The sequence below is a fragment of the Streptomyces sp. CNH189 genome, from assembly GCF_000527195.1.
Window position 1 is genome coordinate 112,539 of sequence record NZ_AZUS01000023.1, and the last position, 45,392, is coordinate 157,930.

The following is a 45,392-nucleotide window of genomic DNA, read 5'->3' on the forward strand; positions in this document are numbered from 1 at the left end:
GCTGCGCGCCGGCCAGCTCCCCGACGGCCCCGACGCCCAGCTGTTCCGCCGCCTGAACTGGGGCACGCTCGCGCAGTTCGACGTGCTGGACACCCGGCAGTACCGCTCCGACCAGGCCTACGGCGACGTCACCCACGTGCCCGGCCCGGAGTCGGACGACCCGGCGCGCAGCCTCACCGGCGACGCCCAGGAGCGCTGGCTGCTCGACGGCTGGGCCGCCTCCGGGGCGCTGTGGAACGTGATGCCCCAGCAGGTGTGTTTCTCGCAGCGCGCGCTGGACCTCAACGCCCGGGCCAAGCTGTCCATGGACGCCTGGGACGGCTACCGGGCCAACCGCGGCCGGCTCGTCGCCGGGGCCCGGGCGGCCGGCGTCGAGAACTGGCTGGTGCTCACCGGCGACGTCCACGTGGCGTACGCCTTCGACATCAAGGAGGACTTCGACGACGCCGGTTCGGCCACCCTGGGCACGGAACTCACCTGCACCTCGGTGACCAGCGGCCGGGACGGGGCGGAGCGCCCGGCCAACTGGGACACCCTCATGAGGGCCAACCCGCACCTGCGGTTCCACGACGGACGGCGCGGCTATCTGCGGGTCGAACTGAACCGGGAGCACGCGCGCGCCGACTTCCGCACCGTGCCGGCCGTGACCACGCCCGGCGCGGCAGTGACCACCGCGGCCTCCTTCGTCACGGAGGCGGGCACCCCCGGCCTCACGCCCGTCTGACGTCACCCGGCCGACCCCGTCCGCGTACTGCACTTGGGGCCGGTCGTCGTACCGAACGAGTCAATGCCGGCGTGTCCTGACATTCCGTCGGGCACGCCAGGCAAGGCCTATGTCTCCTCGACAGCTCGCCGCCCGAACGAAGGAGACGTACCGAATGGTCCTCAGACACGCCCGGACCGCGCGCCACTCGGCCCTGATGGCACTCGGCGCCCTCGTCCTCGCCGGACTCCCCTCCGCCGCGGCGGCGGACGCCTCCCCCGCGGCGGGCCCCACGCCCGGTGCGGCGCAGACCCTCGGCGCCGACCGGCCCTCGCCGCACCTGCTCACCGCCCTCCAGCGCGATCTGGACCTGGACGCCGAGCAGGCGTCCACGCGTCTGGTCAACGAGGCGGAGGCGGGCACCCGCGCCGGCCGGCTGCGCAACTCGCTGGGCGAGCGGTACGCGGGCGCCTGGCTGCGCGGCGCGACCGCCGACGAGCTGACGGTGGCGACCACCGACGCCGGGGACGTGGCGGCCATCGAGGCCGAGGGCGCCACCGCGCAGGTGGTGGAGCGGCCGCTGGCCGCGCTGGAGGCGGCGAAGGAGAAGCTGGACGCGGCGGCCGGCCGGGTCTCCGCCCTCGACACGCCCGTCTGGTACGTGGACGTGCCGAAGAACCGGGTCGTGGTGCAGGCGGTCGACCAGGCCGCGGGCACCGCGCTCGTGAAGGCCGCCGGAGTCGAGCAGGAGGACGTCGGCATCCGGCTGTCGGCCGAACGGCCCCGGCTGCTGCAGGACATCACCGGCGGTGACGCCTACTACATCAACGACTCGGCGCGCTGCTCGGTCGGCTTCTCCGTCACCATGGGCACGCAGCCGGGCTTCGTGACGGCCGGACACTGCGGCAGGGCGGGCGCCACGACGACCGGCTACGACCGCACCGCGCAGGGCACCTTCCAGGCGTCGGTCTTCCCCGGGAAGGACATGGCGTGGGTGGCCACCCAGAGCCAGTGGACGCCGACGCCCGCCGTCAAGGCGCAGAGCGGCCAGGAGGTCCAGGTCACCGGCTCGGCGCAGGCGCTCGTGGGGGCGTCGGTGTGCCGCTCCGGCTCCACGACGGGCTGGCACTGCGGCACGATCGAGCAGCACGACGCGAGCGTCCGCTACCCGGAGGGCGCGGTGGACGGGCTGACCCGGACCACGGTGTGCGCGGAGCCGGGCGACTCCGGCGGGCCGTACGTCGCGGGCGCCCAGGCGCAGGGGGTCACCTCCGGCGGCTCCGGCGACTGCACCAACGGTGGTACGACGTTCTTCCAGCCGGTCAACCCGATTCTCTCCGAGTACGGTCTGACCCTGACCACGGCGGCCGCGCAGGCCGCGACCGAGCAGCAGGAGGGCGGCGCGCGGGCGTGGACCGCCGGCTCGGTCTACGAGGCGGGCTCCACCGTCACCCGCGACGGTGTGACGTACCAGTGCCTGCAGACGCACCAGGCGCAGGGGGCGTGGGCCCCGGCCGGGACCCCGGCGCTCTGGCAGCGGCTCTGACGGACCGGCCGTACGGCGCCGGCGGCGGCCCGCGGGCCGCGGCCGGCGCCGTGCGCCGTGCGCCGTGCGCCGTGCGCCGTGCGCCGTGCGCCGTGCGCCGTGCGCCGTGCGCCGTGCGCCGTGCGCCGTGCGGCCGTGCGCCGTCGTCGCCGTTGTCGTCGTCACCGGCGGTGCGGGTCAGGGCTGTTCGGCGAGCAGCGCGTAGGCGGTGGCGAGGAACGGGTCGTGGGAGCGGAACCGGCGGGTGCACACCGCGGCCAGCGCGGTGCCGGTGTCGGGGCGGAAACCGAGGAACGCCTGCTGCCCGAGGGTGGCCCCGCTGTGGAAGTACAGGGGACCGCCGTCGGTCGGGTGCCGGAACCAGGCGACGGTGTGCACGTGCCGGTGCCCGATGCCCCGCCGCAGGACGGGCGTGCGTACGGCGCGCAGCGCACCCGCCAGTTCGGGGCAGCGGCCGGGGTCGAGATGGGCTTCGAGAAAGGTGAGCAGGTCGTGCGGGGTGGCCCGGACCGCGCCGGCCGCCCGGAAGCCGCCCGCGTCGAAGGCGGGCAGCGTCCCCGTGCCGTCCTTGCCGTGCCCGACGGCGTCGTGTCCGTCGGTGGCGGGGTGCGGGGCGGTGTCGTGGAGGGCGAGGGGTGCGAGCACATGGCCGGCGAGCAGGTCCTGCCAGTCGGTGCCGGTGGCGGCGCCGAGGGCGTGCCCGAGGACGGCGACGCCGAAGTTGGAGTAGCGCCAGCGGGTGCCGGGGCGGTGCCGGGGGCGGTGCCGCAGGAAGGCGTCGACGACGCGGGCGTCGGGGTAGCGGCCGTACGGGTTGGTGCGCCAGGCGGGCAGGGCGCGGGGGTAGAAGCCGGCGGGGAGCGCGGGCAGTCCGGCGGTGTGGGTGACGAGGTGCGCGAGGGTGACCGGCGTGGTGCCGGCCGGGCGCCGGGCGACGAGGAGGGCGGCGGCCGGTTCGCCGCCGGTGAGCCGGCCGCTGTCCACCAGGTGGGCCAGCAGCAGTCCGGTGTACGCCTTGGTGGCCGAGCCGATCTCGTAGCGCAGCCGGTCGCGGGGGCGCCCCGACGGCTCGGCGGTACCGCCGGTGACGACCGTGCGGCGGCCGTGGCGGGAGAGCGCGAAGACGGCGTCGGGGGCGTCGGCCGCGGTGACCACCTCGGCCAGCCGCTCCGTCCACCTCGCGTCCTGGGTACGGCTGTTCGCGCTCCGGGGCGGCCCGTCCTCCCGGTCGGCGGGCGGGCCCGGCCAGGAGGTGCGGTACGCCGTCGTCATGAGGCCTGGACGAGCTCGGTCAGGGCGCGGGAGGTGGCCAGGACCGAGGCGAACGCGGCGACCAGGGTGGAGTGGTACACGACGTCGAAGACGGCTTCCTCGTCGCCCTCGGGCATGTCGCGGATGGCGGGCATGGCGCCGTCGGGCTGCTGGGCGGCGGCGAACGCCCGCCAGGCCGTCTCGTCGAGGGTGGGGCGGGGCAGACAGGCGTCGACGACGAGGAGTTCGCCGAGCAGGTCCCAGCGCTGCAGGTCCAGCCAGTCGTCGATCCACGCGGGCAGCCAGGTCGCCAGGTACGCGGCGATGTCCTCGGGCAGCCCGTCGGGGTTCTCGCCCCAGTCGGTGAGGTGGAACACGCAGTGCGTGATGTCGTAGGCGATGTGGCCCTCGACGGTCCAGGGTTCGGGGGTGCGGGCCAGCCAGGTGGAGCACAGGGCCTCGGACTCCGGCGGGCGGGGGGTGAGGCCGAAGCGCCGCTGGAACGAGGACAGTCCGAGCCGCCGGGTGGGGGTGGTCTCGAACGCGAACCAGCTGTCCAGGCGGTTGTTCAGCACCACGTGCTGTTCCAGCTCGGGCTGGCTGTAACCGAGTTCGCGGAACGGCAGGTAGACCTCGAAGGGGATCGGGGAGGCCGGTTCGGTGCGCTGGCCGCGGACCAGCATGGTGCCGCCGTCCAGGGTCTCGCGCCAGACGTGGTCGAGCAGTTTGCGGGCCAGGTCCGCCTGCCGGGAGCCGGACACCCCCTCGCGGAAGAGCACCTTGCAGACGAGGGCGAGTTCACCGACCGGCTTGAAGCGTTCGAGGAAGCCCACTTCCGGGTCCGCGTCGGGCTCCAGCCGGAAGCCGTCACGGTGTGCCCAGAGCCATTCCATGGCGCCGACACCGACGGTGTGGACGAGACGGGTGTCGGTCATGCCGGCGCTCCTTGTCCGTCGGGCCGCTGCCCCGTCACGGCTCCGGCGGGCGGGGCGTCCGGGCGGGCACCGGCCAGGACCGCCGCGAAGGCGGCCATGAGGGTGGAGTGGTAGTGGTGCAGGAAGTAGCGGTCGCCGCCCCCGTCACCGGGCCTCGCGGCGAGGCCGCCGAGGTCCCGGTCGTCCAGGGGGATCTCGCCGGACGGGCCCCGGGCGGCGACCAGGCGCTGCCAGGCGTCGACGGGCGCTTCCTCGCCGGTCGTGCGGGTCACGACGGCGGCCACGGCGAGGAGTTCGCCGCCGAGGTCCCACATGCCGGCCTCCAGGCAGGTGTCGAGCCAGGGCGGCAGCCAGTCCGTCAGATAGGCGACGAGGTCCGGGGGCATGGCGGCCGCGTCGCGCCCCCAGTCACTGAGGTGGAACACGACGTGGGTGAGGGCGTATCCGGCGTCGCGGCCGAAGGTCCACGGCTCGGGCAGTCCGCCGAGCCAGGTCTGCGGCAGGTCCGGCGGTGCCTGCCCGAAGCGGTGGATGCCGCAGCGTTCCTCGGCGCGCAGCACGCCGAGCCGTCGTGTCGGATCCTGTTCGGTGAGCCGCCAGCCGCGGGTGCGTGCCACCACCGCGGCCGCCTGTTCGAAGGCGGGGTGCCGCAGCCCGGCCGAGGCGAGGGCCGCGTACACCTCCAACGGGTAGGTGGCGAACGGCTCCAGGCGTTGCAGCCTGAGGAACAGCTCGCCCTCGTGCGTCTCCTGCCAGGCGAAGTCGAGCAGTCCGCCGGCGCGGGCGTGCAGCGGGTCGGAGGGTTCCGTGAGCCGGGTGACGGTCGCGCAGACCTGGGCGAGTTCGCCGAGCGGTTTCCAGCTGCGGTCGACCTCCCCGTCGACGGCGAGCGCGTCGTCGCCGAGGGCGAAGTCGGGCCTGTGGGAGTCCACCCAGGCCAGCGCGTCCTCGGCGACGGTGCGCAGGCCCTCCGCGGTGCCGGGCGGCGCGGTCACCCGCGTGCTCCGGTCCGCATCCGCCGGGCGGCGTGCACCTGGAGGGCGACGAGCGGGTCCTGTCCGCCCATCAGTTCCACGAACTCCAGCCCGGAGTCGAGGCCCACGGTGTCCGGCACGCCGGGCAGCACGGCCAGCCAGCGGCCCGCGCCGGCGGCCTGCCGCCAGTCCCGGCGGCGCACCGCCCGGACGAACCCGCGGGCGACGTCCACGGGCCGGCGCTCCGCCAGGCGGCTCACCGCGCAGTCCTCTCCGGGGATCGCGAGGGGCGCCAGGACGGCGAGTTGGTGGGTGAGGACCTGCCAGGTCGCCCCGTCGAGCCAGGTGGTGCCGGGCTCGTCCGGCGCTCCGGCGGCCGAGGGGTCGGCCCGGCGCAGGGTGCGGGCCATGGCCCAGTGGCTCCATCCGACGGTGGGTGCGGCGTCCGCGCGGGGCGGGTACGCCTCGACCGCCTTGCGGAAGACGGCCAGCTCCGCCGGGTCGGGCGGAGTGTGCGACAGGAGGCCCGGCAGCAACGCGTCCGCTCCCAGGACGCGTACGGCGGCCAGTGCGAGGTCTCCCGCTTCCCCGTCGGTCCCCACCTGGGGGACCACGTGAGCGTGGTCCCCGCCCCTGAGGGCGGAGACCACACCGGAAGCGAGGTCCTGCACTGCGGCCTGCAAGCGGGTCGAAGTGCCTGACTGCTCCATTCGACTACTCCCGTCGATCCGTTCAGCCCTTCTTCGGGCGCGGGGTCGGCGGCGACAGCAGCAGCTTGGTCGCACCGGAGAGGAGTGCCAGGGCGGCGCACTGCCGGCTGTCGCGGTAGACGCCGTCGGCCTCGACCGGGTCGAGGGCCGCTTCGATGTCGGCGGTCTGGACTCCGGTGAGTTCCTTCTCGAGGACCTTCTCGTCGGGACGCATAACACCATCTCCCTGAGGCGTAGCGAAGTACCTTCCATTTCAGAATCACCCGAATCGGACAAATCACGCCACTTTTCTCATACTTACTTTCGTCACTTCTTCAACATGCAGGGGGGCAACGGGAGCAGGGCGCGAGGGCCTGTCAACCGGCGGCCCGGCCAACGCCCGCAAGGACGACACCGCTGTGCGGGAGGGTCGGGACACGGTGCAGCGAGATGGCCAGATTCTGCTCCGGAACGGTGTACTCCATACGGGCGAGTTGCGCCGCGAGCGCCTCCAACAGGCCGACGGTGAGGCCCTCTCCGGGGCAGCGGTGGCCCGCCGCCGGGTCGCCCCCGCCCTGCGGAATCAGTTCGTCGCGCGCCACGGGCCGTTCGAGGAAGCGCCGCGGCCGGAAGGCGTACGGGTCACCCCACAGCGCCTCGTCGTGGTTCTGCCCGTACACGTCGAGCACCACCAGTCCCCCGGCGGGCACCCAGGCGCCCCGCCAGAACAGGTCGCGGACGGCGAGGCCGCCGAGGAACGGCACGAACGGGTAGAAGCGGCGCACCTCGTGGGCGAAGGCGGTCGCGAACGCGACGTCACCGTCCGCCAGGGGCGCGCGGTTCTCGGGCCGGCGGTGCAGGGCGTGCGCCGCGAAGGCCACGAACCAGGCGAGGGCGGTCGTCGGGCGGACCACGTTGAGCAGTTCCACGGCGGCGGTCTTCTCGTCGAGCGGTTCGCCGTCCAGGTCGCGGTGCCCGCACACCCGCTCCAGCACCGATCCCGCGGACGCGGTCACCTGCCCGGTGCGGACGTCGCGCACCAGCCGGGCCAGCCTCTCCTCCTGACGGCCGCGGGCCCGTCGGGCCCTCAGATGGCGCGGTCCGGCGGTGGCGAAGCCGTCCACCATCGCCGTCATGTCCCGGGCGGTCGCCGCGGCGTCGCCGCCGTCGAGCGGTATGCCGGCCCAGCGGTGCACGCCGCGGGTGAGCACCGTGGCCGCCTCGTCGAACAGCACCACGCTCTCGCGCCGGCTCCATTCCGGTACGGCCTCGTCCCAGGCGGCGACGACATGCTCCTTCAGACCTGACACGGCGGCGGGGGCCAGCAGCGGGAGGAACAGTTCCTTGCGGGCCCGGTGGGCGGCGCCGTCGAGGGTGTGCACGGCCCCGTGACCGAAGAGCGTGCCGAGGATCGGCTCGGGGATGGCGCGGTGCCGGTGCACGTTCCGCTCGTCGTAGAAGAACCGCACCGCGTCCGGCCCGCGCAGGGCGAGGGCCGGACGGCCCATAATGCGGGTGCGGACCACGGAGCCGGCGGCGTCACGCATCCGGTTGGGGAGCCAGGCGTAGCCCTCGGCGAGGAGCGGGAGGGTGCGGTCGATCAAGGGGCGGCTGAGTACGTCCATGGCCGTCGGGTGCCCGCCCGCTCTTCCCGGACACTCCGGGGAGCGGGCGTCACACACCCGTTCGGGCGTGGCGCAGACCACGCCCCGAACGAGACCCGGGTCACTTCGAGGGCGCAGAGGTGCGGACTACGGTGCTGGCGTCCTCTCCTTTTCCTTCCGATTCGGACGGACCCGTAGTGCCCGCAACGCGTCTCTCCCCCGTCATCACGGCCACCGCACAGTGGCTGATCCGTTCCTTCCCCGCGCACGGCGGGGCCCTGTCCGCCGCCCTGTGCGAGATCCAGGCACGGCAGGCGGTGACGGTCGCGGCCCGGCTGCGGTACCCGACCGCGATGGACGCGGAATTGGTGGGACTCGCGGGCCCGGGCGGATCGGGCGCGCTGGACCGGATCACCGGGGCCGACGACCACGAGGGCGAACCGTGGCGCACCTGGGTCGACGAGGTGGTGACCAGCTGGGCCGCGTGCCTGCTGTCCGATGCCGGACTGGCGGCCCGGGCGGTGGCCGCGCTGGGCGGGGGCACCGGTGAGTACCGCCGGCTGCTCGCCCCCGACGCCACGGACGTCCGGGCGGCGGCCCTGCTCCGCCACCCGGACCTCCTCACCCCGATCACCCGCCTCCACCACGCCTCCCTCCTGTCCCGCCTGGACCCGGACGAGGCCCTCGCGGCCTGACCGTCCGCTCCCGCGACACCGAGCCGCACCGAACCCGGCGTCTCAGGTCTCGCCCCTCCCCTCGTCCGCAGGCGCGAGTGGCCGCCCACGCGAGAACCCGGCACCGCCGGCGCCTCCCCCCGCCGGCCCCATCCGCGCCGAGCAGCACTCCTGCGTCCCCGGCGGACCGTCCCCGGCGGACCGTCGACCGGAGGAACCGGGGCCGTCCTCCTCGGCCGATCCCCCGCGTCGTCCGAGGCGGACCGTCGCCGAACGGTGGGTGCGTCCCCGCGCGTCGTGACCGTTCCGCGGGGAGGGCCGCTGCCGCGCACGGCCGGTGACCAGGTGACTGCCGCGCGGCGGGCTCCGCAGCCGCCGGAGCCCGGCCGCCGTCGGCGGGCCGGAAGCCGCGCGCCTCTCCCCGGTCGCGGGCGGAGCCCATCCGGGGCTCACGACCGCGGGGGCTCGGCCCGTGTGCCCGACGTGGGCCGGGGCTCACCGTGCGTGGTTCACTCGACTGCAGTAGGCGACCGTGCCGTCGCCCGCCGTGCGGGTGAGGGTTTGGGCATGAGTAGCCCCATATCCCGGAAGTGGGAGCACGCCGTCGTCACCGGCGGCGCCGGATTCGTCGGCTCCCATCTGTGCACCGCCCTGCTCGACGCAGGTGCGGCCGTGACCTGCGTGGACGACCTGAGCACCGGGCGACCCGAGAACATCGCCCCGCTGCTCGACCGTCCGGGGTTCACCCTCGTCCAGGCCGACGTGTCCGAGGAGCTGCCGGTGAGCCGGCGCCCCGACCTCGTCCTGCACTTCGCCTCCCCCGCCTCCCCCGCGGACTATCTGCGGCTGCCGCTGCACACCCTGGAGACGGGCAGCCTCGGCACCCGCAACGCCCTGGCCCTCGCCCACGAGTCGGAGGCCCGGTTCGTGCTGGCGTCGACGTCCGAGGTGTACGGCGACCCGCAGCAGAGCCCGCAGGACGAGCGGTACTGGGGCAACGTCAACCCGGTCGGCCCGCGCAGCGTCTACGACGAGGCCAAGCGCTTCGGCGAGGCACTGACCACCGCTCACGCGGAGACCCACGGCACCGACACCTGCATCGTGCGGCTGTTCAACACCTACGGCTCCCGGATGCGCGGCCACGACGGCCGGGCCGTGCCCACCTTCGTGCGGCAGGCACTGGCGGGCGAGCCCCTCACCGTGACCGGCGACGGCCGGCAGACGCGGTCGCTGTGCTACGTCGACGACACCGTGGCCGGCATCCTCGCGGCGGCCGCCCACGGCATGCGCGGCCCCGTCAACATCGGCAACCCCGCCGAGATCAGCATGCTCGCCCTGGCCCGCCTCGTGGTGGCGCTCGCCGGTTCGTCCTCCGACGTCCGCTACATCGAGCGCCCGGTGGACGACCCGGCCGTGCGCTGCCCCGACATCACGCTGGCCCGCGACAAGCTCGGCTGGGAGCCGCTGGTGGGCACCGAGGAGGGCCTGCGCCGCACGATCGACTGGTTCCGCGCCGAGGGAACCGGCACCTGAGCCGTCCTTCCCCGCCGGCCTCAAGGACCCGGCTGCCCGCACGGCCGCCGCCCCGATCCGCGAAAGGTCCGTCCGCCATGCGCATCCTCGGCATCAACGCCCTGTTCCACGACCCCGCGGCCGCCCTGGTGATCGACGGCCGTACCGTCGCCGCCGCGGAGGAGGAGCGGTTCTCCCGGCGCAAGCACGGCAAGCGCCCGCTGCCCTTCTCCGCGTGGGAGCTGCCCGAGAAGGCCGCCGCCTGGTGCCTGAAGCGGGCCGGGCTGCGGCCCCAGGACCTCGACGCGGTCGCCTACTCCTTCGACCCGGCGCTCGCCCGGCCCGCCGACGCGATGGGTCTCGACGACCCCTGGGACCACCTGCGGCTCACCTACGCGCGGGAGGCGCCGGGCTTCCTGCGCACCGCGCTGCCCGGCCTCGATTCCGAGACCGTCCGCTTCGTGCCGCACCATATGGCGCACGCCGCCTCCGGCGCGTACGCCGCCCCGGACGCCGAGAGCTGCTCGGTGCTGGTGCTGGACGGCCGCGGCGAACGCGCCTCGCACCTCGCCGCGCGCCGCGTGGGCGCCCGCCTCGAACCGCTGCGCGCGCAGGACCTCCCCCACTCGCTGGGCCTGGTCTACGAGGAACTCACCGAGCACCTCGGCTTCCTGCGCTCCTCCGACGAGTTCAAGGTGATGGCGCTCGCCTCCCACGGCACCCCGCGCATGCTGTCCGAACTGCGCCGGTACGTGTACCCGACCGGCGACGGCGGCTTCCACGCCACCGGGGTGCCCTGGGCCGAACTGTGCGCCCCGCGCGGCCCGGACGAGCCGTGGACCCAGGACCACGCCGACGTCGCCGCGAGCGCGCAGGCCGTACTGGAGGAGACGCTGCTGGACCTGGTGCGCTGGCTGCACGGCCGTACCCACGACTCCGTGCTGACCCTCGCCGGGGGTGTGGCGCTGAACTGCGTAGCCAACTCCCGTATCGCGCGGGAGGGTCCCTTCTCCCGGGTGTGGGTGCAGCCCGCGGCCGGGGACGCGGGGACCGCCCTCGGCGGCGCCCTGCTGCTGTCCGCCGGGGCCGGCGACGCGCCGGAGGCCATGACCGGCGCCGACCTCGGCCGGGACTGGTCCGACGCGGAACTGGGCGCGTGGCTGAAGACGGCCGCCGTGCCCTGCGAGAAGCCCGCGGACATCGCCGTCACCGTGGCCCGGGCGCTGGCGGACAACGGCATCGTGGCCTGGTTCCAGGGGCGCAGCGAGTACGGCCCCCGGGCGCTCGGCCACCGTTCGCTGCTCGCCCACCCCGGGCACGCCGGGAACCTGGAGCGGCTCAACGACGTCAAGGGCCGCGAGCAGTTCCGGCCGGTCGCGCCGATGGTGCTCGCCGACCGGGCGGCGGAGATCTTCGACGGGCCGCTGCCGAGCCCGTACATGCTGTTCGTGCACGACGTGACGCCCGCCTGGCGGGACCGCGTGCCCGCCGTGGTGCACGTCGACGGCACCGCCCGCATCCAGACGGTCGACCCGGCGCGCCAGCCGCTGCTGGCGCGGATGCTGCAGGAGTTCGAGCGGCTGACCGGGCTGCCCGTCGTGGTCAACACCAGCCTCAACACGGCGGGCCGGCCCATGGTGGACGACCCGCGCGACGCCCTGGAGTGCTTCGGCTCCTCCCCCGTGGACCTGCTGGCGATCGGCCCGTACGCGGTGCGGCGCGGCACGCTCTTCGACACGGCCGACAGGGGCGACACCGACGGCACGGGCGGCACCCTCGGGGAAGGGGACCCGCGATGACCGGGCCGGCCGCTCCCGCCGGGGAGTACGCGGTGGTCGTGCCGACGCTGGGCCGGGAGTCACTCGCCCCGTGTCTGCGGGCGCTGGCCGAGTCGGACGGGCCGCTCCCGGCGCGGGTCGTGCTGGTGGACGACCGCCGGGACCCGGCCGTACCGCTGACCGCTGCCGTCCCGCCGTCCCTGCGCTCCCGCACCGTCGTGGTGCCCGGCAAGGCGCGCGGTCCGGCCGCCGCCCGCAACACCGGCCTGCGGGCCGCCGGGGACGCGCCGTGGATCGTCTTCCTCGACGACGACGTGGTTCCCGGCCCCACCTGGGCCGACGACCTGGCGCTCGACCTCGCCGGGGCGAGCGTCGCGACCGCCGGGATCACCGCCCGGATCGAGGTGCCGCTGCCCGCGGACCGGGCGCCCACCGACTGGGAGCGCAACGTCGCCGGGCTGGCCACGGCCCGCTGGATCACCGCCGACATGGCGTACCGGCGCCGCGCCCTGGAGGCCGTCGGCGGCTTCGACGAACGGTTCCGCAGGGCCTTCCGGGAGGACGCCGACCTGGCGCTGCGGATGCTCGACGCCGGCTGGACGCTGGCGGAGGGGCGGCGCACCACCACCCATCCGGTGCGGCCGGCGGACCGGATGGTCTCCGTAAGGCTCCAGGCGGGCAACGCGGACGACGTGCTGATGACCCGGCTGCACGGCCGCGACTGGTGGCGGCGGGCCGACGCGCCGCGCGGCCGTCTCCCGCTGCACCTCGCGACGGCCTCGGCCGGGCTCGCCGCGGCGGTGTTCGCGCTGGCCGGCCGCCCGCGGGCGGCGTCCGTCTGCGCCGCCGGCTGGCTGGCGGGCACCGCCGAGTTCACGCTCGCCCGGACCCTTCCCGGCCCGCGCACCCGGGACGAGATCGTCACCATGGCGCTCACCAGCACACTCGTCCCGGCGGCCGCGACCTGGCACTGGCTGCGCGGGCAGATCCTGCACCGCGCCCCCTCGGCGCACCGGCGCCGGGCCGCGCACCGGGCTCCGGCGCCCTCCGCGCCGTCCGGCGAACGGCTCCGCACATGACCCGGCGACCGTCCCCGGCCCGCGACGGCCCCTCGCCGGCACGCGCCCGGCCGCACCCGCGGCCGGAACCCGATCCGCGGGCGGTGGTGTCCGCACCCCCGCCGCGACCGATCACGGAGGTGAGCCCATGACCGCGGACTTCGCCCCAGTCCCCCCGGGCGTGCTGTCCGTCGCGCTCGTCTCGGAGCACGCCAGTCCCCTCGCCGCCCTCGGCGGGGTGGACGCCGGCGGACAGAACGTCCACGTCGCCGCCCTGGCCGCGGCGCTCGCCGACCGGGGACACCGGGTCACGGTGCACACCCGCCGCGACGCGCCCGGGCTGCCGGACCGGGTGCGGCTGAGCGAGCGCGTCGAGGTGCACCACGTCACCGCCGGTCCCGCCGAGCCCGTCCCCAAGGACCGGCTGCTGCCGTACATGGACGAGTTCGGGCGCCGGCTGGTCCGGGAGTGGCGGGCCCGCACCCCGGACGTGGTCCACTCCCACTACTGGATGTCCGGACTGGCCTCGCTGGGCGCGACCCGGGAACTGGGCCTGCCGCTGCTGCACACCTTCCACGCGCTGGGCACGGTGAAGCGCCGGCACCAGGGCGACGCCGACACCAGCCCCCCGGAGCGGATCGGCTGTGAGATCGAGGTGGGCCTCGGCTGCGACCGGGTCGTCGCCACCTGCCGCGACGAGGTCGCCGAGCTGGTCCGGATGGGCGTGCCGGCCCACCGGATCGGTGTCGTGCCGTGCGGCGTCGACACCGACCGGTTCACTCCACTCGGCCGGCGCCGGCCGCGCGGCCCGCACCGCCACCGGCTGGTCCAGCTGGGGCGGCTGGTGCCCCGCAAGGGCGCGGCCGTCTCGGTGGCCGCGCTGGCCCGGCTGCCCGAGACCGAGCTGCTGGTGGCGGGCGGTCCCCCGGCGGAGCGGCTCGACGACGACCCGGAGGTACGCCGACTGCGTGCCGTCGCCCGGGACGCCGGGGTCGCCGACCGGGTCCGCTTCCTCGGCGGGGTGGACGCGGAGCGGGTTCCCGCGCTGCTGCGCTCCGCCGACGTGGTGCTGTGCCCCGCCGACTACGAGCCCTTCGGCATCGTCCCGCTGGAGGCCATGGCCTGCGGCCGTCCCGTGGTGGCCAGCGCGGTCGGCGGCCAGCTCGACACGGTCGCCGACCCGGGCACCGGGCGGCTGGTCCCGCCGGGCGACCCGGAGGCGCTGGCCCGTGCCGTGGCGGGTCTGCTCGCCGACCCGACGGCCCGGGAGGCCCGTGGGGCGGCCGGCCGCCGCCGGGTGCTCAGCCGTTACGGATGGCCGCGGGTCGCCGCGGCCACGGAGGCGGCGTACTGCGAGGTCCTCGACACCGAGCCGGCCGTGACCCGGACCGGCTGAACCGCCGGCCGGGACCGGCCCGCCGACGTCCGACGTTGGAAGGAGGTGCGGGTGCCGTCGCCGTCCCCGGAGGGCGGCGCGCCCGACACACCATGACCGAAAACCCCGCGCTCGACGCCGCCCGTCTGCACTGCCGGTCCCTCCAGGAGGCCCTCGACGGTCTCCGCCGGCACGGTCTGCCCCGGATCGCCGACTGGGGCGGCCGGCTCGCCACCGTCCTCTCCGGCGGCGGCCGGCTGCTGGCCGCCGGGAACGGCGGCAGCGCCGCCCAGGCCCAGCACCTCACCGCCGAACTGGTCGGCCGCTACCGGCGCGAGCGGCGCGCCTACTCGGCGCTCGCGCTGCACGCGGAGACCTCCAGCGTCACCGCCATCGGCAACGACTACGGCTTCGACCACGTCTACGCCCGTCAGGTCGACGCGCACGGACGTCCCGGTGACGTCCTGATGCTGCTGTCCACCTCCGGGCGCAGCTCCAACCTCATCGCCGCCGCGGTGGCGGCCCGCCGCGCCGGTCTGGAGGTGTGGGCGCTCACCGGGCCGGGACCCAACCCGCTGATGGAGGCCGCCGACGAGGCGCTGTGCGTGACGGCCGCCTCCTCCGCGACCGTGCAGGAGACCCACCTGGTCGCCGTGCACCTGCTCTGCGAGTGTTTCGACGCCGCCGTGTCCGCGCCCCCGGCGCCGGCCGTGGCTGCTGTTCCCGGGAGGCTGACATGACCGGTCCCAAGCCGCTGGTGGTGGTGGGTGACGTCCTGCTCGACGAGGACATCGAGGGCGTCGCGACCCGGCTGGCCCCGGACGCGCCCGCCCCGGTCGTCGACGTCACCGGCGACCACCGGCATCCGGGCGGGGCCGGGCTGGCCGCCGCGCTCGCGGCCCGGGGCGGCCGGGACGTGGTCCTGGTGACCGCGCTCGGCGACGACCCCGCGAGCGAGGCCGTACGCCAGCAACTCAGCGGGCGGGTACGGCTGCTGGAGCTGCCGCTGCACGGCACGCTGCCGGTGAAGACACGGGTGCTGGCGGGCGGACGGCCGCTGGTGCGCATCGACCGGGGCGGCGGCACGCCGGGCAAGCCGGACGAGGCGGTGCGCGAGGCGCTGGCCGGCGCGCACGCGGTCCTCGTCGCGGACTACGGCCGGCACACCGCCGGCGCGGTGCGCCCGCACCTGGAGGAGGTCGCCCGGCGCACCCCGCTGGTGTGGGACCCGCATCCCAGGGGCGAGACGCCGGTGGCGGGGGCGCGGCTGGTCACGCCCAACGCGGGCGAGGCGGTCGCGCTGTGCGCGGGCACGCCCGGGGTGTCGGGCGCGTCCCTGGGCGCCTTCGCCGAACGCGGTACGGAACTCGCCGAGCGCTGGCGGGCGGCGGGCGTCGCCGTGACGCTCGGCGACCGCGGGGTGCTGCTGACCCGGCCGGGCGGCGGCACGCCGATGCTGATCCCGGCGCCCTTCCACGCGGACGGCGACCCGTGCGGCGCGGGCGACTGCTTCGCCGCGACGACCGTCGCCGCGCTGGCGGACGGGCTGCTGCCGGAGGAGGCGTTGCAGCGGGCGGTGGCCGAGGCCGCCGCGTTCGTCGCGGCGGGCGGCGCGGGCAACCCGGACCTGTGGCACACGCCGGTCGCGCCGGTCCCCGCGCAGGACCCGGCCGCCGACGCGTTCGAGCTGGCGCGGGCGGTACGGGCGCGCGGCGGGACGGTGGTGGCCACGGGCGGCTGCTTCGACCTGGTGCACGCCGGTCACGTGGGGCTGCTGGAGAGCGCCCGGCGGATCGGCGACTGCCTTATCGTCTGCCTGAACTCCGACGACTCCGTGAGCCGCCGCAAGGGCCCGGGCCGCCCGCTGACACCGGCGGCGGACCGGGCGAAGGTGCTGGCCGCGCTGGGCAGCGTGGACGCGGTGGTGGTCTTCGAGGAGGACACGCCGGAGGAGATCCTGGGGCGCCTGCGTCCCGACGTGTGGGTCAAGGGCGGCGACTACTCCGTCCAGGACCTGCCGGAGGCGGAGGTGCTGCGTACGTGGGGTGGGCAGGCGGTGGTCCTCCCGTACCTCGACGGCCGCTCGACCACGCTGCTCGCGCAGCGGGCTGCCGATGCGGTGAGGGTGGCTCTGAAGCCGACGGAAGGGTAGCGCCCTTCCGGGGCGGAGCCCCCGAATCCGGCGACGCCGGTCCCGCTCGCGCAGTTCCCCGCGCCCCTTGGGTGTGTGCCGTCACCGCGCGCTTTGACGGCTCCGCTTCTCGAGGGTGCCGTCCGCGCAGTTCCCCGCGCCCCATGGGGGTGCGCCGCCACCGCGCGCTTTGACGGCTCCGCTTCCTGAGGGTGCCGTCCGCGCAGTTCCCCGCGCCCCATGGGGGTGCGCCGCCACCGCGCGCTTTGACGGCTCCGCTTCTCGAGGTGCCGCTCGCTCGCGCCCCTGAGGGGCGCGGGGAACCGCGCGACGGGGGTCCGGGGGCGGAGCCCCCGAATCCGGTGACGCCGGTCACCGAGTTTCAGAGACTCCGTCCCTCGGACTCCCTTTCGCGCGGTTCCCCGCGCCCCTGGAGGGGGTTTCAGCACCGTGTCCGGGAAGGGGGCCCGGCGTCAGGCCGCCGTTTGCAGGGCCGGCTGGGGCACCGTGTCCTTCGTGGGCAGCGTGACCGAGGTCGCGAGCGTGCGGTGACGGTGGAGGAAGTGGCCCGCCGTGATCGACACGGCGATGACCACCCCGCCGGTGATCAGCGCACCGCGTGGGCCGGCGAGTTCCATCAGGAGGCCGAGGGCCGGTGGGCCGCCCAGGCTCCACACGGTGCCGACGGAGCCCCACACGCCCAGCACGCGTCCGCGCAGATGGGCGGGCGGGTCGGTCTGTAGGACCGCCGTGCCGGCCGTGTCGGAGACGGACTCCACGACGGCCATGGGGAGGACCAGGACCAACAGCACCGCCAGGGAGGGCGACAGGCCGGCCACGATCTGGAGCAGCGCGCCGGTCGCCGCGAGGGCGCCGACCAGCCGTACGGAGGGCCGCCGCAGCCGCGCCCCCAGCACCGCGCCGACGATGCCGCCGGCCGCGAGGACGGTGGACACCGTGCCGAAGGCGCCCGCCCCACCCGCGAGCGGACCGGTGACGAGGACGGCCAGGGTGAGCCCGTAGTTGCGGCCGAACACCGCGCTGATGCCGGTGACCCCGGCGAGCGCGAGCAGCCGCGGCCGGCGGGCGAAGAAGGCGAGGCCCTCGCGGACGGACATGTTCGACCGCACCGGCCGGCCGCCGCGTTCGACGACCTGCCGTACCGCGCCCGCCGCCGGGCGCAGGAAGGGGATGACCGCCGTCACGAACAGGAAGGAGAAGCCGTTGGCGAAGTAGGCGGCGGCGGTGCCGAGGAAGCCGACCGTCACACCGGCGAGCGCGGCGCCCGCGAGCCGGCCCGCGTTGAAGACCAGCGCGCCCACGCCGATGGCGGAGGGCACGTCCTCGGCGGGGACGAGGTCGTTGCCCAGCAAGGCGCAGGCCGGGTTGTCGACGGTGGCGACCATGCCGGTGACGGCGGCCAGCACCATCAGGGTGGTCATGTCGAGCCGGCCCAGCGCCACCAGGGTGGCGGTGGTGAACGCGATCACGGCCAGCAGGGCCTGGCTGACGGCGGCCGTCACCTTCCGCGGCCACCGGTCGACGGCCGCGCCGCCGAGGACGCTCATGAGGAGCGCCGGGGCCGCCTGTACGGACATGGACAGACCCGTGGCCGCGGCGGAACCGGTGATCTGGAGGACCAGCAGGTTCTGCACGGTGAGCTGCATCCACGTACCGGCGTTGGACACGAAGTTCGCCACGGACCACCAGCGCATGCTGCGATGCCGCAGGGAACGCCAGGGCGACCGGGACCCGGCCGGGGCGGAGGTGGGGGAGGAAGACACGGTGCGCTACTCGGGGAGGAGCCCGCGGGGGGCTCGGCTGAGTGGGCGCGGGAGGCCGAGACCGGCAACGCTGCGCGGTGGTTCCCGTCGCCGGAAAGGGGCGCGGCCCATCGTGGCAGAAGGGACCCCCGAGTCCTTTCCGGACGGGGCGCACCGTGCGCTACGGAAGACGTCAACCAGGCAGTGTCCGGCGGCACTTAGCCGCCCGAGTGCGCTTGCTCACAGTGAGGTTTGAAACGCGGAGAACAGGGACCGGTCGCTTTTCGCGACCGGTCCCTCACCCGCCGTCCCGGGCCTCCTCGGGGACGGTCAGCGGGACAGCTTGGCCCGGGCGCGTCCGGCGGCCACGCCGGGGCCGGCACCGGCCTTGAAGGCCCGCCGGGCGACGCGGGCGTCACGGCCGAGGCTGTGGGCGGCGTGCCGCCCGCGCCACAGCATCGAGGGGGCGGAGCCGGTGTCGTCCGCGGCGATCAGCAGACCGCCCAGCATGGACAGGTTCTTCAGGAAGTGGATGCGCTGCTGGGCCTTCTGGTCGGCATCCTCCTCCTCCCAGAACCGGTGTGCGGCCAGCGTCGTCGGCACCAGGGTGAGGGCGACCGCGAGGGCGGCCGGACGGGACAGCCGTCCGGTGGCCAGCAGCAGGCCTCCGACGACCTGGACGGCGCCGTTCAGACGCACGGAGTCCTCGGTGCGATCGGGCACCAGGGAGATCCGGCCGGCGACGGGCCGTACGACGGGCTCGGCGAGGGGGGAGACGCGATCCGGGTGGCGGACGGAATCCAGCCCGCCCGCGATGAACATCGACGCCAGCATGGGCCGGCCGAGGACGCGCAACAGACTCATGTCCTACTCCTGAGGTGGGGAGGGGGCGGTGCGCCGGGTTCCCCGAGAGGCGGGGAACATGCGGCGTGCGGTCACCAGAACCGGGTGGTGAGAGCGGGCTGACGGGTCGCCTCGACGGCGTCGCGCAGGCACAGGGCGACGCCGATGGTGGCGCGCAGGGCCGAGGGCCGTACGCTCTGCGCGGTCTCGGTGGCCAGGACCAGCAGGCAGCCCGCCGCCTGTTCGACCACGGAGACCGGGAGGGTGTAGTCGCTGTCGGCGGCCGTGCGGAACGCCTTCAGCGGGATCCCCGCTCCGTCGACCGTCCGCCGGGCGGCCTGCTCCAGGTGCTGTGCGGCCTGTTCGCAGAGTGAGGCGGGCAGGATGAGGGTGCGCTGCAACGATGAACTGGTCATATGTCCAGTGCTCCCCCGGCACGGAGCCGTTCCATCGGGCGGTGCCGGTTTTTCACCGTCCCGCGTGAGCGGCCGCCGCCGCGCCCGGCTCGTACGCTGGGCCGGACCGTGTCGAAGGTGAGGAGCCGCCCATGCCCCTGTCGTCGTCGCCCGCGCCCGCCACGGACGGTCCCCGGGAGGTGGCGGCGCGGCTGACCGCGCGGGCGGTGACCGGTGTGCGGGCGCTGTCCGGCGCGCTCACCGAGGTCGCCCTGGACGACGGTCCGCCGGTGGTCGTGAAGCGGACCGAGGGCGCGCAGGCGGCGCGCGCCGAGGCGGCGGGGCTGCGCTGGCTGGCCGCGGCGGGCACGCCGCCGGTGCCGCGGCTGCACGGCCACGAGGGCCGGTGGCTGGTGCTGGACCGGGTGGCGGAGGGCCGGCCCGGCCGGGAGGCGGCCGTCCGCTTCGGGCGGGACCTCGCGGCCCTGCACGCGGCGGGCGCCCCCGCGTTCGGGGCACCCCCGCCGGGCGGACCGGTGGAGGCGTTCATCGGGCGGGCGCCGATGCGCAACGTCACCGGCGACGACTGGCCCGGCTGGTACGCCGGACACCGGGTGCTGCCGTATCTGCGGCGGGCGGTCGACCAGGGCACGGTGACGCCCGGTGAGGCGGCGCTGGTCGAGCGGGTCTGCGCGCGGCTGCCGGAGCTGGCCGGGCCCGCCGAGCCGCCCGCGCGGCTGCACGGCGACCTGTGGAACGGCAACGTGCTGTGGGGTGCCGACGGGACGGTGCGGGTGATCGACCCGGCGGCCCACGGCGGGCACCGGGAGACCGACCTGGCGATGCTGGAGCTGTTCGGCTGTCCGCTGCTGGACGCGGTGCTCGACGGCTACCAGGACGTGGCACCCCTGGCGGACGGCCGGAGCGCACGCGTCGGCGTGCACCAGCTGTTCCCGCTGCTGGTGCACGCCGTGCTGTTCGGGCGGGGCTACGCCGAGCAGGCGCTCGACGCGGCCCGCTCGGCGCTGTCCCGGTGACCTCTCAGCGGGTCACCACGTGCCGCTCGTCGGGGACGCAGTGGGTCATGGTGAGCCCCTCCACGTCGCGCGGCGGGTTGTCACCGAGGTTGGCGAGCCGCTTGCGGTCGTCGTCGGACAGGTCCTGGCTCGCCAGCGGCTCCAGGTGGGCGACGTCCTCCGGCACGATGCCGAGCCCCTCGCCGACCCGGCGGCCGAGGTCGTTCTCGACGAGCAGGAAGTGCCACACCATGCGCTCCTGGACCGGCCGGTCGCACTGCGAGAGCTGGCCGACGAAGTTCTTGACCAGGTCGTCGCGCTCCCAGTCCTCCATCAGCAGGTAGCGCTGCCCCGCCTGCGTGTAGTCGTTGGTGCGTTCGATGCGCTTGCGGGTGACGCGGCCCCGGATCTCCGGACCCTGCTCGTCGTGCGTCGGGTACTGGGCCTCGCGCAGCCCGCCGGTGATCGACGGCTCGTAGTTGACGTGCGGGTTCTCCCCGCCGCCGTCCTGGTGGTAGGCCATCAGGCCGTCGCGCTGGTTGGTGCGCACCTCGGCGTTCTTGGCCTGGTTGACCGGCAACTGCAGGTAGTTGGGGCCGACCCGGTAGCGCTGGGTGTCGCTGTAGGAGAAGGTCCGGCCGACGAGCATCTTGTCGTCGGAGAAGTCCAGGCCGTCGACGAGGACACCGGTGCCGAAGGAGATCTGCTCGTTCTCGGCGAAGAAGTTGTCCGGCATCCGGTTGAGCACCATCTTGCCCACCGGCTTCGGCGGGAAGTCCTGCTCGGGCCAGGTCTTGGTGTCGTCCAGCGGGTCGAAGTCCAGCTCCGGGTGCTCGTGGTCGTCCATCGTCTGGACGAGAAGCTCCCACTCGGGGTGCTCGCCGCGCTCCACGGCCTCGTACAGGTCCTTGGTGGCGTGGCCGAGGGACTGCGCCTGGACGTTCGCCGCGTCCTCCTCGGTCATGGAGCGCACACCCTGCTTGGGCATCCAGTGGTACTTGACCAGCTTGGTCTCGCCCTCGGCGTTGACCCACTTGTAGGTGTTCACGCCGAAGCCCTGCATGTGGCGGTAGTCCGAGGGGATGCCGCGCGGGCTGAACAGGTTGACCAGCATGTGCATGCACTCGGGCGTCTGCGACATGAAGTCGAAGATGCGGCGCGGCTGCTGCTCGAAGGTGACCGGGTCGGGCTTGAGGGCGTGGATGACGTCCGGGAACTTGATGGCGTCCCGGATGAAGAAGACGCCCAGGTTGTTGCCGACGAGGTCCCAGTTGCCGTCCTCGGTGTAGAACTTCACCGCGAAGCCGCGGGGGTCGCGGGCGGTCTCGGCGGAGTCCCGGCCGCCGATGACGGTGGAGAAGCGGACGGCGAGGTCGGTGCGCTTGCCCGCCTCCTGGAAGAGCTTGGCGCGGGTGTAGCGGGAGATCGGCTCGTCGCCCCACTTGCCGTACGCCTCGAAGTAGCCGAACGCGGTGACGCCGCGGGCGTGCACGACGCGCTCGGGGATGCGCTCCCGGTCGAAGTGGCTGATCTTCTCCAGGAACTGGTAGTTCTCCAGCGTGGCCGGGCCGCGCGAGCCCACGGTGCGCTGGTTCTGGTTGTCGTAGACCGGATGGCCCTGCCGGTTGGTGAGTACCTTGCGGTCGTCGCCGGCAGCGGGGCCCTGGCTCGAAACGTCCGTCATGATCGTGGGGCTCCTTGCACTGCTGTTCATGGCCGGTGACGGGCCGGGGCGCGGCTGCCTCCGGGCCGTCGGCCGGTTCCTGGCGGGCGGCCCGGGTACCCGGCGCCGCGGCGTCATTCACGCGTCCGTGGACCCGTTCGCGGCGACGGCCGGACGAACGGGCGCCCGGCCACCGGTCACGTCCCGCCGGTGGCGTGCGTACGAGGGCCATGCTGCCCCCGTTCGCCACGGGCGGCGACCGGAGCGCGGCGGAGGGTGACGGCGCGGACGAGAGCCGGCTCGACGGCCGGGCCCTGCCGGCAGCCCTGGGTGGCGGGCGGTCGCGGACACGGTCGAGGCCCGGGCACCGCCGTACGCGGTGCCCGGGCCTGCCTGCCGGGGTGCTCAGCCGCCGCCCAGGCGGGCGCGCAGCAGTTCCTTGCCCAGTTCGGCACCCTTGCGGCTGTCCGCCTGGGCCTTGCGGAACAGATCGGCGACCTCGGTGTCGTTCGCCCGCTCCGCGTCCTGGATGTAGCTCTCCAGACGGAGCGCGTTGCTCAGGCACGCCTCGACGTACCAGACGAGGTTGTAGTCCTTGTCCTTCGTGCCGGTGACGTCGCCGGTCTCGGTGTCACTGGTCATGGGGATCTTCCCCTCGCGTTGCTCGTCCACCGCCCGCCCCAATCCGCCGCGCCGGAGGCGGGCCTCATAGCGGCGGCCGGGTACCCGGGCCGGAGGCGGGCACACCACGAGGCGGGGGCGCGACCGGTCCCCCGTTCCGGTCGTGCCCCCGCCGTGGCTCGAAACTATGCAACGCGGGACCGGTCTGTGTATCGCACCCGTGCCCGCTGCGCGGGCCGCGGCACTCACCCGTGCACAAGTGAGTCCGAAACGCCCGGTTCACTCCCCCGCGAGCGGCGGCCGGTCCAGGTCACCGAGCGCCAGATGGGCCAGGGCCACCTCGTACAGATCGGTCCCCGCGGCCAGCAGTTGGCGTTCCAGGACCGGTTCGGCGCTGCGTACGTGCTCGCGCACGGTCTGGGCGTGGACGCCGAGGGTCTGCGCGGCCCGCTCGGCGTTGGCGCCCTCGGCGATCCAGGTGCGCAGGGTGCGGCGGACGTTGCGGGGGTCGGGGTCCAGCCGGTCCAGCAGTTCCCGCGCCCAGCCGGCGACGCCGGGGGAGGACAGCAGCTCGGCGAGGCGCCGGGAGCTCCCCCGGGAGCCCGCGGTGCCCTGACCGTCCAGCAGGTTGATCTGGGTGTGCAGCGCCAGGTGCACGACGGCGCGCACGGTGACGTCGTCGAAGTCGACCCCGAGCATGGACTCCACGCGGTCCATGCGGGCGCGCACGGTGTTCCGGCTGACGCCCAGGATCTTCGCGGTGCTGACGGCGGTGAACTCCAGGCCGAGCCGGGTGGTGGCGATCAGCTCCGCGCGGGTGTGGTGGGGCAGCGCGTCGAGCGGGCGCAGCACCCGCGCCGCCCAGGTGCGCAGGGCGGCGGGGTCCATCAGCCGCTCGGGGTGGGTGCGCTCGGCGTACACGGCCGTCTTGTCGGGCCGGAAACGGGCCACGGCCAGGGCGCTGACGGCCTGTCCGTAGGCGGTGGCGGTACGCGCCAGGCTCTGCCACACGCTGCCCCCGACGAAGATGTCCGGGTGGCTCTCCGCCACGGACCGCAGGTCGGCGGCGGTGGCCTCGCGCGGGCTGAGGACGATCACATGGCCGTCCACGGCCGGGCACCGCACGACCAGCGCCTCCTCGCGGGTGCGCTCGATGCACTCGGCGGCCAGCCGGTCCCGTACGGCGGGGTCGGACTCCATGACGTAGACGCAGGCGGTCTCGGCGTCCAGCAGGCCCGGCCAGAGCCCCGAGGCGACCCGGCGCGCGGAGACCGTGTCCTCGACCATCAGCAACTGAAGGATGGCCAGCCGCAGGTCGGAGGTGGCCCGCCGGAGCCGGACACCGGCCGCCCGGGTCTCGTGGACGGTGAGCAGCACCTCGATCACCTGGGCGGTGTGGGTGACGACGTCGGAGGCGTCCCGGTCGAACGGCGCCCCGCGGGACACGGCCAGCACGCAGCCCCCCGAGGGGTGTCCGACGCGTACCAGGCGCTGGTGGCGTCCGTCGCCGTCCCAGGCGGCCGAGGCGATCCGGCCGGAGGCGACGTCGGCGGCGACGGACTCGTCCAGCGGCAGTGGCGTCCCGGCCAGCAGGCCGCCGTCGGCGTCGCGCAGGGCCACCTCCGCAGCCACCGCCCCGGCCAGCCAGTCGACGACCCTGCGGACGTCCCGCCCCGCGGGCCGCAGATGCTCGAGCAGTTCGCGCGCCCAGCCGGGGCGCCCGCCGGTCTCCGTCGTCCCCCGCCCCGCGTCCTTTCGGCCTGTCACCTCGGCCTTCCCCTCGTCTCCCTCGCCGCCTTGGCCCGGACGGGGGACGTTACCCCACACGTGGGCGTGGCTCATCCCGGCGCGACGGACCCCGTGCTCCTGCGGGTGACGCCGCACCGGTGCGCACGATGCCGGGCCGCGGTCGGCTTAAGCTCGGTGAATGGCCAAGTACTTCGACGTGCACCCCGACAACCCCCAGCCGCGCACCATCGGCCAGATCGCCGCCGCCATCCGCGACGACGCCCTGATCGCGTACCCCACGGACTCCTGCTACGCGCTCGGCTGCCGTCTGGGCAGCCGCACCGGCACCGACCGCATCCGCACCATCCGCAAGCTGGACGACCGGCACCACTTCACGCTGGTGTGCCGGGACTTCGCGCAGCTCGGCCAGTTCGTACGGATCGACAACGACGTCTTCCGCGCGGTCAAGGCGTCGACGCCGGGCCGCTACACGTTCATCCTGCCCGCGACCAAGGAGGTGCCGCGCATGCTGCAGCACCCCAAGAAGAAGACCGTGGGCGTGCGCATCCCCGACCACGTGGTCACCCAGGCGCTGCTGGCGGAACTCGGCGAGCCGCTGCTGTCCAGCACGCTGCTGCTGCCCGGCGAGGACGAGCCGATGACCCAGGGCTGGGAGATCAAGGACCGCCTCGACCACGAGGTGGACGCGGTGCTGGACTCCGGCGACTGCGGCACCGAACCGACCACGGTGATCGACTTCTCCGGCGGCGAGGCGGAGATCGTACGGGTGGGCGCGGGCGACGTCTCGCGCTTCGAGTGACGGGAGGGACGCACGGATGACGCACGTGCGGGGAACCGAGGTCCAGGTCCCGACGGACGACGGCACGGCGGACGCGTACCTGGCGCGTCGTGCGGACGGCACGCCCCGGCCGGCGGTGCTCTGCTTCACGGACGCGTTCGGTCTGCGTCCGCGGGTGCGGGAGGCGGCCGACCGGCTGGCGGCGGCCGGGTACACGGTGCTGGTGCCGAACCTCTTCCACCGGCGGGGACCCGCTCCGGTGGTCGACGTGCCCGCGTTCGTCGACGCCGGGGCGCGGGCGGAGGTGTTCCGTCAGCTGGCACCGGCGCTGGAGGAGTTGACGCCGGAGCGGGCGGCGGGTGACGCGGGGGCGTATCTCGCGTGGCTCGCCGGGCGGCCGGAGGCGGCCGAGGGCCCGGCGGCCCTCGTCGGTTACTGCATGGGCGCGGGCCTGGCGCTGCGTGCGGCCGGCGCCTTCCCGGACCGGGTGGCGGCCGTGGCGGGCTTCCACGGCGGCCGGCTGGCGACGGACGCCCCGGACAGCCCGCACCTGGCGGCCGCACGGATCACGGCCGAGGTGTATCTGGGCCACGCCGACCAGGACCCGTCCCTGCCGCCGGAGCAGATCGAGCGGCTGGAGCAGGCCCTGACGGACGCCGGTGTCCGGCACCGCTGCGAGGTGTACACCGGGGCCCGGCACGGCTTCACCCAGTCCGACACGGAGTCCTACGACGAGAAGGCGGACGAACGTCACTGGACGGAGCTGCTCGGCCTGCTGGAGCGCACCTTCCGTCCCGAATCATGAAGTCGGCGGCCCGGCAAAGGGATTGACCGAGCGCCCCGGCCACCGCGCGCTCCGGGCACCGTTGTTACCGTGCACCGGTGTCCGACTCCTCACGCGACACCGCCGAGGGCGCCGGCTGGGGCGCCTCCGAACGCGGTGAGTACCCGCGGCTGATGCCGCGCCAGACCGAGAAGATCTCCTGGCTGGACCCGAGAATGCTGTGGGCCGCCCGCAACGGCGTCCTGGCCTCCTGGTTCGGTGACCCCACCGGTGAGGTCCGGGCGCGCTGGACGACCCAGCGGTCGGCGGCCGGGGCGCCCGCCGACCGGGTCGTCCGGCGCGACGACCCGGACCGGTTCTCCTTCCTGGTCATCGGCGACACCGGCGAGGGCGGCGACCCCCAGTACGCGGTCGTGCCGGGCCTCTTGGAGGAGGGCCGGGACACCGCCTTCGCCGTGCTCGCCAGCGACGTCATCTACCCGGTGGGCAGCGCCGACGACTACGGCCCCAAGTTCTTCCAGCCGTACCGGGACTACCAGGCGCCGATCTACGCGATACCCGGCAACCACGACTGGTACGAGGACCTGGCCGGCTTCATGCGGGTCTTCTGCGACGACGCCCCGCCCTTGCCGCCCGCCCCCGCGCCACGCCCGCTCAGCCGGGCCTGGCTGCGCTCCTTGCTGTGGCACCGGCCCCGCCCCGGCGACGGCGCGCGGCTGGACGAGGCGCGCAAGCTGCGCTCCTCCCCCGCCCAGCGTGCCGTGCAGCCGGGACCGTACTGGGCGATCGACGCGGGTCCGGTACGGATCGTCGGCATCGACACCGGGCTGCTCGGCACGATCGACGCCGAGCAGGGCGCGTGGCTGCGGGAGGTGTCCCGCGATCCGCGCCCGAAGATCCTCGTGACCGGCTCGCCCCTGTACGTGGACGGCGAGCACCACCCGTGCCCGATCGACGGCGGCGGCACCGTCGACGACATCGTCCGCGACCCGGCGCACCGCTACGTGGCCGCGATAGGCGGCGACATCCACAACTACCAGCGCTACCCGGTGCGGCTGGAGGACGGCCGCACCCTGCAGTACGTGGTGGCGGGCGGCGGCGGGGCGTTCACGCACGCCACCCACACCATCCCCCGGGTGGACGTCGCCGGGGTCACCGAGGCGGACTTCCGCTGCTACCCGCTGCGCGGCGACTCTCTCGCCTTCTACAGCGCGCTGTACGGGCGGCGGACGCGGCTGCGCCGGTTCTTCTCGCTGACCGAGGCGGAGGCGGCGGCGGTGATCGCCGAACGGCTCGGCATCGGACCGACCCGCGCGCCGGGCGCGCCGGCCCGGGTGACGCGCCGGATGCGGTGGGTCGCGGGGCTGCTGGGCACCGGCAGCCGTCCGGACCGGGGCAAGCGGTTCCGGCTTCCCGTGCGCAAGGCGTACCAGTCGCTGTTCTCGCCCGGTTCGGCCACGTACAGCCCGCCGTTCTTCAAGTCCTTCCTGCGGATCGACGTGGGCCCGGAGGCGATACGGCTGCGCTGCCACGCGGCAACCGGGCAGCGGGCGCAGGAGGTCGCCCCGCCCGTGGAGGACGAGGTGACCATCCCGCTGGCCTGAGGCGTGCCTGGGGTGTGCCTACCAGCGGCCCGGCGCGGTGCCGGTGAGAGGCTGCGAGGGCCGGCCGTCGACGCCGACGGGGACGTCACCGGCGAGCATCACGCGGTGCATGATCCGCGGGTGGTCCAGGTGGGCGGTGTCGCCGGGGGCGAGGTGGATGGTGGCCCGGTTGTCCCAGAACGCCACGGTGCCCGGCTCCCAGCGCAGGCGCACGGTGTACTCGGGCCGGGTGGCCTGCTCCAGCAGCATCTCCAGGATCGCCCGGCTCTCGGGGCGGGACAGGCCGGTGATCTGCTCGACGTAGTAGCCGTTGACGAACAGGATCCGCTCCCCCGTCTCGGGGTGGACGCGCACCAGCGGGTGCTCGGTGGCGGTCTGCTGGTCCAGCAGGTGGCGCAGGTAGGCGTCGTCGCCGGGCCGCGGCTGGTAGCCGACGCCCAGCCGGTGCTCGGCGCGCAGCCGGTCGGCGAACTCCCGCACGGGTGCGGACAGTCCGGCGTAGGCGGCGGCCAGGTTCGCCCAGGTGGTGTCGCCGCCGTAGGGCGGTACGGTCTCGGCGCGAAGGATCGTCGCGGCGGGCGGGTCGACCCGGGCGCCGTGGTCGCAGTGCCAGCCGCGCAGTACGGTGTGGCGGCGCCTGCGCAGCCACTCGTCGTGGTCCATGCCGAAGCGGCCGCCGAGCTCCAGCCGGTCGGCGGTGGTCTCGATCTCGGGGAAGTCCGGCGGGGAGGCCGAGCCCCGCCGGGGCAGGACGACGGGTTCGCCGAACCGGCGGGCCAGCGCCACGTGCCCGGCGTGGTCGAGGCGCTGGCCGCGGAAGAACACCACCTTCCAGCGCAGCACCGCCGCCCTGATCCCGGCGACCGTGGCGTCGTCGAGGTCGCCGGCCAGGTCCACCCCGGTGACGTCGGCCCCGATGTGCCCGGCCGCGGGGTGCACCTCCACCTTCCCCTCGTCCTCCTGGTCCGTCCCGGCGCCGCTGTCCGTGGTCATGGGTCCCCACTCCGTCGCTCGTACCCGCCGGCCCCGGACGGACCGGCTCCCGGGAAGATCGTGGCAGCGGAAGCGGACCCTGGCGACAGGGCCTCGGGCGGCGCGGCCCGGCCCGTCCGGTTGATCACCGCCCCTGTCGTGGCCGACGCTGGACGGACGACACACCGCGACCGGAGGGCCCTCCCGTGACGAGCATCCCGCAGCACAGCCTCAACGACGGCACCACGATCCCCGCCCTGGGTCTGGGCACCTGGCCGATGGACGACGCCGAGGCGGAACGGGCGGTGACCGGGGCCCTTGAGGCCGGATACCGCCTGATCGACACGGCCGCCAACTACCGCAACGAGACGGGGGTAGGCCGGGCCGTGGCCGGGGCCGGGGTGCCGCGTGAGGAGATCGTCGTGACGACGAAGCTCCCCGGCCGCCACCACGGCTACGAGGAGACCCTCGCCTCCTTCGAGGAGTCCCGGGCCCGGCTCGGCCTGGAGTACGTCGACCTCTACCTGATCCACTGGCCGCTCCCCCGCGTCGACAAGTACGTCGACTCCTGGAAGGCGATGATCAAGCTCCGCGAGGACGGGCTGGTCCGGTCGATCGGCGTCTCCAACTTCACGCCGGCCCACGTCGACCGGCTGGAGAAGGAGACCGGGGTGCTGCCCTCGGTCAACCAGATCGAGCTGCACCCGTTCTTCCCGCAGGAGGAACTGCGCGCCCACCACGCGGACAAGGGCGTGCTCACCCAGAGCTGGAGCCCGCTGGGCCGCGGGTCGCAGCTGCTGGACGATCTCGCGGTGGCCGCCGTCGCCGACGCGCACGGCGTGACCCCGGCGCAGGCGGTGCTGCGCTGGCACGTCCAGCTGGGCGCGCTGCCCGTCCCCAAGTCGTCCGCCCCCGAGCGGCAGCGCGCCAACCTGGACGTCTTCGGTTTCGAGCTGGACGACGCCCAGATGCGGACCGTCTCCGACCGGGCGCACCGGCGGATCGGCGGGGACCCGGAGGTGCACGAGGAGTTCTGACCGGGTACCCGGGCGCCGCTCGTACGGACGGGGCGGACGTGCGGCGTGTCCGTCTCGTACGGACGGGGCGGACGTGCGGCGCGTCCGGAGGACGGAAGGGAGCGGCACGGTGGGCGGACCGGACCGGTTGCGGGACTACCACGGCAAGCGGGACTTCGGCCTGACCCGGGAGCCCCGGGGCGGCGGCCGGGAGACGGAGGCGGGACCCCGCTTCGTCGTGCAGATCCACGACGCGCGCCGGATGCACTTCGACTTCCGGCTCCAGGTGGGTGACGTGCTGAAGTCCTGGTCGGTGCCGAAGGGCCCGTCCGCCGACCCGCACGACAAGCGGCTGGCCGTGCCGACGGAGGACCACCCGCTGGAGTACGAGGAGTTCGAGGGCGTCATCCCGCGTGGCGAGTACGGCGGGGGCACGGTGATCGTCTGGGACCACGGCACGTACGAGCCGCTCAGCCACGACCGCCGGGGCCACGCCGTGGACTTCGCCCGGTCGCTGGAGCGCGGCCACGCCACCTTCCGGCTGCACGGCTCGAAGCTGCGCGGCGAGTACGCCCTCACCCGCTTCCGCGGCGGGGACGACGGCGAGGAGGCGTGGCTGCTGGTCCGCGGGGCCAAGGGCGGCTCGGGCGGCCGGGGCGCCCCCGATCCCCGTCGGGCCCGCTCCGCCCGCACGGGCCGCACCCTCGCCCAGGTCGCGCGGGAGAACGGCTGAGGACGGCTGAGGCGCCGGAGCCCGGAGCCGGCCGGGCGGCGGGTCAGCGGGGCGGGAGGGCCTGTTCCGCCCAGATGGTCTTGCCGCCGTCCGCCTGCCGGCTCCCCCAGCGCTGGGTGAGCTGGGCGACCAGCAGGAGTCCCCTGCCCCCCTCGTCGAAGGCGTGCGCCCGCCGCAGGTGGGGCGAGGTGGAGCTGGTGTCGGTGACCTCGCAGATGAGGGTGCGGTCGCGGATCAGCCGCAGGTGGATCGGGGGCTCGCCGTAGCGGATGGCGTTGGTGACCAGCTCACTGACCACCAGCTCGGTGACGAAGGCGGCCTCGTCCAGTCCCCAGGCGGCCAGCAGGTCGACCGCCCACTGCCGGACGGCGGCCACCACCTCGGCGTCCTGCGGCACGTCCCGGGTGGCGACCTGGCCGGCGCCGAGGGCGCGGGTGCGGGCGAGCAGCAGGGCGACGTCGTCGCCCGGCTCCTCGGGCAGCACCTGCTTCAGCACGACGTCGCACAGGTCGTCCAGCGACGGGACGGGCACCGTGAGGGCGCGGCACAGCTCCCGCGTGGCGTGGTCGATGTCGCGGTCGCGGCCCTCGACCAGTCCGTCGGTGTAGAGGGCGACGACGGAGCCCTCCGGCACGTCCAGCTCGGTCGCCTCGAACGGCAGTCCGCCGACGCCCAGCGGCGGGCCCGCGTTCACGGGCACGAGCCGGCAGGTCCCGTCGGGCAGCAGCAGGGCCGGCGCGGGGTGGCCGGCGGCGGCCACCGCCAGGCGCCGGCAGACCGGGTCGTAGACGGCGTACAGGCAGGTGGCGCCGAGCTCCGCCACGTCTCCGTCCGGGTCCTCGGCGGCCAGATGGGTGACCAGGTCGTCCAGGTGGGTGAGCAGCTCGTCGGGCGGCAGGTCGACGTCCGCGAGGGTGCGTACGGCCGTGCAGAGCCGCCCCATGGTGGCGGTGGACGGGATGCCGTGGCCGACGACGTCCCCCACGACCAGGGCGACCCGGGTGCCGGACAGCGGGATGATGTCGAACCAGTCGCCGCCGATGCCGGCCGCGGACCCGGACGGCAGGTAGCGGTGGGCGACCTCGACGGCGGCCTGTCCGGGCAGCACCTTGGGCAGCAGGCTGTGCTGGAGGGTCAGCGCGGTGGCGCGTTCCCGGGCGAAGCGGCGGGCGTTGTCCACGCACACCGCGGCCCGGCTGGCGAGCTCCTCGGCGAGTACGGCGTCGTCGACGGCGTACCCGTCGGGGTGGACGTTGCGGACGGCGACCGCCACGCCGAGGGTGGTGCCGCGGGCCCGCAGCGGCACGGCGAGCTCCGAGTGGATCGCGGGGGGCGGCGGCGTCCCCGACGGGAGCGACGGGTTGCCGCGCTCGCCCATCCACCGGTCGAAGTCCGGTTCCCCGGCTCCGGCGAGCACCGCCCTGCCGTCCTTCAGCGCCCGCGCGGGCGGCGAGTAGGGCGGGTAGACGTCCGTGCGGCCGAGGGGGACGACCGTCTCGGGAGCGCGCGGTCCTGCGGAGCCGTGCGCGACCCGGCGCATGACGACGTCGGCGTCGGACCGCAGCGGGGGCGCCTCGGCGTCGAGCACCCAGTCGAGCAGGTCGACGCAGGCGAAGTCGGCGAAGTCCGGGACCAGCAGTTCCACGAGTTCCTCGGCGGTGCGGACGACGTCGAGGGTGGTGCCGAGGGCGGCGGCCGCCTCGTTGAGCAGCGCCAGGCGGCGACGGGCGCGGTGCTGTTCGCTGCTGTCCAGTCCCGCCAGCGCGGTGCCGACCAGCGTGCCTTCGGCGTCGCGGACCGGCCACATCTCGACGTTCCAGGCGTGCCGGTGCAGGTCGGAGGCGGCCTGGCCGAAGCTCTCGTCGCGCAGCGACCTGCCCGTCTCGGCGACCTGGCGCATGTGCCGGTCGATACCGCGGGTGCCCTCGCTGCGTCCCGCGGTGTCGAGGAAGCCGTGCCCGAGGAGGGTCTCCTCGGTGCCGCCCATCGCGGCACAGGCGGCGTCGTTGAGCCGGATGAAGCGGTGTTCGGTGTCGAGGACGGAGATCGCGAGGGACGACTGCTGGAAGGCCCGGCCGGCCAGGGACGTCTCGGCGGCCACCGCGGGCCGCGCGGTGATCACGTATCCGGCGTCCGTGTCCCCCGGGCCGCGGACGGGGCAGACCGCCAGCCGGAGCGTCACCCGGCTGCCGTCGCGATGACGCACGGTGACGATCCCCGAGGGGACGGGCGGGGCGCCGGGGGGCATCCCCTCCGGCTCCTGCGGCTGCCGGGGCTCCCGGGGTTGCCGCGCTTCCGTGGGCTCGTCGGCGAGCAGGTCCCGTACGGGGCGTCCCACGGCCTCGTCGGCGGAGAGCCCGGTCAGTGTCCGGGCTCCCTCGCTCCACCCCGTCACGACGCCGCGGGCATCGACGACCAGCGCGGCGGAGGCGTCGTCCATTGCTCCAGCATCGGCCCGCGGCCGTCGCCTCTCAACCGCGGCGGGTCCGGTCGGCGGGCATCAGCCCCGCAGGCCGCGCAGTGCGGCGAGCGCCTTGTCGGCGTGCGTGTTCATCCGCAGCTCGCTGCGTACGACCTCCAGCACGGTGCGGTCCTGGCCGATGACGAAGGTGGCCCGCTTGGTGGGGGCCACCGAGATGCCCCGCTTCACACCGAACCGCTCCCGGATGGCGCCGTCGGTGTCCGACAACAGGGGCATGCCCAGGGTGTGCCGGCCGGCGAACTCCGCCTGCCGCTCCACGGGGTCCGCGCTGACGCCCACGGGACGGGCGCCCACCTCGGCGAACTCGGCGGCGAGGTCGCGGAAGTGGCAGGCCTGTGCGGTGCAGCCGGGGCTCAGGGCGGCCGGGTAGAAGAACAGCACCACCGGGCCGTCGGCGAGCAGCTCCGACAGCCTGCGGACGGTGCCGGTCTCGTCCGGCGCCGCGAAGTCCTCGACCGTGTCGCCCTTCTCCACGCGCCCGCTCATGCCGTGCCCTCCGCACCCCTGGCGACGCCGCGCGCCCACATCACCAGCGGCACCTGCAACGGCAGCCGGCCGAGGGCGGCGGCCCGCTGCGGGGCGGGGCGGTGGCGCCAGTCGACGGCCATCTTCACGTTGGCGGGGAACACCCCGACGAAGAAGGCCGCCGCGGCCAGCGCGGCGGTCTTGCGGGTCCGGGGCAGCGCCACCCCGGCGGCCAGCGCCAGCTCGGCCACGCCGCTCGCGTAGGTCCAGGCGCGCGGCGTGCCGGGCAGGGAGCGCGGGACGATGTGGTCGAACTGGCGGGGCGCGGCGAAGTGCGCGGTGCCCGCGACGGCCAGCAGGCCGGCGAGCAGCAGGGGCGAGCGTTCGGACCGTGACACGGTTCCTCCTCCAACGACTCCCGCGCACGTTACCGGACGGTAAGCCCCAGGCTTCCGGGGGGCGTCGGCGGAGGACGGGCCGGCCGGCCGGCGGAGGGCGGAGCACGGTCAGCCGTGACCGGCGGGGCCAGGCGGGTCCAGGAGCCCAGGGTCCGAAGCCGGGCATCGCGGCGGAGCCCGCCGAGCCCGGTAGGCGCGACCGGTCGCGGGGCGGGCCGGCAGGCGGAGAGCGCGGCGGCGGAGCACGGTCAGACGTGGCCGACAAGGCCAAGCAGGCCCAGAGCCCAGGGCCGCAAGCCGGGCATCGCAGCGGAGCCCGCCGAGCGCGGCGGGCGCGACCGGTCGCTTTCGGGGCGGGCCGGCAGCCCGGCGGCCGACGCGGCGTGCGGCGGCCGGAGGCGCGGGCCTCGGCGAGAGGGGCCGCGTACGGCGGGCCTCGACGAGAGGGCCGGGCCCGAAGGCGGCGTGGTGAACGGCGGGTCCAGGCGCCGCCGAAACCGCTCAGCTCGTCGTCGTGGGTTCCGTGTCCTCGTCGGCCGCGTGGGCGAGGAAGTCGTCGACCATGCGGTGGAAGAGCGTGGCGAGCTGGCGCAGGTCGTCGGGCGACCAGTGGGCCAGGGCCGCCTGCATGCCCCGCACCCCGGTCTCGCGGATCCGCGCGACGGCCTGCCGGCCGGCGTCCGTGAGCTGGATGCGCTGGGCGCGGCGGTCGTCCGGGTCGGGGACGCGCACGACGTGACCGGACTTCTCCAGATGCTGCACCGTGCGTGTGACGTGCGAGGCCTCCACGCCCAGCCGGGCCGCCAGCTCCCCCGGCCGCATCGGCTCGGCGTCGGCCATCTTCCGCAGCAGGGCCGCCCCGGCCCGGTCCAGCGGAACCCCCGCCGCGGCCATCAGCCGCTCGTGCTGCCGGGCGCGCGAGCTCAGATAGGTGATGCGGTACAGCGCGCGCTCGATGTCGACCACCTCCGGGGAGGGGGAACCGTCGGGGGGCGGGGGTGTGGCCATGCCCCGCACTTTACCATCTCATTGCGTAACTCAATCAATTGAGCGGCGGGGCACGGAACCCTCCGCTCGGGCCCCCGCCCGGCCTCCGTTCAGGCGAAACAGGACAAGCGGACGCGTGCCGTCCGGCAGGTGCGTCCACACCTCACCCGTGACCCTGCCACTGATCCCGCCCATGCTCGCCACTCCCGGCCGGCTGCCGCCCCCCGCGGCGGACGCGCGCTGGGCGTACGAGACCAAGCAGGACGGCCAGCGGGCGGTGGTCTACCTCCCCGGGGACGGCAGCGTCGTCCTGCGCGCCCGGTCCGGCCAGGAGATCACCGGCGCGTACCCCGAACTGCGTCCGCTGGCCACCCCCCTCGGTCCCCGGCCGGCCGTGCTGGACGGCGAGGTGCTGGCCCTCGACGCGGACGGCCGGGCCAGCTTCCAGCTGCTGCAGTCCCGGATGGGCCTGGCCCACTCCCCGGCCCGCGCGGCCCGGCGCGCGGAGACCGTGCCGGTGCACCTGATCCTGTTCGACGTGATGCACCTCGACGGCCGCTCGCTGGTCCGCGAGCCCTACGTCCGCCGCCGCGAGGCACTGGAGGACCTGGGACTCGACGGCCCCGCCTGGTCCACCCCGGCCGCGCTCGTGGGCCACGGCCCGGAGGCACTGCGGGCCACCGTCGAACACAGCCTGGAGGGGCTGGTCTGCAAACGGCTGGACTCCGTGTACGAGCCGGGGGTCCGCTCGCGCGCCTGGATCAAGATCCGCAACATGCGCAGCGAGGACGTGCTGGTCGGGGGCTGGCTGCCGGGCAAGGGCCGGCTGACCGGACTGCCGGGCGCCGTCCTGGTCGGCCAGCGGGCGGCGGGCCGGCTGCGGTACCTCGGCGGAGTGGGCACCGGCTGGAACGAGACCGAACGCACGGAGCTGGCCGCGCTGTTACGGGCCGCCGCGAGCGACGTCTGCCCCTTCGACCCGGCGCCGGCCGTGCCGGGCGCCCACTGGGTGGTGCCCCGGCTGGTCGGCGAGGTGCGGTACAGCACCCGCACCCGTGAGGGGATGCTGCGCCAGCCGTCCTGGCTGCGGCTGCGGCCGGACCTCGCGCCCGAGGAGGCCGCGGCCGACCTTCCCGACGACCTGGCGTGATCCGGCGCGACGACCGCCGCCGCCCGGGCCGCCCTCCCCCACTGACATGACACCGCCCTCTTGGCATGGGCACGCCCGACCGGGATGCTGTGAACTCCCCAGCCCCCCACGCCCGTTGGGCTGCGCCTGTCCACGAGGAGGACGCGGTGTCGCCGAGCACGCCCCGTACGCACGTCAGAAGATGGCTGACCGGTCTGGCCGGCGCCGCCGCCCTCGTCGTCGCCTTTCCCGCGACGGCCTTCGCCGCTCCCCCGCCCGCGCTCCCCGCGAACGCCGACGCCCTGGAGAGCACCTACCAGCCGGCCTACGACTACGACACCGACGGCTGCTACTCCTCCCCCGCGATCGGCCCGGACGGCTCGCTCAACGCCGGACTGAAGCCGACCGGCGCCCTGAACGGCAACTGCCGTGACGCCTCCGACCTGGACAACACCAACGGCTACGCGCGCGCCACGTGCAACAACGGCTGGTGCGCCGTCGTCTACGCGCTCTACTTCGAGAAGGACCAGGCGCTGCCCGGCGTCAGCCTCGGCGGCCACCGCCACGACTGGGAGCACGTCGTGGTGTGGGTGCAGAACGACACCGTGCAGTACGTCGCCACCTCCAACCACGGCTCGTTCACCATCCACCCCCGTTCCTCGGTCCGCTTCGAGGGCACCCACCCGAAGGTCGTCTACCACAAGGACGGCATCAGCACCCACTGCTTCCGGCCGGCGGGCGCGGGCGACGAACCGCCCGAGAACCACAACGGCACCTGGCAGTACCCGGCCCTGGTCGGCTGGAACGGCTACCCGCCGGGGCTGCGCGACAAGCTCGTCGCCCACGACTTCGGCAGCGCCCACTTCGGTCTGAAGGACGGCAGCTTCGCCTCCCACCTAGCCGCCGCCAAGCCCTCGGGCATCCCCTTCGACCCGAACGGGTGACATCCTCGGGCGAGTTGACGTCCGGGGGCGCGGCATCGTGTCCCCGGCACCGGGGGGTCACGGGGGTCTATCGTGACGCCATGGCCGTCCCGGAACTGATCCGTATCGTCTCCCGCGACTCGCCCATGGCACTCGCCCAGGTGGAGCGCGTCCGCGCGGAATTGACCGCAGCCCACCCGGGGGTGCGCACCGAGGTGGTCCCGGTGCGCACCACCGGGGACAAGTGGCTCGGTGACCTGTCGCGGGTGGAGGGCAAGGGCGCGTTCACCAAGGAGGTGGACGCCGCCCTGCTGGCCGGGGAGGCCGACCTCGCGGTGCACTGCGTCAAGGACGTGCCCGCCGACCGCCCCCTCCCGGCAGGCACGGTGTTCGCGGCGTTCCTGGAGCGGGACGACGTCCGTGACGCGCTGGTGCACCCGGACGGTCTCACCCTGGACGAGCTGCCGCCCGGCACCCGGGTCGGCACCTCCTCGGTGCGCCGGGTCGCCCAACTGGCCGCGACCCACCCGCACCTGCGGTGCGTGCCGCTGCGCGGGAACGCCAACCGCCGGCTGGCCAAGCTCGCGGACGGCGAGGTGGACGCCCTGCTGCTGGCGGTCGCCGGACTGGAGCGGATCGGCCGCCGTGACGTGGTCAGCGAGGTGCTGTCCGCCGACGTCATGCTGCCGCCGGTCGGCGCGGGCGTCCTGGCCCTGCAGTGCCGGGAGGGCGACACGGGGCTGATCGAGGCGGTCGGCGTCCTCAACCACCCGGACACGCACCGCGAGACCACCGCCGAACGCATGCTGCTGCATGTGCTCCAGGGGCACTGCAACAGCCCGATCGCGGGACTCGCCCGCGTGGACCGGGGCGGCGAGCTGTCCCTGCGGGCCTGCGTCTTCACCCCGGACGGCAAGACCCGGCTGAACGCGCACGAGTGGGCGGGGCGGCTCGACTCGGCGACGCTCGGCACGTCCGTCGCCGTGGCGCTGCTGCGTCAGGGCGCCCGCGACGTTATCGACGGCATTCCGCACTGACCGCGTTGATGCACTGACCACGTTGATGCACTGATCGCTGGTGCGCTGATCGCGCTGATGCACTGACCGTGGGGAGCGGGCGGGCCGGGCGGCGCCCGCCGCACGCCGTGGTCAGGCGGTGCCCCCCTCCGCCTGCTCCTGCAGGAAGAGGCTCACCTGCTGGGCGAGGGTCTCCCGGGCCGCACCCGCCGGCGTGCCCGGGGCGGGCTCGTGCACCCCGACGCCGCCCGTCCACAGCCGGCGCCCGGCCCACTCCTCGTCGGCGCGCAGCTGCACCTGGACGTCCACCTGCGCCAGGGACCCCTCGGGGCCGGCCGCGTAGAGCACGGCGGTGGCGCGGCGCAGCGGATAGACGTCGAATCCCTCGACGAATTGCGAGTTGCGCCAGTCGATGAATGCGCTCTCGCCGTCGGGCCCGGTGCGCACGTCGATCTGACCGTCCTCGAGATGAATGCACACGGGTCGGTCACCCCGGTTCTCCACGGTCACCCGCACCCGGAAGTACGACAGCCCTTCGGCGGCCTCGTCCCGCCCGCGCGGCGGCTCGCCCGCTTCCAGACGATGGACGCGGACCCGCAGACCGGCATGCTCGTCGTACTCCTGCCAGTCCCCGACCACGTTCGGCTCGTACACAGTGCACCTCTCGACTTCTGTCCGCTGCTTCCTATCTGTGGGCTCAGCGCACTGTCAAATGAGCGGAATGCGCTGTGGTCAGGTAGTTCGCCCCATCTGATCGGTGATCAAGCGCTGCGCAGGAGGAATCCCCCGACCGGCCCATCGGCGTCGCCGGGCGGCGTGCCGTACATCACGTCCGCCGTGGTGATCACGGGCGCGCCGCTGGCACGCCGGGCCGCGCCCGTCGCGTGGCGGCCCGGCGCGAGGGTCCGCGCCGGGTGCGATGCACAGCGTGAATTCCCTCGATTCCACAGCGTGCGCATTCCCGAAAATACCCTCCGCCGCTTTCCGTGATTCGTTTTGGAATGGCGGCGGGAAGGGAAAGGAATTCTCAGTGCTTCGGACAGGAGGCACGTCCGTGGGAACCGGTCGGCCGGCCCCGGACCTGCCAGGTCCGAGAAGGCCGCTTCCCACGGGTTCTGTCCATCCGGCACCCCGCTCAGGGAGGTGCGCGTGATGCGTACCGTCAGTCCCAGGAAGCCCCACTCCCACGACGACGCGCCCGAGACGACCCGGGACTTCGTACGTCTGGCCGGTCTGCCCGACGGGCCGGAGCGACGGAGGCTGCGCGACGAGCTGGTCACGGCCTGGCTCCCCATGGCCGAGCGGATCGCCGTGCGGTTCCGGGGCCGAGGAGAGGCCCTGGAGGACCTGTACCAGGTGGCCGCCCTCGGTCTGGTGAAGGCCGTCGACCACTACGACCCGGCGCGCGGGAACGCCTTCGAGGCGTACGCGGTGCCGACCGTCACGGGTGAGATCAAGCGCCACTTCCGCGACCACATGTGGACGCTGCACGTGCCGCGCCGGGTGCAGGACCTGCGCAACCGGGTGCGCGGCGCGGCGAAGGAGCTGGCGCAGACGACGCCCGGCCGGGCGCCCACGGTCGCCGAGATCGCCGCGCACGCCCGGCTGACGGAGGACGAGGTGCGCACCGGCATGGAGGCGCTGGAGTGCTTCTCCGCGCTCTCGCTGGAGGCGGAGATGCCGGGCACCGACGGGTACGCCCTCGGCGACTCGATCGGCGGCCCGGACCCGGCGTACGACGCCGTCGTGGACCGGGTGGCGGTCCGGCCCTGTCTGGAGGCGCTGCCCGAGCGCGAACGGCTCATCCTCTATCTGCGCTTCTTCAAGGGGATGACGCAGAGCGGGATCGCCGACCAGCTCGGCATCTCCCAGATGCACGTCTCCCGCCTCCTGAGCAGCTGCTTCGCCCACGTCCGCGAAGAACTCGCCACCGACCCCAACTGACCTGCCCGGCAAGCCCCGGTCCGGTCAGGCATCGGCCCGCCCCACCCGGCGGTCCGGGAGGCGCCCCACCGGGCAGGCCGGGGGCGGTCAGGGGTCCGGGGGGATTTCCGGGAGGCGGGTGGGGCCCAGGCGGTCCAGGACCTCCTCGAGGACCGTGCGGACGTCCGCCGGCAACGCTCCGGTGCGCCCCCAGACGAGGATCATGTCGGCGATGTTGCGCAGCTTGATGTTGGTCCGCTGGGACACCTCCTTCAGCACGGTCCAGCCCTGGTCGGGCGAGACCCGCCCGAGTGCGACGATCATTCCGATGGCCTGGTCCACCACCGCGTGCGAGACGACCGCGTCCTTCAGCTGCTGGACTTCTTCCTCCAGCTGGAGGATCCGGTCCGCGCCCCCGTCCGTGGGCATGGTCACCTCCGGTTCCGGTGTGCCGCTCTCGTGGCGCCTTCGCTTAGTGCTTAGGTGCCTTCACCCAGTGTCCGATCCCTCCATGGTCGCCACTCGGCCCGCCCCGTGCCACCGGGGTGGCCCGCGGGTGGCCGGGGTCACCGTTTCGGTGCCGCCGCCGGGGTACTCGGCAGGCGCCCGGGCCGGTGTCCCGTCGACACTGGTGCCATCCGGGTGGCTGCCGGGCCGACGAGATCAGGACGCGACTGCTATGAACCACGACATGCCCTCCCCCGCCGGCGCGACGGACGTCGTCTCGACGGACGCCGTCTACGGCGCCCCCTGCTGGGTGAGTCTGACCAGCCGCGACCTGCAGAGCACCGAGGACTTCTACAGCGCCGTGCTCGGCTGGGAGTGGCGCCCCATGCGGCTGGGCGACCGGTTCCGCGTCGCCCTGGCGAACGGCCGGCCGGTGGCGGGGATCGCCGCCGTGGCCGGCATGTGGCAGATGGCGGTGGCGTGGACGCCGTACTTCGCGGTGCGCAGCGCCGACGAGGCCGCCGGTCGGGTGCAGGAGCGCGGCGGGACCGCGGCGGTGGGTCCGATCTCGCTGCCGCCGGGCCGTGCCGCGCTGCTCGCCGACCGGGACGGGGCGACGTTCGGGGTGTGGGAGGGCGCGCTGTTCAGCGACTGGTCCACCTGGCGCCGTGCGCAGCTGGCGTTCATCCGGCTGCACACCCGGGACGCCTTCGACGCGGCGATCTTCTACGGGGAGGTCTTCGACTGGGCGTCCGGCGGGCCGGGCGGCTGCGAGGTGCACTACGAGGGCGAGGAAGTGGTGCTGCGCAGCCAGGGCGACGTGGTGGCACGCATCGAGTCGGGCGCGCTGGGGTCGGCCCCCGATCCGCGGATCCGGCCGCACTGGCAGGTCCACTTCACCGTGTCGGACGTGGCCGCCTGCGCCCGCGTCGCCGAGGAGCGGGGCGGCACGGTGCTCGCCCTGGGCCCCGAGGAGGCGGTGCTGAGCGACAACGAGGGTGCCCGGTTCACGGTCACCTCGCGCCGCGAGCACTGAATCCCTCCCCGGGGCCCCGCGGCTCACCGCGCGCCCCGGTTGCCCGCCGCCTACCCCGCGCGCCGGGACGGACGGGACAGCAGCACCAGGCTGCGGGCGTCGACCGTCAGCCTCGTGCCCGCCTTGCGTTCCGCCTCGTCGGGGATCCCGTCGGGGTCCGCGGTGTCGATCAGCGCCGTCCACCGTTCGCCGTAGGAGGCGTCCGGCAGCCGGAAACCGACCGGTTCCCAGTGGCTGTTGAGCAGCAGCAGGAACGAGTCGTCGATGACGGGCCGGCCGCGCGGGTCCGGTTCGGCGATGGCGTCGCCGTTGAGGAACACGCCGACCGAGTGGGCGTCGGAGCGCAGCCAGTCGTCGTCGGTCATCTCCCGCGCGTCGGGCGCCAGCCACACCAGGTCGGGCAGCGGCTGGTCCGCGTTGCGCGGGGTCTCGCCCCGGAAGAACCGGCGCCTGCGCAGCACCGGATGGTCCCGGCGCAGGGAGATGAGCCGGCGTGTGAAGTCCAGCAGCCCGCGCCGGTCGTCGCCGAGGCGCCAGTCGATCCAGCTGATCTCGTTGTCCTGGCAGTAGGCGTTGTTGTTGCCGCCCTGGGTGCGGCCCAGTTCGTCGCCGTGCGAGAGCATCGGGATGCCCTGCGAGAGCAGCAGCGTCGAGAGGAAGTTGCGCTGCTGGCGGGCGCGCAGTTCCCGTACCGCCGGATCGCCGCTCGGGCCCTCGGCTCCGCAGTTCCAGGAGCGGTTGTCGTTCTCCCCGTCCTGGTTGTCCTCGCCGTTGGCCTCGTTGTGCTTGTCGTTGTACGAGACCAGGTCGCACAGGGTGAAACCGTCGTGCGCGGTGACGAAGTTGACGCTGGCGCGGGGCCGGCGCCGGTGGTGGGCGTACAGATCGGAGGAGCCGGTCAGCCGGGAGGCGAACTCGCCGAGGGTGTGGTCCTCGCCGCGCCAGAAGTCCCGTACGGCGTCGCGGTACATGCCGTTCCATTCCGACCACAGCGGGGGGAAGTTGCCCACCTGATAGCCGCCTTCGCCGACGTCCCAGGGCTCCGCGATGAGCTTGACGCGGCTGATCACGGGGTCCTGCTGGATCAGGTCGAAGAACGCCGACAGCCGGTCCACCTCGTGGAACTGCCGGGCCAGGGTGGCCGCGAGGTCGAAGCGGAACCCGTCGACGTGCATCTCGGTGACCCAATACCGCAGCGAGTCCATGATCAGCTGGAGCACGTAGGGGTGGCGCATCAGCAGGCTGTTGCCGGTGCCGGTGGTGTCGTAGTAGTGCCGCCAGTCACCGTCCACCAGGCGGTAGTACGAGGAGTTGTCGATGCCCCGGAAGGAGAGGGTGGGGCCCCTCTCGTTGCCCTCGGCGGTGTGGTTGTAGACGACGTCCAGGATCACCTCGAGCCCGGCCGCGTGGAGCGCCTTCACCATCTCCTTGAACTCCGTGACCTGTTGGCCGCGGGTGCCGTGGGCGGCATAGGCGTTGTGCGGGGCGAAGAAGCCGATGGTGTTGTAGCCCCAGTAGTTGGCGAGGCCCCGGCCCTGGAGCACGCCGTCCTGGACGAACTGGTGCACCGGCATCAGCTCCACCGCGGTGACGCCGAGCGAGGTGAGGTGGTCCACCACCGAGGGGTGCGCCAACCCGGCGTAGGTGCCGCGGAGTTCCGGCGGGACGTCGGGGTGGGTGCGGGTCAGCCCCTTGACGTGGGTCTCGTAGATCACGGTGTCGGAGTACGGGCGGCCGGGCGGCGCGTCGTCGCCCCAGTCGAAGGCGGGGTCGGTCACCACGCCGAGCATGGTGTGGCCCGCGCTGTCCGCCGGGTCGGGTCCGTGCGGGTTCCGCTCGTACAGCGAGGGGTGGTTGTCGATCTGGCCGTCGACGGCGGTGGCGTAGGGGTCGAGGAGCAGCTTCGCCGGGTTGCATCGGTGGCCGGCCGAGGGCGCCCAGGGGCCGTGCACCCGGTAGCCGTAGCGCCGGCCGGGGCCGACGCCGGGCAGGTAGCCGTGCCAGACGAAGCCGTCGACCTCGGTGAGCCGCACGGTGCGGTGCCGGCCGTCGTCGTCCACCAGGACCAGGTCGACGCGTTCGGCGACCTCGCTGAAGAGCGCGAAGTTGGTGCCCTCGCCGTCGTAGGACGCGCCCAGCGGGTAGGGGCGCCCGCTCCAGGCGGGCGCCCCTTTCCGGTTGTTTCGCCGGGTCACCGGACCTCCTCCAGGAGGCCGCCCGGCGTTCGCATCCGCGCGGTGACCGTAGTGACGCTCACCTCGCGGGGCAGGTCCAGGCCCTCGCTCTCGCGGGGGTCGGGCGCGGTGGGAACGAGGGGCACGCGTTCGCCGGCGCGGGCCCGCTGGGAGAACCAGATGATCTTGCTGCCGGTCTCGGTGGCGCAGCAGCCCCAGCCGTCGCTGCTGGCCGCGAGGTGTTCCAGGCAGCCGCGCAGTTCCTGGTCGGGTCGCATGGCCCGGTCGTTGTCGCCGATGGCCGTGATGAGGTGCTGGCCGTTCCACCACATCTCGATGGACGTGTTCTTGTCGGTGGCGTGCTCGTCGATGGCGTGGAGCAGCATCTCGGCACCGCCGCAGACGGGCTCCACCAGGTTCTCCAGGTCCCAGAACCGGAGGTGGGCGGCCAGTATCCGGCTGACCTGTCCCACCCGCTCGGGGCTGACTTCCACATCGAGGTGGTAGTAGCAGGGCACTGCGGTCTTCATCGTCGTGGGCTCCTCACCGCGAAGCTCGCGCTCCTCCCGCCCGGCGGACGGGACCCCGAACACGGAACGTGAGCGGGTATCGCTTCTGAGTCACCTTCAGACTGAGGGGGTTGGTCCATTCGTGCAACACGAGCGCACGGGTGAGGTGCGTGAGGCGACATCTGAGCGGGCGACAAGCCGCCGACCAGGCACGGAGCCTGGGGCGCGGTGGTTGAAATTCCAACAAGACGACGGGTCACCGTCCGTGCACCATGTGTGAAGACCTCGATAGCCGTTACGGGTCCGTGCAGCGGTGCGCACGGACCCGCCCGACCGTCGGGACAACGCGCACCCATCGAGCCCCGGAAAGGTGAACGGCGCATGCTGCTACCCGCCAAAGCCGAAGTTGCCCGGCAGTTGCGTCGCTACCGGGCCTGGGAACGCGTGATGCTGGCCGCCCCCACCGACCACACGGTGCGGGCGACCTTCGAGGATTCCGGCTACACCCTCTGCGTGCTGATGGGGAAGCGCTGCGCGCGGGAGGCGGCCGACGCCGCGGAACGGTACCTGCGCACCACTGCCGTCACCTATCTGCAGGAACTGGACGACAGGCCTCGTCCGGCCGCCACGGTCCGGCGCGGTCCGCCGGCCGTCGAGCGGCGCTCCCCGGCGGGAAGGCCATGACCTTCCCGCCTCCCAGTGGTCCCCCGTCCGGGCGCCGGCCCGGGCATCGCGAGCGGCGGAGGTGCACAGGCCCATGAAGACGACCCCGACCATCGGTCGCGTCCCGGTACGGGACGTCCGGCCGTCCGTCGACTGCGGCAGACGCCCGGCGAAGGCCGTAGTCGGCGAGGCGTTCGAGGTGACGGCGACCGTGTTCCGGGAGGGACACGACGCGGTGGCGGCCAACGTGGTGCTGAAGGATCCGGAGGGGCGTCCCGGTCCGTTCACGCCGATGCGGGAGCTGGCTCCCGGCTCGGACCGGTGGGGCGCGGAGGTGGCGGCGGACGCACCGGGCCATTGGACCTACCGTGTCGAGGCCTGGGGCGACCCCGTGGCGACCTGGCGGAGCGTCGCCACCGTCAAGGTCCCGGCCGGCATCGACACCGGGCTGGTCCTCGAGGAGGGCGCGGACCTGTTCCGGCGCGCGGCGGCCGGGGTGCCGCGCGACGCCGGACAGGACGTGGTCCTCGCCGCGGCCGCGACGCTGCGCGACGACTCCCTGCCCTGTGCCACGCGCCTGGCGGCGGCGTTGACGCCGGAGGTGGCGGCGGTGCTGGCGAAACACCCGTTGCGTGAGCTGGTCACCAGCAGCGACCCGCTCCCCCTGCTGGTCGAGCGGGAACGCGCCCTGTACGGCTCCTGGTACGAGTTCTTCCCCCGCTCCGAGGGCACTCCCGAGCAGCCGCACGGCACCTTCGAGACGGCCGCCCGCCGGCTGCCCGCGATCGCCGGGATGGGCTTCGACGTCGTCTNCCTCCCGCCGATCCACCCGATCGGCACGACCTTCCGCAAGGGCCCCAACAACAGCCTCGACGCCGGCCCCGACGACGTGGGTGTGCCGTGGGCGATCGGCTCCCCCGAGGGCGGTCACGACGCNGTNCACCCGAAGCTGGGCACGCTGGAGGACTTCACCCGGTTCGTGGCCCGCGCCCGCGACCTGGGCATGGAGGTCGCCCTCGACTTCGCCCTGCAGTGCTCCCCCGACCACCCCTGGGTGGACAAGCACCCGGAGT

43 protein-coding genes (1 of these 43 only partly in view) are annotated in these 45,392 nt (G+C 74.4%); 22 read left to right on the plus strand and 21 right to left on the minus strand.

Going from position 1 to position 45,392, the window contains the following annotated elements; genetic code table 11:
- Together B100_RS0127665 and B100_RS0127670 are read left to right on the plus strand one after the other, a co-directional pair.
- On the plus strand, nt 1-724 hold the 3' portion of the coding sequence (locus B100_RS0127665) for an alkaline phosphatase D family protein (protein ID WP_024887650.1). The gene continues 944 nt to the left of window position 1, outside the view; 724 of the gene's 1,668 nt are visible here — the last part of the coding sequence; its start codon lies beyond the left edge, outside the window; the stop codon is at nt 722-724.
- Between the two features lie 154 nt (nt 725-878).
- Nucleotides 879-2,249: a trypsin-like serine protease gene (locus B100_RS0127670; RefSeq protein ID WP_024887651.1), complete on the plus strand. Its 1,371-nt coding sequence runs from the start codon at nt 879-881 to the stop codon at nt 2,247-2,249.
- 177 nt (nt 2,250-2,426) lie between these two features.
- Here the strand turns inward: B100_RS0127670 and B100_RS0127675 are convergent, their stop codons facing one another.
- From B100_RS0127675 to B100_RS0127700, 6 genes are all read right to left on the minus strand, one after another.
- Entirely contained in the window at nt 2,427-3,521 is a 1,095-nt protein-coding gene (locus B100_RS0127675) for a serine hydrolase domain-containing protein (RefSeq protein ID WP_024887652.1), read from the minus strand.
- The gene (locus B100_RS0127680) at nt 3,518-4,435 is read right to left on the minus strand and encodes a DUF6895 family protein (RefSeq protein WP_024887653.1); all 918 of its coding nucleotides are present in this window, start codon (nt 4,433-4,435) and stop codon (nt 3,518-3,520) included. Before B100_RS0127680 ends, B100_RS0127675 begins: the two co-directional genes overlap by 4 nt.
- On the minus strand, nt 4,432-5,430 hold the full coding sequence (locus B100_RS0127685) for a DUF6895 family protein (RefSeq protein ID WP_024887654.1): 999 nt from the start codon (nt 5,428-5,430) through the stop codon (nt 4,432-4,434). Before B100_RS0127685 ends, B100_RS0127680 begins: the two co-directional genes overlap by 4 nt.
- Nucleotides 5,427-6,119: a hypothetical protein gene (locus B100_RS0127690; protein ID WP_024887655.1), complete on the minus strand. Its 693-nt coding sequence runs from the start codon at nt 6,117-6,119 to the stop codon at nt 5,427-5,429. The genes B100_RS0127685 and B100_RS0127690 overlap by 4 nt, the downstream gene beginning before the upstream one ends.
- Nucleotides 6,120-6,141: 22 nt before the next feature.
- Nucleotides 6,142-6,333 (minus strand): hypothetical protein, encoded by a 192-nt coding sequence (locus B100_RS0127695; protein WP_024887656.1) that lies wholly within the window; start codon nt 6,331-6,333, stop codon nt 6,142-6,144.
- Nucleotides 6,334-6,475: 142 nt separating this feature from the next.
- Nucleotides 6,476-7,723: a cytochrome P450 gene (locus B100_RS0127700; protein ID WP_024887657.1), complete on the minus strand. Its 1,248-nt coding sequence runs from the start codon at nt 7,721-7,723 to the stop codon at nt 6,476-6,478.
- Nucleotides 7,724-7,899: 176 nt separating this feature from the next.
- Between B100_RS0127700 and B100_RS0127705 the strand changes: the two genes are divergently transcribed.
- The 7 genes from B100_RS0127705 to rfaE2 all read left to right on the plus strand — a co-directional run bounded on the left by B100_RS0127705 (nt 7,900) and on the right by rfaE2 (nt 16,251).
- On the plus strand, nt 7,900-8,397 hold the full coding sequence (locus B100_RS0127705) for a hypothetical protein (protein WP_024887658.1): 498 nt from the start codon (nt 7,900-7,902) through the stop codon (nt 8,395-8,397).
- A 546-nt stretch (nt 8,398-8,943) separates the two neighbouring features.
- Complete coding sequence (locus B100_RS0127710) at nt 8,944-9,909, plus strand: NAD-dependent epimerase/dehydratase family protein (protein WP_024887659.1); 966 nt, start codon at nt 8,944-8,946, stop codon at nt 9,907-9,909.
- Nucleotides 9,910-9,986: 77 nt separating this feature from the next.
- Nucleotides 9,987-11,687, plus strand: a complete 1,701-nt coding sequence (locus tag B100_RS0127715; protein ID WP_024887660.1) for a carbamoyltransferase C-terminal domain-containing protein — start codon at nt 9,987-9,989, stop codon at nt 11,685-11,687.
- On the plus strand, nt 11,684-12,745 hold the full coding sequence (locus tag B100_RS0127720) for a glycosyltransferase (protein WP_024887661.1): 1,062 nt from the start codon (nt 11,684-11,686) through the stop codon (nt 12,743-12,745). Before B100_RS0127715 ends, B100_RS0127720 begins: the two co-directional genes overlap by 4 nt.
- 127 nt (nt 12,746-12,872) lie before the next feature.
- The gene (locus B100_RS0127725) at nt 12,873-14,120 is read left to right on the plus strand and encodes a glycosyltransferase (protein WP_024887662.1); all 1,248 of its coding nucleotides are present in this window, start codon (nt 12,873-12,875) and stop codon (nt 14,118-14,120) included.
- A gap of 92 nt (nt 14,121-14,212) precedes the next feature.
- Nucleotides 14,213-14,839: an SIS domain-containing protein gene (locus tag B100_RS0127730; RefSeq protein WP_024887663.1), complete on the plus strand. Its 627-nt coding sequence runs from the start codon at nt 14,213-14,215 to the stop codon at nt 14,837-14,839.
- Nucleotides 14,836-16,251, plus strand: a complete 1,416-nt coding sequence (rfaE2, locus tag B100_RS0127735) for a D-glycero-beta-D-manno-heptose 1-phosphate adenylyltransferase (RefSeq protein WP_024887664.1) — start codon at nt 14,836-14,838, stop codon at nt 16,249-16,251. Before B100_RS0127730 ends, rfaE2 begins: the two co-directional genes overlap by 4 nt.
- A 452-nt stretch (nt 16,252-16,703) precedes the next feature.
- On the opposite strand, the gene B100_RS0127740 is transcribed toward rfaE2, so the two are convergent.
- From B100_RS0127740 to B100_RS0127750, 3 genes are all read right to left on the minus strand, one after another.
- Complete coding sequence (locus B100_RS0127740; protein WP_024887665.1) at nt 16,704-17,945, minus strand: MFS transporter; 1,242 nt, start codon at nt 17,943-17,945, stop codon at nt 16,704-16,706.
- A gap of 378 nt (nt 17,946-18,323) precedes the next feature.
- Nucleotides 18,324-18,857, minus strand: coding sequence for a DoxX family protein (locus B100_RS0127745; RefSeq protein ID WP_024887666.1), 534 nt, complete (start codon nt 18,855-18,857; stop codon nt 18,324-18,326).
- A gap of 71 nt (nt 18,858-18,928) precedes the next feature.
- Complete coding sequence (locus B100_RS0127750; protein ID WP_024887667.1) at nt 18,929-19,252, minus strand: hypothetical protein; 324 nt, start codon at nt 19,250-19,252, stop codon at nt 18,929-18,931.
- A 131-nt stretch (nt 19,253-19,383) separates the two neighbouring features.
- Here B100_RS0127750 and B100_RS0127755 point away from each other — a divergent pair, with 131 nt between their 5' ends.
- A complete protein-coding gene (locus tag B100_RS0127755) occupies nt 19,384-20,268 on the plus strand; it encodes a fructosamine kinase family protein (RefSeq protein WP_024887668.1) in 885 nt (294 codons plus the stop codon).
- A 4-nt stretch (nt 20,269-20,272) separates the two neighbouring features.
- Here B100_RS0127755 and B100_RS0127760 read toward each other — a convergent pair whose 3' ends face one another.
- The 3 genes from B100_RS0127760 to B100_RS0127770 form a co-directional block, all read right to left on the minus strand.
- Nucleotides 20,273-21,931, minus strand: a complete 1,659-nt coding sequence (locus tag B100_RS0127760) for a catalase (RefSeq protein ID WP_024887669.1) — start codon at nt 21,929-21,931, stop codon at nt 20,273-20,275.
- Nucleotides 21,932-22,315: 384 nt separating this feature from the next.
- Complete coding sequence (locus tag B100_RS0127765) at nt 22,316-22,552, minus strand: hypothetical protein (protein ID WP_024887670.1); 237 nt, start codon at nt 22,550-22,552, stop codon at nt 22,316-22,318.
- 258 nt (nt 22,553-22,810) lie between these two features.
- On the minus strand, nt 22,811-24,298 hold the full coding sequence (locus tag B100_RS0127770) for a helix-turn-helix domain-containing protein (protein WP_024887671.1): 1,488 nt from the start codon (nt 24,296-24,298) through the stop codon (nt 22,811-22,813).
- A gap of 160 nt (nt 24,299-24,458) precedes the next feature.
- Between B100_RS0127770 and B100_RS0127775 the strand changes: the two genes are divergently transcribed.
- The 3 genes from B100_RS0127775 to B100_RS0127785 all read left to right on the plus strand — a co-directional run bounded on the left by B100_RS0127775 (nt 24,459) and on the right by B100_RS0127785 (nt 27,446).
- Nucleotides 24,459-25,079 (plus strand): L-threonylcarbamoyladenylate synthase, encoded by a 621-nt coding sequence (locus tag B100_RS0127775; protein WP_024887672.1) that lies wholly within the window; start codon nt 24,459-24,461, stop codon nt 25,077-25,079.
- Nucleotides 25,080-25,095: 16 nt separating this feature from the next.
- Nucleotides 25,096-25,863, plus strand: coding sequence for a dienelactone hydrolase family protein (locus B100_RS0127780; protein ID WP_024887673.1), 768 nt, complete (start codon nt 25,096-25,098; stop codon nt 25,861-25,863).
- 77 nt (nt 25,864-25,940) lie between these two features.
- Nucleotides 25,941-27,446 (plus strand): metallophosphoesterase, encoded by a 1,506-nt coding sequence (locus B100_RS0127785; protein ID WP_024887674.1) that lies wholly within the window; start codon nt 25,941-25,943, stop codon nt 27,444-27,446.
- Between the two features lie 18 nt (nt 27,447-27,464).
- Here the strand turns inward: B100_RS0127785 and B100_RS0127790 are convergent, their stop codons facing one another.
- Entirely contained in the window at nt 27,465-28,439 is a 975-nt protein-coding gene (locus B100_RS0127790) for a TauD/TfdA family dioxygenase (protein ID WP_024887675.1), read from the minus strand.
- 185 nt (nt 28,440-28,624) lie between these two features.
- On the opposite strand from B100_RS0127790, the gene B100_RS0127795 reads away from it, so the two are divergent.
- Nucleotides 28,625-29,455 (plus strand): aldo/keto reductase, encoded by an 831-nt coding sequence (locus tag B100_RS0127795; RefSeq protein WP_024887676.1) that lies wholly within the window; start codon nt 28,625-28,627, stop codon nt 29,453-29,455.
- A 109-nt stretch (nt 29,456-29,564) separates the two neighbouring features.
- On the plus strand, nt 29,565-30,167 hold the full coding sequence (locus B100_RS0127800) for a DNA polymerase ligase N-terminal domain-containing protein (protein ID WP_024887677.1): 603 nt from the start codon (nt 29,565-29,567) through the stop codon (nt 30,165-30,167).
- Between the two features lie 43 nt (nt 30,168-30,210).
- Here B100_RS0127800 and B100_RS0127805 read toward each other — a convergent pair whose 3' ends face one another.
- The 4 genes from B100_RS0127805 to B100_RS0127820 form a co-directional block, all read right to left on the minus strand.
- Nucleotides 30,211-32,607: a SpoIIE family protein phosphatase gene (locus B100_RS0127805; protein WP_024887678.1), complete on the minus strand. Its 2,397-nt coding sequence runs from the start codon at nt 32,605-32,607 to the stop codon at nt 30,211-30,213.
- A gap of 60 nt (nt 32,608-32,667) precedes the next feature.
- Nucleotides 32,668-33,135 carry a peroxiredoxin family protein gene (locus B100_RS0127810; RefSeq protein ID WP_024887679.1) on the minus strand — a complete coding sequence of 156 codons (468 nt, stop codon included), beginning with the start codon at nt 33,133-33,135 and terminating at the stop codon, nt 32,668-32,670.
- Nucleotides 33,132-33,512: a membrane protein gene (locus B100_RS0127815; RefSeq protein ID WP_024887680.1), complete on the minus strand. Its 381-nt coding sequence runs from the start codon at nt 33,510-33,512 to the stop codon at nt 33,132-33,134. The genes B100_RS0127810 and B100_RS0127815 overlap by 4 nt, the downstream gene beginning before the upstream one ends.
- Before the next feature lie 501 nt (nt 33,513-34,013).
- Nucleotides 34,014-34,520, minus strand: coding sequence for a MarR family transcriptional regulator (locus B100_RS0127820; RefSeq protein ID WP_024887681.1), 507 nt, complete (start codon nt 34,518-34,520; stop codon nt 34,014-34,016).
- A gap of 148 nt (nt 34,521-34,668) precedes the next feature.
- Between B100_RS0127820 and B100_RS0127825 the strand changes: the two genes are divergently transcribed.
- The 3 genes from B100_RS0127825 to hemC all read left to right on the plus strand — a co-directional run bounded on the left by B100_RS0127825 (nt 34,669) and on the right by hemC (nt 37,588).
- On the plus strand, nt 34,669-35,649 hold the full coding sequence (locus B100_RS0127825; protein WP_024887682.1) for an ATP-dependent DNA ligase: 981 nt from the start codon (nt 34,669-34,671) through the stop codon (nt 35,647-35,649).
- Nucleotides 35,650-35,795: 146 nt separating this feature from the next.
- Nucleotides 35,796-36,572 (plus strand): NPP1 family protein, encoded by a 777-nt coding sequence (locus tag B100_RS0127830; protein ID WP_024887683.1) that lies wholly within the window; start codon nt 35,796-35,798, stop codon nt 36,570-36,572.
- A gap of 80 nt (nt 36,573-36,652) precedes the next feature.
- A complete protein-coding gene (hemC, locus tag B100_RS0127835) occupies nt 36,653-37,588 on the plus strand; it encodes a hydroxymethylbilane synthase (protein ID WP_024887684.1) in 936 nt (311 codons plus the stop codon).
- A 111-nt stretch (nt 37,589-37,699) separates the two neighbouring features.
- On the opposite strand, the gene B100_RS0127840 is transcribed toward hemC, so the two are convergent.
- Nucleotides 37,700-38,221, minus strand: a complete 522-nt coding sequence (locus tag B100_RS0127840; RefSeq protein ID WP_024887685.1) for a hypothetical protein — start codon at nt 38,219-38,221, stop codon at nt 37,700-37,702.
- A 498-nt stretch (nt 38,222-38,719) separates the two neighbouring features.
- Here B100_RS0127840 and B100_RS0127845 point away from each other — a divergent pair, with 498 nt between their 5' ends.
- Nucleotides 38,720-39,511, plus strand: a complete 792-nt coding sequence (locus B100_RS0127845; protein ID WP_024887686.1) for an RNA polymerase sigma factor SigF — start codon at nt 38,720-38,722, stop codon at nt 39,509-39,511.
- An 87-nt stretch (nt 39,512-39,598) separates the two neighbouring features.
- Here B100_RS0127845 and B100_RS0127850 read toward each other — a convergent pair whose 3' ends face one another.
- Complete coding sequence (locus B100_RS0127850) at nt 39,599-39,919, minus strand: ANTAR domain-containing protein (RefSeq protein WP_486585710.1); 321 nt, start codon at nt 39,917-39,919, stop codon at nt 39,599-39,601.
- A gap of 250 nt (nt 39,920-40,169) precedes the next feature.
- Between B100_RS0127850 and B100_RS0127855 the strand changes: the two genes are divergently transcribed.
- Nucleotides 40,170-40,973 (plus strand): VOC family protein, encoded by an 804-nt coding sequence (locus B100_RS0127855; protein ID WP_024887688.1) that lies wholly within the window; start codon nt 40,170-40,172, stop codon nt 40,971-40,973.
- A gap of 50 nt (nt 40,974-41,023) precedes the next feature.
- On the opposite strand, the gene glgX is transcribed toward B100_RS0127855, so the two are convergent.
- Nucleotides 41,024-43,168: a glycogen debranching protein GlgX gene (gene glgX, locus B100_RS0127860; RefSeq protein ID WP_024887689.1), complete on the minus strand. Its 2,145-nt coding sequence runs from the start codon at nt 43,166-43,168 to the stop codon at nt 41,024-41,026.
- A complete protein-coding gene (locus B100_RS0127865) occupies nt 43,165-43,677 on the minus strand; it encodes a hypothetical protein (protein ID WP_024887690.1) in 513 nt (170 codons plus the stop codon). Before B100_RS0127865 ends, glgX begins: the two co-directional genes overlap by 4 nt.
- A gap of 360 nt (nt 43,678-44,037) precedes the next feature.
- Between B100_RS0127865 and B100_RS0127870 the strand changes: the two genes are divergently transcribed.
- The gene (locus B100_RS0127870) at nt 44,038-44,340 is read left to right on the plus strand and encodes a DUF5133 domain-containing protein (RefSeq protein ID WP_024887691.1); all 303 of its coding nucleotides are present in this window, start codon (nt 44,038-44,040) and stop codon (nt 44,338-44,340) included.
- Nucleotides 44,341-44,413: 73 nt separating this feature from the next.
- The coding region (locus B100_RS0127875) for a maltotransferase domain-containing protein (protein ID WP_024887692.1) at nt 44,414-45,392 on the plus strand (979 nt) is incomplete at its 3' end.

Coding starts and splice junctions, on each gene's coding strand:
- B100_RS0127760 (WP_024887669.1), bottom strand. CDS start 21,931: ATGACGGACGTTTCGAGCCAGGGCCCCGCTGCCGGCGACGACCGCAAG.
- B100_RS0127745 (WP_024887666.1), bottom strand. CDS start 18,857: ATGAGTCTGTTGCGCGTCCTCGGCCGGCCCATGCTGGCGTCGATGTTC.
- B100_RS0127700 (WP_024887657.1), bottom strand. CDS start 7,723: ATGGACGTACTCAGCCGCCCCTTGATCGACCGCACCCTCCCGCTCCTC.
- B100_RS0127720 (WP_024887661.1), top strand. CDS start 11,684: ATGACCGGGCCGGCCGCTCCCGCCGGGGAGTACGCGGTGGTCGTGCCG.
- hemC (WP_024887684.1), top strand. CDS start 36,653: ATGGCCGTCCCGGAACTGATCCGTATCGTCTCCCGCGACTCGCCCATG.
- B100_RS0127715 (WP_024887660.1), top strand. CDS start 9,987: ATGCGCATCCTCGGCATCAACGCCCTGTTCCACGACCCCGCGGCCGCC.
- B100_RS0127820 (WP_024887681.1), bottom strand. CDS start 34,520: ATGGCCACACCCCCGCCCCCCGACGGTTCCCCCTCCCCGGAGGTGGTC.
- B100_RS0127850 (WP_486585710.1), bottom strand. CDS start 39,919: ATGCCCACGGACGGGGGCGCGGACCGGATCCTCCAGCTGGAGGAAGAA.
- B100_RS0127790 (WP_024887675.1), bottom strand. CDS start 28,439: ATGACCACGGACAGCGGCGCCGGGACGGACCAGGAGGACGAGGGGAAG.
- B100_RS0127780 (WP_024887673.1), top strand. CDS start 25,096: ATGACGCACGTGCGGGGAACCGAGGTCCAGGTCCCGACGGACGACGGC.
- B100_RS0127870 (WP_024887691.1), top strand. CDS start 44,038: ATGCTGCTACCCGCCAAAGCCGAAGTTGCCCGGCAGTTGCGTCGCTAC.
- B100_RS0127765 (WP_024887670.1), bottom strand. CDS start 22,552: ATGACCAGTGACACCGAGACCGGCGACGTCACCGGCACGAAGGACAAG.
- B100_RS0127810 (WP_024887679.1), bottom strand. CDS start 33,135: ATGAGCGGGCGCGTGGAGAAGGGCGACACGGTCGAGGACTTCGCGGCG.
- B100_RS0127740 (WP_024887665.1), bottom strand. CDS start 17,945: ATGCGCTGGTGGTCCGTGGCGAACTTCGTGTCCAACGCCGGTACGTGG.
- B100_RS0127670 (WP_024887651.1), top strand. CDS start 879: ATGGTCCTCAGACACGCCCGGACCGCGCGCCACTCGGCCCTGATGGCA.
- B100_RS0127730 (WP_024887663.1), top strand. CDS start 14,213: ATGACCGAAAACCCCGCGCTCGACGCCGCCCGTCTGCACTGCCGGTCC.
- B100_RS0127675 (WP_024887652.1), bottom strand. CDS start 3,521: ATGACGACGGCGTACCGCACCTCCTGGCCGGGCCCGCCCGCCGACCGG.
- B100_RS0127695 (WP_024887656.1), bottom strand. CDS start 6,333: ATGCGTCCCGACGAGAAGGTCCTCGAGAAGGAACTCACCGGAGTCCAG.
- B100_RS0127710 (WP_024887659.1), top strand. CDS start 8,944: ATGAGTAGCCCCATATCCCGGAAGTGGGAGCACGCCGTCGTCACCGGC.
- B100_RS0127805 (WP_024887678.1), bottom strand. CDS start 32,607: ATGGACGACGCCTCCGCCGCGCTGGTCGTCGATGCCCGCGGCGTCGTG.
- B100_RS0127690 (WP_024887655.1), bottom strand. CDS start 6,119: ATGGAGCAGTCAGGCACTTCGACCCGCTTGCAGGCCGCAGTGCAGGAC.
- B100_RS0127725 (WP_024887662.1), top strand. CDS start 12,873: ATGACCGCGGACTTCGCCCCAGTCCCCCCGGGCGTGCTGTCCGTCGCG.
- rfaE2 (WP_024887664.1), top strand. CDS start 14,836: ATGACCGGTCCCAAGCCGCTGGTGGTGGTGGGTGACGTCCTGCTCGAC.
- B100_RS0127845 (WP_024887686.1), top strand. CDS start 38,720: ATGCGTACCGTCAGTCCCAGGAAGCCCCACTCCCACGACGACGCGCCC.
- B100_RS0127680 (WP_024887653.1), bottom strand. CDS start 4,435: ATGACCGACACCCGTCTCGTCCACACCGTCGGTGTCGGCGCCATGGAA.
- B100_RS0127855 (WP_024887688.1), top strand. CDS start 40,170: ATGAACCACGACATGCCCTCCCCCGCCGGCGCGACGGACGTCGTCTCG.
- B100_RS0127755 (WP_024887668.1), top strand. CDS start 19,384: ATGCCCCTGTCGTCGTCGCCCGCGCCCGCCACGGACGGTCCCCGGGAG.
- B100_RS0127775 (WP_024887672.1), top strand. CDS start 24,459: ATGGCCAAGTACTTCGACGTGCACCCCGACAACCCCCAGCCGCGCACC.
- B100_RS0127750 (WP_024887667.1), bottom strand. CDS start 19,252: ATGACCAGTTCATCGTTGCAGCGCACCCTCATCCTGCCCGCCTCACTC.
- B100_RS0127865 (WP_024887690.1), bottom strand. CDS start 43,677: ATGAAGACCGCAGTGCCCTGCTACTACCACCTCGATGTGGAAGTCAGC.